The organism is Amniculibacterium aquaticum, from assembly GCF_003852705.1.
Classification (GTDB): Bacteria; Bacteroidota; Bacteroidia; order Flavobacteriales; family Weeksellaceae; genus Amniculibacterium; species Amniculibacterium aquaticum.
On sequence record NZ_REFA01000016.1, the window covers coordinates 1 to 57,671 of the forward strand.

Annotated in this window: 53 protein-coding genes, 1 other RNA gene and 1 pseudogene (1 of these 55 running past the window's edge); 38 read left to right on the plus strand and 17 right to left on the minus strand. The window is 36.5% G+C overall.

All coding sequences use genetic code 11. The annotated features are described in order from the left end of the window. Positions 1-189 precede the first annotated feature (189 nt). A complete protein-coding gene (locus tag EIY84_RS08115; protein ID WP_124642043.1) occupies positions 190-1,683 on the minus strand; it encodes an aminotransferase-like domain-containing protein in 1,494 nt (497 codons plus the stop codon). Positions 1,684-1,766: 83 nt separating this feature from the next. Between EIY84_RS08115 and EIY84_RS08120 the strand changes: the two genes are divergently transcribed. From EIY84_RS08120 to pcaF, 3 genes are all read left to right on the plus strand, one after another. Then, positions 1,767-3,629: a TonB-dependent receptor plug domain-containing protein gene (locus tag EIY84_RS08120; protein ID WP_124642045.1), complete on the plus strand. Its 1,863-nt coding sequence runs from the start codon at positions 1,767-1,769 to the stop codon at positions 3,627-3,629. An 18-nt stretch (positions 3,630-3,647) separates the two neighbouring features. Next, positions 3,648-4,715, plus strand: a complete 1,068-nt coding sequence (bioB, locus tag EIY84_RS08125) for a biotin synthase BioB (RefSeq protein ID WP_124642047.1) — start codon at positions 3,648-3,650, stop codon at positions 4,713-4,715. 111 nt (positions 4,716-4,826) lie between these two features. Beyond that, the gene (gene pcaF / locus EIY84_RS08130; RefSeq protein WP_124642049.1) at positions 4,827-6,044 is read left to right on the plus strand and encodes a 3-oxoadipyl-CoA thiolase; all 1,218 of its coding nucleotides are present in this window, start codon (positions 4,827-4,829) and stop codon (positions 6,042-6,044) included. 88 nt (positions 6,045-6,132) lie between these two features. On the opposite strand, the gene EIY84_RS08135 is transcribed toward pcaF, so the two are convergent. Together EIY84_RS08135 and uvrA are read right to left on the minus strand one after the other, a co-directional pair. Then, entirely contained in the window at positions 6,133-7,578 is a 1,446-nt protein-coding gene (locus tag EIY84_RS08135) for a glyceraldehyde-3-phosphate dehydrogenase (protein ID WP_124642050.1), read from the minus strand. Between the two features lie 179 nt (positions 7,579-7,757). After that, positions 7,758-10,547, minus strand: coding sequence for an excinuclease ABC subunit UvrA (gene uvrA, locus EIY84_RS08140; RefSeq protein ID WP_124642052.1), 2,790 nt, complete (start codon positions 10,545-10,547; stop codon positions 7,758-7,760). A 298-nt stretch (positions 10,548-10,845) separates the two neighbouring features. On the opposite strand from uvrA, the gene EIY84_RS08145 reads away from it, so the two are divergent. The 6 genes and pseudogenes from EIY84_RS08145 to EIY84_RS11960 form a co-directional block, all read left to right on the plus strand. After that, entirely contained in the window at positions 10,846-11,679 is an 834-nt protein-coding gene (locus EIY84_RS08145; RefSeq protein ID WP_124642054.1) for a 1,4-dihydroxy-2-naphthoyl-CoA synthase, read from the plus strand. A gap of 21 nt (positions 11,680-11,700) precedes the next feature. Further along, entirely contained in the window at positions 11,701-12,294 is a 594-nt protein-coding gene (locus EIY84_RS08150; RefSeq protein ID WP_124642056.1) for a PH domain-containing protein, read from the plus strand. Continuing rightward, on the plus strand, positions 12,278-13,777 hold the full coding sequence (locus EIY84_RS08155; RefSeq protein ID WP_124642057.1) for a PH domain-containing protein: 1,500 nt from the start codon (positions 12,278-12,280) through the stop codon (positions 13,775-13,777). Before EIY84_RS08150 ends, EIY84_RS08155 begins: the two co-directional genes overlap by 17 nt. 27 nt (positions 13,778-13,804) lie before the next feature. Then, a complete protein-coding gene (menA, locus tag EIY84_RS08160; RefSeq protein ID WP_124642143.1) occupies positions 13,805-14,734 on the plus strand; it encodes a 1,4-dihydroxy-2-naphthoate octaprenyltransferase in 930 nt (309 codons plus the stop codon). Between the two features lie 91 nt (positions 14,735-14,825). After that, positions 14,826-15,506: a metal-dependent hydrolase gene (locus EIY84_RS08165; protein WP_124642059.1), complete on the plus strand. Its 681-nt coding sequence runs from the start codon at positions 14,826-14,828 to the stop codon at positions 15,504-15,506. 329 nt (positions 15,507-15,835) lie between these two features. Beyond that, positions 15,836-16,045, plus strand: a pseudogene (locus EIY84_RS11960) (HNH endonuclease); the annotation flags it as partial. Between the two features lie 285 nt (positions 16,046-16,330). Here the strand turns inward: EIY84_RS11960 and ffs are convergent. After that, positions 16,331-16,428: signal recognition particle sRNA small type (ffs, locus tag EIY84_RS08175), an RNA gene on the minus strand. Between the two features lie 101 nt (positions 16,429-16,529). On the opposite strand from ffs, the gene EIY84_RS08180 reads away from it, so the two are divergent. The 8 genes from EIY84_RS08180 to kdsB all read left to right on the plus strand — a co-directional run bounded on the left by EIY84_RS08180 (position 16,530) and on the right by kdsB (position 23,988). Beyond that, positions 16,530-17,120 carry a DUF4199 domain-containing protein gene (locus EIY84_RS08180; RefSeq protein ID WP_124642061.1) on the plus strand — a complete coding sequence of 197 codons (591 nt, stop codon included), beginning with the start codon at positions 16,530-16,532 and terminating at the stop codon, positions 17,118-17,120. 17 nt (positions 17,121-17,137) lie between these two features. Continuing rightward, positions 17,138-18,103 (plus strand): glycosyltransferase family 2 protein, encoded by a 966-nt coding sequence (locus EIY84_RS08185; RefSeq protein WP_124642063.1) that lies wholly within the window; start codon positions 17,138-17,140, stop codon positions 18,101-18,103. A gap of 12 nt (positions 18,104-18,115) precedes the next feature. After that, complete coding sequence (locus EIY84_RS08190; RefSeq protein WP_124642065.1) at positions 18,116-18,826, plus strand: head GIN domain-containing protein; 711 nt, start codon at positions 18,116-18,118, stop codon at positions 18,824-18,826. Between the two features lie 74 nt (positions 18,827-18,900). Then, on the plus strand, positions 18,901-20,613 hold the full coding sequence (locus EIY84_RS08195) for a phospho-sugar mutase (protein WP_124642067.1): 1,713 nt from the start codon (positions 18,901-18,903) through the stop codon (positions 20,611-20,613). A 74-nt stretch (positions 20,614-20,687) separates the two neighbouring features. Then, positions 20,688-21,557, plus strand: a complete 870-nt coding sequence (locus EIY84_RS08200) for an urea transporter (RefSeq protein ID WP_124642069.1) — start codon at positions 20,688-20,690, stop codon at positions 21,555-21,557. Positions 21,558-21,631: 74 nt separating this feature from the next. Further along, entirely contained in the window at positions 21,632-21,979 is a 348-nt protein-coding gene (locus EIY84_RS08205; protein WP_124642071.1) for a hypothetical protein, read from the plus strand. Between the two features lie 15 nt (positions 21,980-21,994). Next, the gene (locus EIY84_RS08210; RefSeq protein WP_124642073.1) at positions 21,995-23,248 is read left to right on the plus strand and encodes a pyridoxal phosphate-dependent aminotransferase; all 1,254 of its coding nucleotides are present in this window, start codon (positions 21,995-21,997) and stop codon (positions 23,246-23,248) included. An 8-nt stretch (positions 23,249-23,256) separates the two neighbouring features. Continuing rightward, positions 23,257-23,988: a 3-deoxy-manno-octulosonate cytidylyltransferase gene (gene kdsB, locus EIY84_RS08215; protein WP_124642075.1), complete on the plus strand. Its 732-nt coding sequence runs from the start codon at positions 23,257-23,259 to the stop codon at positions 23,986-23,988. Between the two features lie 61 nt (positions 23,989-24,049). On the opposite strand, the gene EIY84_RS08220 is transcribed toward kdsB, so the two are convergent. Further along, a complete protein-coding gene (locus EIY84_RS08220) occupies positions 24,050-25,312 on the minus strand; it encodes a T9SS type A sorting domain-containing protein (protein WP_124642077.1) in 1,263 nt (420 codons plus the stop codon). A 102-nt stretch (positions 25,313-25,414) separates the two neighbouring features. On the opposite strand from EIY84_RS08220, the gene EIY84_RS08225 reads away from it, so the two are divergent. Next, complete coding sequence (locus tag EIY84_RS08225) at positions 25,415-26,083, plus strand: outer membrane lipoprotein-sorting protein (protein WP_124642079.1); 669 nt, start codon at positions 25,415-25,417, stop codon at positions 26,081-26,083. 10 nt (positions 26,084-26,093) lie between these two features. Continuing rightward, the gene (locus EIY84_RS08230) at positions 26,094-26,447 is read left to right on the plus strand and encodes a phage holin family protein (RefSeq protein WP_124642081.1); all 354 of its coding nucleotides are present in this window, start codon (positions 26,094-26,096) and stop codon (positions 26,445-26,447) included. Between the two features lie 12 nt (positions 26,448-26,459). Here EIY84_RS08230 and EIY84_RS08235 read toward each other — a convergent pair whose 3' ends face one another. After that, positions 26,460-26,975 (minus strand): helix-turn-helix domain-containing protein, encoded by a 516-nt coding sequence (locus EIY84_RS08235; RefSeq protein WP_124642083.1) that lies wholly within the window; start codon positions 26,973-26,975, stop codon positions 26,460-26,462. Positions 26,976-27,535: 560 nt separating this feature from the next. Then, the gene (locus EIY84_RS08240; RefSeq protein WP_124642085.1) at positions 27,536-28,630 is read right to left on the minus strand and encodes a TerC/Alx family metal homeostasis membrane protein; all 1,095 of its coding nucleotides are present in this window, start codon (positions 28,628-28,630) and stop codon (positions 27,536-27,538) included. Between the two features lie 361 nt (positions 28,631-28,991). Between EIY84_RS08240 and EIY84_RS08245 the strand changes: the two genes are divergently transcribed. The 7 genes from EIY84_RS08245 to EIY84_RS08275 all read left to right on the plus strand — a co-directional run bounded on the left by EIY84_RS08245 (position 28,992) and on the right by EIY84_RS08275 (position 36,884). Beyond that, positions 28,992-30,101, plus strand: a complete 1,110-nt coding sequence (locus EIY84_RS08245; RefSeq protein ID WP_124642087.1) for a M14 family zinc carboxypeptidase — start codon at positions 28,992-28,994, stop codon at positions 30,099-30,101. A 162-nt stretch (positions 30,102-30,263) separates the two neighbouring features. Next, a complete protein-coding gene (locus EIY84_RS08250; RefSeq protein WP_124642089.1) occupies positions 30,264-32,819 on the plus strand; it encodes an adenosylcobalamin-dependent ribonucleoside-diphosphate reductase in 2,556 nt (851 codons plus the stop codon). Between the two features lie 157 nt (positions 32,820-32,976). Further along, positions 32,977-33,408, plus strand: coding sequence for a BT0820 family HAD-type phosphatase (locus tag EIY84_RS08255; RefSeq protein WP_124642145.1), 432 nt, complete (start codon positions 32,977-32,979; stop codon positions 33,406-33,408). A 25-nt stretch (positions 33,409-33,433) separates the two neighbouring features. Continuing rightward, on the plus strand, positions 33,434-34,243 hold the full coding sequence (gene map / locus EIY84_RS08260; RefSeq protein ID WP_124642091.1) for a type I methionyl aminopeptidase: 810 nt from the start codon (positions 33,434-33,436) through the stop codon (positions 34,241-34,243). A gap of 74 nt (positions 34,244-34,317) precedes the next feature. Then, complete coding sequence (locus EIY84_RS08265; RefSeq protein WP_124642092.1) at positions 34,318-35,088, plus strand: class I SAM-dependent methyltransferase; 771 nt, start codon at positions 34,318-34,320, stop codon at positions 35,086-35,088. Between the two features lie 126 nt (positions 35,089-35,214). Then, positions 35,215-36,345, plus strand: coding sequence for a 4-hydroxyphenylpyruvate dioxygenase (gene hppD / locus EIY84_RS08270; protein WP_124642094.1), 1,131 nt, complete (start codon positions 35,215-35,217; stop codon positions 36,343-36,345). Positions 36,346-36,419: 74 nt separating this feature from the next. Further along, on the plus strand, positions 36,420-36,884 hold the full coding sequence (locus tag EIY84_RS08275) for a hypothetical protein (protein WP_124642096.1): 465 nt from the start codon (positions 36,420-36,422) through the stop codon (positions 36,882-36,884). A 42-nt stretch (positions 36,885-36,926) separates the two neighbouring features. Here EIY84_RS08275 and EIY84_RS08280 read toward each other — a convergent pair whose 3' ends face one another. From EIY84_RS08280 to EIY84_RS08300, 5 genes are all read right to left on the minus strand, one after another. Then, a complete protein-coding gene (locus EIY84_RS08280) occupies positions 36,927-38,090 on the minus strand; it encodes an iron-containing alcohol dehydrogenase (protein WP_124642098.1) in 1,164 nt (387 codons plus the stop codon). A gap of 102 nt (positions 38,091-38,192) precedes the next feature. After that, entirely contained in the window at positions 38,193-38,987 is a 795-nt protein-coding gene (locus EIY84_RS08285) for a prohibitin family protein (protein ID WP_124642100.1), read from the minus strand. After that, positions 38,980-39,174: a hypothetical protein gene (locus EIY84_RS08290; RefSeq protein WP_124642102.1), complete on the minus strand. Its 195-nt coding sequence runs from the start codon at positions 39,172-39,174 to the stop codon at positions 38,980-38,982. Before EIY84_RS08290 ends, EIY84_RS08285 begins: the two co-directional genes overlap by 8 nt. Positions 39,175-39,239: 65 nt before the next feature. Then, positions 39,240-40,838 carry a S8/S53 family peptidase gene (locus EIY84_RS08295; RefSeq protein WP_124642104.1) on the minus strand — a complete coding sequence of 533 codons (1,599 nt, stop codon included), beginning with the start codon at positions 40,836-40,838 and terminating at the stop codon, positions 39,240-39,242. Positions 40,839-40,841: 3 nt separating this feature from the next. After that, on the minus strand, positions 40,842-41,291 hold the full coding sequence (locus EIY84_RS08300; protein ID WP_124642106.1) for a hypothetical protein: 450 nt from the start codon (positions 41,289-41,291) through the stop codon (positions 40,842-40,844). A gap of 246 nt (positions 41,292-41,537) precedes the next feature. Between EIY84_RS08300 and EIY84_RS08305 the strand changes: the two genes are divergently transcribed. The 8 genes from EIY84_RS08305 to EIY84_RS08340 all read left to right on the plus strand — a co-directional run bounded on the left by EIY84_RS08305 (position 41,538) and on the right by EIY84_RS08340 (position 49,924). After that, a complete protein-coding gene (locus tag EIY84_RS08305; protein WP_124642108.1) occupies positions 41,538-43,082 on the plus strand; it encodes an APC family permease in 1,545 nt (514 codons plus the stop codon). A gap of 52 nt (positions 43,083-43,134) precedes the next feature. Next, complete coding sequence (locus EIY84_RS08310; protein ID WP_124642110.1) at positions 43,135-44,154, plus strand: WD40/YVTN/BNR-like repeat-containing protein; 1,020 nt, start codon at positions 43,135-43,137, stop codon at positions 44,152-44,154. Between the two features lie 71 nt (positions 44,155-44,225). Next, on the plus strand, positions 44,226-44,888 hold the full coding sequence (locus EIY84_RS08315) for an ABC transporter ATP-binding protein (protein WP_124642112.1): 663 nt from the start codon (positions 44,226-44,228) through the stop codon (positions 44,886-44,888). Positions 44,889-44,910: 22 nt separating this feature from the next. After that, entirely contained in the window at positions 44,911-45,588 is a 678-nt protein-coding gene (gene radC, locus EIY84_RS08320) for a RadC family protein (RefSeq protein ID WP_124642114.1), read from the plus strand. After that, on the plus strand, positions 45,585-46,493 hold the full coding sequence (locus EIY84_RS08325; RefSeq protein WP_124642116.1) for a hypothetical protein: 909 nt from the start codon (positions 45,585-45,587) through the stop codon (positions 46,491-46,493). The genes radC and EIY84_RS08325 overlap by 4 nt, the downstream gene beginning before the upstream one ends. 107 nt (positions 46,494-46,600) lie before the next feature. Next, on the plus strand, positions 46,601-47,104 hold the full coding sequence (locus EIY84_RS08330; protein WP_124642118.1) for a hypothetical protein: 504 nt from the start codon (positions 46,601-46,603) through the stop codon (positions 47,102-47,104). A gap of 155 nt (positions 47,105-47,259) precedes the next feature. Next, on the plus strand, positions 47,260-48,261 hold the full coding sequence (gene pdhA / locus EIY84_RS08335) for a pyruvate dehydrogenase (acetyl-transferring) E1 component subunit alpha (RefSeq protein ID WP_124642120.1): 1,002 nt from the start codon (positions 47,260-47,262) through the stop codon (positions 48,259-48,261). A gap of 85 nt (positions 48,262-48,346) precedes the next feature. After that, positions 48,347-49,924 (plus strand): pyruvate dehydrogenase complex dihydrolipoamide acetyltransferase, encoded by a 1,578-nt coding sequence (locus EIY84_RS08340; RefSeq protein WP_124642122.1) that lies wholly within the window; start codon positions 48,347-48,349, stop codon positions 49,922-49,924. Between the two features lie 93 nt (positions 49,925-50,017). Here EIY84_RS08340 and EIY84_RS08345 read toward each other — a convergent pair whose 3' ends face one another. Next, positions 50,018-50,440, minus strand: coding sequence for an acyl-CoA thioesterase (locus EIY84_RS08345; protein WP_124642147.1), 423 nt, complete (start codon positions 50,438-50,440; stop codon positions 50,018-50,020). 131 nt (positions 50,441-50,571) lie between these two features. Between EIY84_RS08345 and dnaA the strand changes: the two genes are divergently transcribed. Next, positions 50,572-52,029, plus strand: a complete 1,458-nt coding sequence (dnaA, locus tag EIY84_RS08350) for a chromosomal replication initiator protein DnaA (RefSeq protein WP_124642124.1) — start codon at positions 50,572-50,574, stop codon at positions 52,027-52,029. A gap of 67 nt (positions 52,030-52,096) precedes the next feature. On the opposite strand, the gene EIY84_RS08355 is transcribed toward dnaA, so the two are convergent. Genes EIY84_RS08355 through EIY84_RS08370 form a run of 4 tightly spaced genes read right to left on the minus strand, consistent with a single transcriptional unit; the run spans position 52,097 to position 54,747 of the window. Next, positions 52,097-52,561 (minus strand): hypothetical protein, encoded by a 465-nt coding sequence (locus tag EIY84_RS08355; RefSeq protein WP_124642126.1) that lies wholly within the window; start codon positions 52,559-52,561, stop codon positions 52,097-52,099. Positions 52,562-52,578: 17 nt separating this feature from the next. Beyond that, entirely contained in the window at positions 52,579-53,034 is a 456-nt protein-coding gene (locus EIY84_RS08360; RefSeq protein ID WP_124642128.1) for a DUF1569 domain-containing protein, read from the minus strand. Between the two features lies 1 nt (position 53,035). Continuing rightward, entirely contained in the window at positions 53,036-53,608 is a 573-nt protein-coding gene (locus EIY84_RS08365) for a glutathione peroxidase (protein WP_241154761.1), read from the minus strand. 14 nt (positions 53,609-53,622) lie between these two features. Further along, complete coding sequence (locus tag EIY84_RS08370; RefSeq protein WP_124642132.1) at positions 53,623-54,747, minus strand: DNA polymerase III subunit; 1,125 nt, start codon at positions 54,745-54,747, stop codon at positions 53,623-53,625. Positions 54,748-54,920: 173 nt separating this feature from the next. Here EIY84_RS08370 and EIY84_RS08375 point away from each other — a divergent pair, with 173 nt between their 5' ends. The 3 genes in view from EIY84_RS08375 to EIY84_RS08385 are tightly spaced (at most 6 nt apart) and all read left to right on the plus strand, a layout consistent with a single transcriptional unit that may run on beyond the window. Further along, positions 54,921-56,195, plus strand: a complete 1,275-nt coding sequence (locus EIY84_RS08375) for a hypothetical protein (protein ID WP_124642135.1) — start codon at positions 54,921-54,923, stop codon at positions 56,193-56,195. After that, positions 56,195-56,788, plus strand: a complete 594-nt coding sequence (gene lptC / locus EIY84_RS08380; RefSeq protein WP_124642137.1) for an LPS export ABC transporter periplasmic protein LptC — start codon at positions 56,195-56,197, stop codon at positions 56,786-56,788. The genes EIY84_RS08375 and lptC overlap by 1 nt, the downstream gene beginning before the upstream one ends. 6 nt (positions 56,789-56,794) lie before the next feature. Continuing rightward, positions 56,795-57,671, plus strand: the 5' portion of a protein-coding gene (locus EIY84_RS08385; protein ID WP_124642139.1) for an anhydro-N-acetylmuramic acid kinase. The gene runs 182 nt beyond the window's last position; the window shows 877 of its 1,059 coding nt (coding positions 1-877); it begins with the start codon at positions 56,795-56,797; the stop codon falls past the right edge of the window.

Sequence of the window (57,671 nt, forward strand, 5' to 3'; positions counted from 1 at the left end):
TATTCTTTTGCATAGAGAAATTTGTAGTTATTTTTCCTCTAATATACTGAATACCAGTCTTTTAAACAAATAATTAACGCCTTTTTTTAAAGGTGTTTATCGATTTTTTTACTTTAAACAAGTTCATCATGTAAAATTAATGTTTTTTTTATTCTACTTAAAATATTTCATTCTTTTCTTTAATAAATTTTATGCCAAACTTGAGTTATTATCCATAGTTTCATCAAACGATTTTCTAAAAATTTGAACTGAGGTTTTCATTTCTTCTTCATTCATGTGTGCATATCCCAACCGAATGGCTGAAGTGTTTTTGTCCTGATACAAGCAATATTTTGGAAGGTACAAACCGTTGGCTAAGCATTGGTCAACCCACTTTATAAGGGAGATTTTAGCATTTACATTCAACCATAAAGCCATTCCTCCATTGGGGATTTCTGTCTGAATTTCTTTAGGAAAATATTCATTCAAAAGTTTAACAAAAAGATTTTGTCGTTCACGATAGATTTTTTGAATTTTCCTTCGGTAACGGTGGATGTCGCCTTCTGCAATCATTTCGCCCAATGCCTGTTCTTTGTAATCGTCGGTATTGCCGTAAAAAGAAAGGTATTTCTGTGCTTCGTGGATGATGTTTTCTGGGGCAACCATAAAATACGATTGAAATCCCGGAATCAAAAACCTTCCGAAGGCTCCCAAGTAGATGACCCATGCGTCATTTTTTTCTTTGTACAACGAGTGCAAGTTCTGTTTGTCATAAGAAATTTCAAAATCGGTATCGTCTTCAACAACCAGTATGTCCAATAATTTAGATAATTCCAAAAGTGATTTTCTGCGATTTTCGGACATATTTTCGCAAGTAGGATAGGAAAATTTTGAATTGAGGTACAACATTCTCACTTTTCCTTTTTCAAAATTTTTAAGAATGTAATTCGTATCCAGACCTTCATGGTCCATGGGGATGGTGGTCACTTTAGCTCCTGCCTGTCGGAAAATCATGTTCGAGAAAAAATAACTTTTCTCACCCACCAAAACAACATCTCCTTTTTTGACGAACATTTGTGTGATGATGTTCAGGATGATTTCTCTACTGGATGATGTAATCAATTGATTTTTGTTCAGATGAAGGTTTCTGCTTGTATTTAGGTAGTAACTCAATTGTTCCTTAAAGTACAAATTTCCTATTCTGTGAATGTTTTTTTGTTGATGGTATTTGTTTTTTCTCTTCAATACACCGGAATAAAATCGAGCCAATTCATCACTTTGTATGATGCGAAAATCGGGAAGACCGTCGGTGAAAAAGTACGGACAATCCATTTCATGAACCGGATTTTCTAAAATATAATTGCTATAAAAACGGATCGGAACCAAGTGTTTTTGAGAGTTAGATTTCTCCTGATAGGTTTTAAAGGAAGGGTTTTCATCGTTTTTTACAAAAGTTCCTACATTGGGGATGCTCTCTATCCAATCTTGAGCTTTCAACTCTTCCAATGCCGCCACAACTGTTCTTCGATGTATTTTCAATTCAGAAGCCCACAATCGACTCCCCGGCAGTTGGTTTCCGTGCTTTAAAGTACCTCTTTTTACCGCATTGATGAATTGGTAAACCACCTGCAGATAGATGGGATCTTTGGCATTTCTGTCGATTTTTATGATGGATGTTATTGGATGTTCTACCGGACTACTCATTTTAAATATTCTGGACGAGCAAATTTAAATTTTTATTTCTAAAATTTGCAGACTTAAAATAGTAAATAAAGAAATTAAAATTCATGAAGAAATCGTTAATGACGCTGAGCATGTTGGGATGTTTTGCTTTTTTTAGTGCACAAAACACGGATAAAGAAACTCAGGTAGAAGAAATCGTAGTACAAGGAAACCGTTTGGATACGCCATTTAGTCAATCCAGCCGTGATATACAACTGATCAGCCGTGAACAGATTGCTAAAATGCCTGCAAAGTCCATCAATGAACTTCTTTCTTTCGTCGGTGGTGTCGATGTTAGACAAAGAGGACCGTTTGGTACACAAGCCGACATCAGTATTGATGGGGGATCTTTTGAGCAAACTTTGGTTTTGGTTAATGGTATAAAATTAATTGACTCACAAACCGCTCACAATATGATGAACTTGCCCATAGCAATGGATGCCATCGACCATATCGAAATATTGAGAGGTGCAGCAGCGCGAATGTACGGAATAAATGCCCTGACCGGTGCCATCAATATTGTAACTAAAAAAGATAAAAAATCCTTTGTTTCTGCCGATTTATTTGCGGGTTCGTCGTTCAAATCCAAAGAAGAAGGGGATGAAGATGGTATTTATGCCGGTGGTGGAATACAGGTTACGGGAAATTACGGTACCGAAACACAAAACCATTTGTTCTCGGTCAATAAAACCAGCAGTAACGGACAACGATACAACTCGGCGCAAGAAGGTCACAAATTTTTCTACAACGGAAATTATGATTTCAACGCCAATCACAGTATTTCTGCACTTGCAGGATACACAAAAAATCAGTTTGGAGCCAACGGGTTTTATGCAGCTCCTGGAGATAAAAATTCTGAAGAAATTGTTAAAACCTCTTTGTTTAGCATTTCATCCAAACATCAATTTGGGAATTTGATCCTTTCACCTAGAATTAGCGATCGTTACAACGAAGACGATTATCGCTACTTCAAAGACAAGTTGGATGTGGCCAGATCCAGACATTATACCAATGCGCTGATGTTGGAACTGAACGGTAGTTTGGCAACATCAATTGGTAAATTTGGCATGGGTTGGGAGTCGAGAATAGAAGAAATCAACAGTACCAACATCGGAGATAGAAAAAGAAACAACCACGGTGCTTTTGCTGAATTCAAAACCAATCTTTCAGAAAAATTAATTGCAAACGCAGGTTTGTATGTTAACTACAATACCGATTACGGTTGGAAAGTCTATCCGGGAATGGATGTGGCGTATTTAATAAACTCCAATTGGAAATTTTCTGCAAGTGTAGGAACGGGACAAAGAATTCCTTCCTTCACCGATTTGTACCTTAATCAAAAGCCTGGAAATGTGGGTAATCCTGATCTTCAACCGGAAAATGCTTGGCAATACGAAGCCAACATCCGATATGTTAAGAATAATTTCAATTTCCAAGCCGGATATTTCCAAAGAGACATTACCGATTTTATCGATTGGGTAAGACCAAACACAAGCGTTCCGTATTCGCCAATTAACTTTGGTAAAAATAGGGTGCAAGGTATGTATGCTCGTATCCAACAGCAATTTTACCTAGGAGAATCTCAAAGTATTGGTTATAAATTGAGTTACAATTACCTTAATCCTGAACTGATCAGTAACGGAAGTGTTATTTCAAAATACACCTTAGAATCGCTGAAGCATCAACTGATTGCCGGACTACAGTACAAATACAAAAACTTTTCGGCACAAGTAGAAAATCGTTGGTTGAAAAGAGAATTGAACGATGCCTATACCATCACCGATCTCCGTCTGAATTACCAATGGAAATCGTTCACGGTGTACAGCGATGTTACCAATATTTTTGATACGAAGTATAGAGAATCCGGAGCCGTTCCAATGCCAACGAGATGGTTTAGTCTTGGTTTCAAATATGTATGGACCAAATAATTAAAAACGATTTATCTCATGAAATCAATATCCAAAGACGAAATTCGAGAAATCTATAATTTGCCTCTGATCACGCTGATCCATAGAGCTTCAGAAATACATAGAATGCATCATTGTCCGGAAGAAGTGCAAATAAGTACTTTGGTTTCTATAAAAACGGGAGGCTGTCCGGAAGATTGTGCCTACTGTCCACAAGCTGCAAGATACCACACCAAAGTGAATGTGGATGAAATGTTGTCCGTAGATGATGTGGTGAAAGCGGCTGAAGAAGCCAAAGAATTGGGCAGTTCTAGACTTTGCATGGGGGCAGCTTGGCGAAATGTCAAGAACAACAAGGACTTCGACCGGGTTTTAGATATGGTAAAAACCGTAAATTCTATGGAAATGGAGGTCTGTTGTACCTTAGGAATGATTACAGAAAACCAAGCCAAACGATTGGCAGCCGCTGGTCTGTACGCATACAACCACAATATTGACACTTCCGAAGAGTATTATAAAGAAATTATTTCGACCCGAAGTTATGATGATCGCTTGAAAACCATTGATAACGCCAGAAATGCAGGAATAACCATCTGCTCTGGAGGGATTATTGGAATGGGCGAATCGGCAGAGGATCGTATCGACATGTTGTTTACTTTATCCCTTCTTAACCCATTGCCGGAATCGGTTCCTATCAATGCCTTGGTTCCGGTAGAAGGGACACCTTTGGAAAATCAAACAACGGTTTCTTCTTGGGAAATGATCCGTATGATTGCCACAGCCCGTTTGGTACTTCCTAAAACTCAAATTCGATTATCTGCCGGTAGAAAACAGATGAATCATGAAGCTCAAGCCTTGTGTTTCTTGGCCGGAGCAAATTCAATTTTTTCTGGTGAAAAATTATTGACAACACCAAATCCTGAATTAAATGAGGATAAAATACTTTTGGACACCTTGGGGCTTAAGCCCAAAAAGCCTTTTGAAGATCATAAGAAACCCGAAGTATATGATTTGGATTTGTCAGAATTCAATGATGAAGAAATTATTCGATGGTCAAGGCCGAAACACAAAATCGAAAAAAACATTATGGCTTCACAAAAGAAGTGACAATGGGAAAGCTGTTCTTTTACGAACGGCTTTTTTTAGCGGTAAATACACTACGATTTCTACATCAAAAAGCATTAAATTTTGTAAATTTGGAACTTTACAAAATCAAAAATGAAACAAGCGTATATTATTGATGGGGTGCGTACCGCCATCGGAAATTTTAAAGGCAGTTTGTCGGCGGTGCGAACCGACGATATGCTGGCCACTGTACTGAAAAAAATTGTTGAAAAACAACCTCAAATTCCCACAGAAAAAATTGATGATGTCATCATAGGATGTGCCAACCAAGCAGGAGAAGACAATAGAAATGTGGCAAGAATGGGACTTTTGTTGGCCGGGCTTCCGGTAGTGGTTCCTGGCGAAACGGTGAACAGGTTGTGTGCTTCCGGAATGTCTGCCATTGCCCAAGCTTCCAGAGCTATAAAATCCGGCGAAGGCGATCTTTTTATTGCCGGTGGTGTCGAGGGAATGTCTCGTGGCCCTTTTGTGATTTCTAAAGCCGAATCTTCTTTTGCAACCGATCAAAAAATGTTCGATAGCAGCTTTGGATGGAGGTTTGTCAATGCCAAAATGGAGAAAATGTACGGTACAGAAGCCATGGGAAAAACGGCCGAAAATCTAGCCGAAATGTTTTCCATTTCCAGAGAAGAGCAGGATCTTTTTGCTCTAAACTCTCAGCTGAAAGCTAAAAAAGCTCAAGAAAGTGGGAGATTGGCAGAGGAAATATGTACGGTTGAAATCCCACAAAGAAAAGGGGAAGCCGTTCTTGTAAATCAGGATGAATTTATAAAACCCAATACTTCGCTAGAAGGTTTGGCCAAGTTGAAACCGGCTTTTGTAAAGGAAACCGGATCGGTAACAGCAGGCAATGCCTCCGGATTGAACGATGGTGCTGCTGCAGTTTTGGTGGCTTCTGAAGATGCTGTGAAAGAATATGGACTAAAACCTTTGGCTAGAATTGTAACTTCTGCCGTAACAGGTACCGAACCTAGGATTATGGGGATTGGTCCTGTTGAAGCAACAAAATTGGCCTTGAAAAGAGCAGGGTTAACTCTGGATCAGATCGACATCATCGAACTGAATGAGGCATTTGCAGCTCAGAGCATTGCCTGTCTAAAAGCTTTAGGTTTGGCCAATGATGATCCTCGTGTTAATGTCAATGGTGGAGCGATTGCTCTAGGACATCCACTTGGGATGAGTGGTGCTAGAATTACCTATTCTGCAGCGTTGGAATTGCAAAAAAGAGGAAAACGATACGCCTTGGCTACCATGTGCATCGGAGTTGGACAGGGGTATGCCATCGTACTTGAAAATGAAAATGCTAGATAAATGAGCCTGTTCATTTTTAACAGGTTCTAAGGATAAAAAAGGCTGCTTGAATATTTCAAACAGCCTCTTTTTATCATAATATTGACGATTAATAGTAAGTGTATCTTCTTACTTTCGCAATATGTTTTGCTAAACGCATAACTTGGTGGCTGTATCCGTACTCGTTATCGTACCAGATGTACAATACCACATTGTTTCCGTCTGCACTTACGATGGTTGCTTTGCTATCGTAGATGGATGGGGCAGAAGAACCTATGATATCCGAAGATACCAATTCGTTGCTTACAGAATATTTTATTTGTTCTACCAATTCGCCTTCCAATGCATATTTTTTCATAACATTGTTGATGTCTTCAATGCTTGTTGTTTTGTTAAGTTCAAGATTCAAAACAGCCAAAGATCCGTTTGGTACAGGAACACGGATGGCGTTAGAAGTTAATTTTCCAGCCAATTGAGGCAATGCTTTAGCAACCGCAGAACCAGCTCCTGTTTCTGTAATTACCATATTTACACCGGCTGCTCTACCTCTTCTGTATTTCTTGTGCATGTTATCTACAAGATTTTGATCGTTGGTATAGGCGTGGATGGTTTCCAGGTGTCCGTGTTTTACACCATAAGCATCTTCCATAACTTTCAAGATTGGAGTGATGGCATTGGTGGTACAAGATGCGGCAGAGAAAATTTTAACTTCGTCTGGATTGTATTCTTCGTGGTTCACACCATATACGATGTTCGGAACTCCTTTTCCTGGAGCCGTTAGCAATACTTGGTCGGCACCAATGGATTTTAGGTGAAGGCTCAAGGCTTCCTCATCTCTGAAAACACCGGTGTTGTCGATAATCAAAGCATTGTTGATCCCGTATTGTGTATAGTCGATTTCTTCTGGACTTTTAGCAGAAATCATTCGAACGCTGTTTCCGTTGATGATTAGGGATTGGTTTTCCAAATCTGCTTTTACCGTACCTGGAAAAGCCCCGTGTACAGAGTCGTCTTGCAATAATGCAGCTCTTTTGTCCAAAGATTTTTGATCGTTGGCATCTCTGGTAACAATAGCACGAAGTCTTAGTTGTCCACCTTTTCCAGCCATAGAGATTAATTCTCTGGTAAGGAGACGGCCGATTCTTCCAAATCCGTAAAGAACAACATCTTTAGGAGCAATGTTTTGGTCTTTAGCATCTTTTAATTTATGAGAAACAAAATCTACAGCGTTAGAGAATTGGTCTCCTTCCATCTGGTACTCATAAGTTAGTTTTCCGATGTCGATTCTTGCAGGGCACAAATCAATTGATTGGATTGCTTCAGCAATTTCTAAAGTTTTGTAGATGGAAATAGGTTTTCCTACAAATTCTTCTGAATAATCATGAAGTCTTAGGGTTTGGCTTACACTTCTGTCCACCAATTGGTTACGGAAAATTACCAATTCTATGGATTTTTCATACCACAGATTGCTCACGATTCTGATTAATTCAACAGTTGCTTTTTTGCGATCTGTTTGTTCGGATAGTTGTTGTTCAAAAGTTCCTTCGAAACTCATTTTTACTTAGATTTAAAGGTTGTAATTATTAGCGTATAAAAATAATCAAATTAATGAAATGATCATCATGAGATGTTTCATGTTTTAAGTGGTTGGAATTGATTGAGTTAATGTTTTTTCAATAAATAATTTTCACAGTTGGTATTTCCCAAAAAACAATTCTAACTCCACTTTTTTTGTTAAATTTTTAATTTTTCTTCAACATATTTTGCCGTTCTAGAAGTTTTACAATTCACAATGTCTTCTGGTGTTCCTTCAAAAACGATTTCTCCGCCGTATTTTCCAGCATCTGGACCGATATCAATAATCCAGTCGGCCGATTTGATGATGTCGGGTTGGTGCTCGATAACAATCACCGAATGACCCAAGTTGATCAAGGCTTGCAAAGATTTCATCAGTTTGTTGATGTCGTGAAAGTGAAGTCCAGTGGAGGGTTCATCAAAAACGAAAAGGGTTTTGTCGGTTGTCACCCCTTTTACCAAAAACGAAGCGAGTTTTACCCTTTGAGCTTCGCCACCAGAAAGGGTAGAGGAGCTTTGTCCCAGCTGCAAATATCCCAAGCCAACATCGTGCAAAGGTTGCAATTTGTGTGCAATTTTTTCTTCTCGTATTTCATGGAAAAACTCCAATGCTTCGTCCACCGTCATGTGCAGGATGTCCGAGATGTTTTTACCATCGACTTTTATTTCCAGAATTTCATTTTTGAAGCGTTGTCCTTTACATACATCGCATTCCAGTTCGATGTCGGCCATAAATTGCATGGAAACATTGATTACGCCTTCGCCTTTGCACTCGTCGCATCTACCGCCATCGACATTAAAGGAGAAGTGCTTGGGTTTGTATCCGTGCAATTTTGATGATTTTTGTTTGGAGAAAAGATCTCGGATATCGTCGTACGCTTTCAGATAAGTTACCGGATTGGATCTGGACGATTTCCCTATTGGGTTTTGGTCAATCAGCTCTATGTTTTTAATAAGTTTTTTTGGGAATTCAACCTCGTCATAATCGCCTTTTTTCCCACCCATTCCCAGTTGGATTTGGATGTCGTTAACCAAAATTTCCTTCATCAAAGTCGATTTTCCAGAACCCGAAACTCCGGTTATCACAGTTAAATTTTCAAGTGGAATGTCAACAGAAATGTTTTTCAGGTTGTTTTGTCTTGCTCCTTTTATTTTTATGAATTCTTTGGCGGATCTTCGTTTCTTTGGAACTTCAATTTCCAATCGTCCATTTAAATAATCCGAAGTTAAAGTGTGTGCATTTTTTAGTTGATCGTAATCGCCTGAAAATACCAATTCGCCACCCAGATTTCCTGCTTCTGGACCGATATCGATGATGTAATCTGCGGCATGCATCACATCTTCATCGTGTTCCACAACAATTACGGTATTTCCCAAATCCCTGAGACTTTTTAATACTTCGATGAGATTTTCGGTGTCTTTAGAATGCAAACCAATCGATGGCTCGTCTAAAATGTAAATAGAACCCACCAATGAACTTCCCAAACTGGTGGCCAGGTTAATTCTCTGACTTTCGCCTCCGGAAAGGGTGTTGGAGGTTCTGTTTAAAGTTAGATAACCTAGGCCAACTTTGATCAGGAACTCCAATCGAGTGGTGATTTCGTAGGTCAATCTTTTGGCGATTTCCGCTTCGTGTTTGTTTAGTTTCAATGATTTTATGATGGGCAAGACCTCATCCAAAGGAAGATCAACCAAAGACTGTACGGTATGTCCGTCAATTTTCACATAATTGGCTTCTGGTCTCAAGCGGTTTCCTTCGCAGTCCGGACACTCGGTTTTTCCACGATAGCGAGAGAGCATCACGCGATATTGTATTTTATAGAGGTTTTCCTCTAACATCCTGAAAAAATTATTGAGAGACGGGAAGTTTTTGGTATCATCGCCCTTCCATAAAAGATTTTTCTGATCTTTAGTCAGTTCAAAATACGGTTTATGAATGGGGAAATCTTTGGCTTTTTTTATGAATTCTTTTTTCCATTCTTGCATGGTTTCGCCTTTCCAACAAGATGCCGCATCTTCAAACAAAGAGAGGTTTTTGTTAGGGATCACCAAATCTTCATCAATACCAATAACTTTTCCATAGCCTTCACAGGTCGGACAAGCTCCGTACGGGTTGTTAAAGCTGAAGAAATGAACGGTCGGTTCTAGAAAATCCATGCCGTCCAATTCAAATTTATTGGAGAAGGATTTTATTTTATTGGTATCCGTATTTTTTAAAGAACACAAACCATGACCTTCGTAAAATGCCATCTGAACCGAGTCTGCCAATCGTTGAAGGAAACTCTCGTCCTCTTCATAAGTAAATCGGTCGATGACCAAATGGATGTCCATATCTTCGGTCGGACTAAATCCGAAACTTTCCAAATCTTCTATGCTTGCGACATTTCCATTGATTTCTAATCGTGTAAATCCTGAAAGTTTTAAAGTCTTTAGATTTTCTTTAAACAAATGGATGTCAAAGGAAAGAGGGCAACGAAGTAGAAAGGAATTTTTAGAATTTTTCTGTATAAAATCGATTACATCGGTTACGCTATCCTTTTTTACCTCTTCACCAGAAATTGGGGAGTAAGTCCTGCCGACTCTTGCAAATAAGAGTTTCAAATAATCGTAGATTTCTGTAGAAGTACCAACTGTAGATCGAGGGTTGGAAGAAATAACCTTTTGCTGTATGGCGATGGATGGAGCCAATCCTTTGATGTCATCTACTTTTGGCTTTTCTAATTTTCCTAAAAATTGTCGTGCGTAGGAACTTAGAGATTCTACATATCGCCTTTGTCCTTCGGCATAAATGGTATCAAATGCCAAAGACGATTTTCCCGAACCGGATACTCCTGTTATTACAATCAGTTTATTTTTTGGGATAACGACATCCAGGTGTTTTAAATTATTAAGATGGGCATTTTTTACAAAAATTTCTTTCTTTATGTCGATGCTTTCCACTGTAATCATTGATAAATTTTAACCCTACAAATATACTTAATTTACTTGTTAATTTTTTTGATTTCTATTTGTAGATTTCATAAAAATAATTAACTTTGTCCTATCAATAACCAATTAAATGTAACTGATCATGATTAGATTATTCAAAGATTTAGTTACACATCTGATGAAAAAGAGATAGTTTTACGAATATAAGGACTCAGAAATGAGTCCTTATTCTTTTTTAGATCCTCTAAACATCGCTGTTATAAGAGGTTTTTATTTTTCTATTAAAAGTTTATCTTTACGCAAAAATTATTATAAAGTTATGGATTGGATTACCGTAAAAGAATACGAGGATATTACCTACAAAAAATGCAACGGCGTAGCAAGAATTGCAATTAACAGACCCGAAGTGAGAAACGCCTTTAGACCCAAAACGACTTCCGAATTGTACGATGCTTTTTATCATGTGTCCGAAGATGCGTCTGTGGGTGTGGTTTTGCTAACAGGAGAAGGGCCAAGTCCAAAAGACGGAGGTCATGCTTTTTGTAGCGGTGGCGATCAAAATGCCAGAGGACACCAAGGTTATGTAGGCGAAGATGGAAGACACCGTTTGAATATTTTGGAAGTTCAACGATTGATCCGTTTTATGCCCAAAGTGGTAATCGCTGTGGTGAACGGTTGGGCTGTAGGTGGAGGACACTCTTTGCATGTGGTATGCGACCTTACTTTGGCCAGCGAAGAACATGCAATCTTCAAACAAACCGATGCCGATGTTACCAGCTTTGACGGAGGTTATGGATCGGCTTATTTGGCGAAAATGGTCGGTCAGAAAAAAGCGAGAGAAATTTTCTTTTTAGGAAGAAATTATTCCGCTAAAGATGCCGAAGCAATGGGAATGGTAAACGCCGTAATTCCTCATGCAAAACTGGAAGATACCGCTTACGAATGGGCTCAAGAAATTTTAGGAAAATCACCTTTGTCCATCCGAATGTTGAAATTCGCGATGAATCTGACTGACGACGGAATGGTGGGGCAGCAAGTTTTCGCAGGCGAAGCTACCCGATTGGCCTATATGACAGAGGAAGCCAAAGAAGGTAGAAATGCTTTCCTTGAGAAGAGAAAACCGGATTTCGGTGACGACAAGTGGATTTCATAAAATGTTATAATTGAATGTTTTATGAACGAAAGTAGATTTGAAAACAATCAGATTTTTGTTGATGATTTGCCCAATTTTGAAAATGTAGAAATGCAATCGATTTCTCGTGATTATCTAAAAGTAAAAATGATAAATGCTGGGATACTCTCGGCGTTTTTCATTTCAATAACGATAGCGGTATTTTTTATCTGGCAAGAAATTTTTTACGAATATTCCATTTATATATTTTCGACCTTGTTTTTATTGGTCGCATTTGTTGTGGTGTATCACTATTTTTCTTTTTTTACGATAAAGTATGCATTTCGGGAAAAAGATGTGGTTTGCCAAAAAGGGTTATTCCTGAAAACCATAGAGTTGTTGCCTCTCAGTAGGATACAGCACATTGATTTGGAAGAAGGTTGGATCTCGAGAAGCTATGGGCTGAAATCTCTTGTTTTTTATACCGCAGGCTCAATTTCGGAAATTCGTATCGCTGGGCTTCCAAAAGATGTTGCAGAACAATTCAACCAATTTGTACTTCAGAAAATTAATGAGGAAACAATGGATAATGCTCTTTTGGAAGATGAAATAAGTGAAAACAAGTTAAGAGAAAATCAGGATGGACCAACAGAATAAGCCGTCGCAAAGCAATGTGTTCCAAAAAAACAGATTGTCCAAAAAAGGAATCGTACTGTTTTCACTCATTCATTTTTTGCAAGTACTAAAAGCAATTTGGCCTTTATATATCCTGGCTTTATTTAAGAAATCATCAAAAATTGAGTTATTAGTGGGTATTTTGATCGTTGTATTTCTGTTTCTGGTTGTAAATGCAATCTTAGAATTTATTAATTTCTCGTATTTTGTTGATGAAAAAACAGGTGAATTGATCATTAATAAAGGACTGATCAACAAGAAAACGACAAAAATAGAAGTTGAAAAAATTCAGGAAGTAAACATTCAGCAACCTTTTATCCATCGGATTTTAGATCTGTATAAATTGGAAGTAGACAGTCCTGGCGGCGACAAAAAAGAAATGCAAATTCATGCCATTTCTCATGAAAATGCAATGGCTTTAAAAGAGTATTTACTCGGACATCGTGTTGAAAATAAATCTGTTGTCTTTGAAAATAACCCTTCTCAAAAAACGATAATAATTTCGAATGCCTCTTTGTTAAAGTATGGATTTACAGCGAATTATGTAAGTGGTTTTTTTGCGATTTTTGGTTTCATTTTTTACATTTATGATAAATTAAAAGATTTTTTTGACCAAAAAGAAATTGACGATTTTGTCTTGGGGTATCAAAAACAACTGTCCAAGCATTGGGAAGAAGTAGTCTATACTTTAGGTTTTCTAAGCATGGCTTTGGGGCTTTTCCTTTTAGTGGTACTCATTCGTGCGGTGATGATTTTTATAAAATTTTATCAGTTTGAGATTGTGAAAACACCCAGACATTGGACCATGAAGTACGGATTGTTCCATACCAAAAACACCACAGTTGGGCTATCTAAAGTACAAATGATCACAGCGTCTCAGAATTTTTTTCAGAGAAAATTGGATGTTTGGCAATTGAAAATTCAACAAATAGAAACGGATGAAGTCAAGGAGAATGCAGAGGTAATTCCGGGTTGCAACCAAAGAGAAAAAGAAGAAATAGTGTACGATATTTGGGGCGATTTGGGCGATTTTTTAATGACTATCAAACCGAATATTCGAAAAATAATCCTGACCAATGTTTTATTCATTTTAGTCCCGATAATTATCAGTATTTTTGCACTTTCTATTTTTGAAAAATATACCATTGGGGTTCTCATTTATGCTTTGTTGATGGAAGTGGTCATTCTTATTTCCTTCAGAAATAACAAGTTGCAAATCAACAATCAATTTGTAAAAGTCGATTCTGGATTTTGGGATGTTAAAACAAAAATCATCGATTTGGAAAAAGTTCAAAGCATACGACTGACCCAATTTTTTTGGCAAAAGGAAAGTGATTTGGGAACGATTACTCTAAACACTTCCGGCGGAAACTTGAAGCTGAAAACAACCTCGTTTTCTTCATTAAAAAAAATAGCCAATTTTTGTCTTTTCAAAATAGAAAACTCTAAGAAAAATTGGTTTTAATTATAAAAATATTTTATAAAATACATGATATCTAATTGGATACAAGCAGCACGACTCAGGACGCTACCACTTTCGCTCAGTGGGATAATAATGGGGTCTTTTATAGCAAGATGGAGGCTGGTGAAGGAAGGCGAAATTTGGGATTGGAGCATTTTGGTTTTGGCATTGGTGGTAACTTTATTTTACCAAATTCTTTCCAACTACGCCAATGATTATGGCGATGGCGTGAAAGGCACCGATGCGCAAAGAATCAGCGAAGCCGAGTCCAGAGCTGTAGCTTCAGGCAAAATTACAGCTCAACAGATGAAAACCGCAGTCATCACGATGGCCATACTTTCTCTTTTGGCAACCGTACTCTTGTTGTACATAGCTTTTTTTCCAAATTTCATGCAAGAATTTTGGATTTTTATAGGCTTGGGTGTTGCTTGTATTCTTGCAGCAATAGGTTATACCGTTGGTAAAAAACCGTATGGATATTTGGGATTGGGAGATCTTATGGTTTTCCTTTTCTTCGGTTGGGTTTCTGTGGGAGGTTCTTATTTTTTATTCACAAAAATGTGGTCTTGGGATATTTTATTACCAGCAACTGCAGTTGGGATGATGAGTACCGCCGTGCTTAACCTAAACAATATGAGGGATATAGAAAGCGATAGAGCCAGCGGAAAAAAGACCTTGGCTCTGCGATTGGGCTTTAGAAATGCGATGGTCTATGAAGTGGTTTTGTTGATGCTGCCTCTAATTTTATTGCTTGCATTTTTAGGGTACAACGGCTTTTTAGAAACCGGAAAATACTATCCATTCATCGTGATGGTTTTGTTGTTGCCAATGACCGGACTGAGAAGGAAAATTATGAAAGTCTCCGAACCCAAAGAGCTGGATCCTTTCCTGAAACAAGTAGGCATCATGACTTTGGTTATGTCTTTATTACTGGCAGCTGGTCTCAATTTGTTTCAATAAGGAGCTGAAAACTTAAAATATTATGTTAAATTTGCCTAAATAACTTTGTGAAGTCCTTCACTAAAAGACAAAAAAAAATTAAGTTAGAACTATGCGTATAAAATTCTTAGGTCAAAATTGTTTTTTATTTTCATACCAAGGTAAAACGATACTGTCGGATCCTTTCTATACTTTACAAAAAGAAAAAACAGGATTTGATATCGCTGCTCAAAAAATCGATTATGTCCTAATTACTCATGCACATGGCGATCATATTGCAGATGTGGCAGAGGTTTTGTCCCTGCATCCAGAAGCAGTCGTTATTGGACAGCCCGAGATTTGTGCCTATTTCAAACATCCCAAATTTATAGATATTAATTTTGGAGGATCTGCCAAGATTGATGATCTTAAAATCTCCATGGTGCCTGCATCACATACCAGTTCATTCCCCGACGGAACTTACGGCGGCGAACCTTGTGGGTACATCTTCAGATTTATGGACAGAAATCTCTATTTTGCTGGAGACACCGGAGTGATGAGCGATATGGCGATATTCCCACAGCTTTACGGGCCTATAGATACTGCAATATTACCCATCGGCGGTCATTATACCATGTGTCCTAGAAAAGCCAGTTTTGCCGCTTCTGATTTATTGAATACAACGAAAGTAATCGGTTGTCATTTCGATACTTTTCCCGCGATAAGCATCGATCACGAACAAGCTAAAATTGCTTTTGAAGATAAAAATGTCGAATTGATATTACCCAATCTAGGCGAAGAATTTGAATTTTAAAAAATATTAATTGTTAAGATATGGATAAAAGAGGTGAAACATGGAGAGAATATCCACTTGATGAAAATAGAACAAACAAAGAGTTTCGATTGTTTTTTTCTAATCTGGGTCGTGTAAAATCGGTCAGCTACCTTTGTCCTGAAGGCAGGATTATTAAAGGCTCTCTCAGAGAAGGATACCCAATAATTTCTGCAAAAGTGATGTTGGAAAGACCCAAAAGAATTCAAAATAAAATCGATGAATTTAACTTGAAAATTAATCTGTTACAGCAAGAACTTAAAGAGCTTAAAAACATTCAAGATTTACCGGAAGAGGTCGTAGAATCCAGAATGCTGATCCTAAACGACAGAAGAGACGAGATTGTACAAAAAAGGTCAGAATACACGAAGAAAACCGAAAAGAAAAGGACCTCAAATGTACATATCTTGGTACACAGAGCCATTGCCGAACTTTTTTTGAGAAAGGGAGAAGCCGATGAAGTCGTTATACATAAAGATTTTGTAAAAACGAATAATGAGTTAGCGAATCTAGAATGGATGTCCAAAGAAGAGGCTTTCAATAGGTACAAAGAAGCACCTTATTTCAAAAAGAAAACCTACATAACAGACAGAAAAAATGCTCCAAGAAAAACTCCGAAACATCAAAAATTGACAGAATCGGATGTATTGTACATCAAAGAAAGACTATCTAAAGGTAAAACTTTGAAAGAATTGGCAAAGAAATTTGGCGTTTCGGATATGCAAATCCACCGAATAAAAACCGGAGAAAATTGGAGTCATGTAAAAACCGTTGCCGAACTAAATAATCTGAATAATAGAAACAAAAAATGGCAAGCTACCTAAATCACACCGCTACAACCGATTACCTTTGCTGCGTTCCCACCCTGGAGGATTCTCAGGAGCTGGTTGTTTAGGACTTGCCGGTGCAAATATAGGAAAATTATTTATTTAAAAAAGAGAATATTCATTTAAAATAACAAAAAAGCCTTTGTATAAAAGGAAATAGAAAATTTAAAATAAAATTATGACAACTAAAAGCCCTGTAAATCTTGGACTTATCCTTTTCGCCATCACCATGGTTATTTTCTTCATTGTTTATTATTTTTTTGGTGGAAGCCAATATTATGATGTAACATTGAAGGTCAATTCATTTATTTTACCAATACTTTACTGTGGTGTGGCCTTCGTTTCGGTAAGAAGCTTTTGGAAATCCAACCCTGTAGTTCGTTTTAAAGAAGCCTACAAAAGAGCTTTTGTACCCATGTTTGTCGGTGGCGGCCTATCCATGTTAAGCATATTTGCGTTCTTAAATTTTGTCGATACAGAAGCTAAAGATTTACTCAATCATCAATATGTTGAAAGACAAAAAGTGGAGTTGGACAAGGAATACAAAGATGCCTTGGTCTTTGTAAAAGACGATGCCGAAAGAAAAGATTTGGATAAAAAATACCAAGACCGATTGAAAGGTTTTGCTCCGGACCAAGTTCAGGATAAAGACATGCTCAACTTCAAATTTTTTGCCGGATATTTTGCTGCAATCCTTATTTTTTATGTTATTTTGTCCTTCTTTTTTGGATCGTTCTTTAGAACGAGAAATCCGGAAACCAATTTGTAATTTTAAGAACAATAATTTTGAACAATATCCTACATCTATCCGTTGTTGTCCCTTTGTTGAATGAAGAACAAAGCCTAAACGAACTCTATTCTAGAATCGATACGGTTTGCAAAAACCATCAGATCCACTATGAAATCTGGTTTGTTGATGACGGTAGTACCGATTCTTCTTGGAGCATCATCGAGATGTTAAAAACTCAAAATCCCAATGTTCATGGGATAAAATTTTCCAGAAATTATGGAAAATCTCAAGCCTTACACGCTGCTTTTGAACGAACAAAAGGAGAGGTGGTCATTACCATGGATGCTGATTTGCAGGACTTTCCAGAAGAAATTCCGGAACTCTACAAAATGATCGCTCAAGACGGATACGATTTGGTGTCTGGCTGGAAAAAGAAAAGAATGGACAATGTGATGACTAAAAATTTACCGTCCAAACTCTTCAATGCGGCTGCAAGAAATCTCTCTGGAGTTCAACTCAACGACTTCAATTGTGGATTAAAAGCCTACCGAAAACAAGTGGTAAAATCGGTGGACATCTACGGCGATCTTCATCGATGGATTCCGGTTTTGGCAGCCAATGCAGGGTTCAAAAAAATTACTGAAAAACCCGTACAACACCAAGCCAGACCTTACGGAACTTCGAAATTCGGAGCCGAAAGATTTATTCGAGGTTTTCTGGACCTGATCACGCTTTGGTTTGTGAGTAAATTTGGCGGAAGACCCATGCATTTTTTTGGAGCTGTGGGAACGGTGATGTTTATTTTGGGGTTTCTATCGGCACTTTGGCTGGGGATTTCCAAACTTATAGATGTTTATATACACCACATCTACGGAAATATGATTGCTGAAAACCCTTGGTTTTTCATCTCTCTTACACTGATGATTTTAGGAACATTGCTTTTTGTTGCAGGTTTCTTGGGCGAACTCATCATCCGCACCAACAGAGGTCATAAAAATTATCTTGTAGAAGAAGTTATTTAAACAAGAATCCCAATGAAAACCATAGATTATTTATTTCTTTTCATCGCCTCATCACTCTTGTTTTCTTGCGGAAAAATCTCTCCAAAAGGGAAGATAGAAACCAAAACTGTAGAAGTTTCTGATTTTTCAGCTGTTGATCTTCAGGGCAAATTCAGAGTGTTTTATGTTAAAGATCCCAAAACCAGAATAGAGCTGGAAACCTATCCCAACCTGATGGATAATTTGGACATTTCTGTTTCTGATCATGTTTTGAAAATCCATGAAAAAAGAGGTGTAAAAGGAGTGGATTTCTATAACTTAACCCTCTATTCCCAAAAAGACATTCAGCATATTTCTATTTCAGATTCAGTTGAATTTAACGGTTCTTCAGAGATTAAGGCAGAAGATTTTAAGTTGAAAATTAACAAGTCGGCTAAATTTATTGGAGCTATAAGAACGAAGAAGGCTCTGGTTGAAATGAACAATCATGCTTTAGCCAACATCAAGGGATTTAGTGACGAAGCGACATTCAAACTTACAGATTCAGCAAGTATTATTGCTCCGTTTTGGAAAGTAGAAATCTTGGATCTGCAAGCGAATAAAAATTCGTATGCAGAAATCGGTGTTGACCAAGAAATTAAAGGAAATTTGCTTAATAATGCACAATTGCTATACTACAACTCGCCGGCATTAACTATAAAAAAGGATAAAACAACCAAAGTCAAAAATAAAATTCAACCTTAATTTTTAGAATTAAATAGGTATTTGGTATTCAATTTTAATACCTTATTTTTGGACTTTTAACCTCAATAAAAAACATGAAGACCATAGAAAAAGCACAACTTTGGCTCAGTGATACTTTTGATGCTGAAACCAGAGACAAAGTAAGAAAATTAATCGACAGCAACAACTCCGATTTAGAAGATGCCTTTTACCGAGAATTGGAATTCGGAACCGGTGGAATGCGCGGTATTATGGGTGTTGGCACCAACAGGCTCAACAAATACACCCTTGGACAAGCCACACAAGGTCTTGCCAATTATTTGTTGCAACAATTCTCTGGCGAATCCATAAATGTTGCCATTGCATACGATGTTAGAAAAAATTCAAAAGAATTTGGAAAACTTTGTGCAGATGTTCTTACCGCAAACGGAATAGGGGTTTTGCTTTTCAAAAACCACAGACCAACTCCGGAATTATCGTTCACGGTGCGTGACAAAAAATGCAACGCAGGAATTGTACTTACCGCATCACACAATCCACCGGAATACAACGGTTACAAAGTGTATTGGAATGATGGAGCGCAGGTTGTACCTCCACACGACGAAAACATCATCCGAGAGGTCTATGCAACACCTTTTGATCAAATAAAATTTGACGGAAACGACGAGCTTATCGAATGGATAGACGAAACCCAAGACGAGGTCTATATCGATGCTTGTATGGAAAATTCTCTGTATCAAAATGTGGGGAGGGACAATGTAAACATCGTTTTTACCTCCATTCACGGGACAACATATACGACCATTCCACGAGCATTGGAGAAAGCAGGATTCAAAAAAGTAGATTTTGTAACCGAACAAATGATCCCAAGCGGAAACTTCCCAACCGTGGAATCTCCCAATCCTGAAGAACCTGCAGCGCTTTCCATGGCGATGGATCTTGCCAACATTACCAATGCCGATATTGTCATAGGAACCGACCCGGATGGCGATAGATTAGGGATTGCAGTGAGAAATTTGGAAGGCGAAATTCAATTGCTAAACGGTAACCAAACCAATACCATCCTTACCTATTATATGTTGGAGCAATGGAAAAAAGCAGGAAAATTATCCGGAAATGAGTTCATCGGATCCACCATCGTAACTTCAGATATTTTCTATGATATTGCCGAAAAATTCGGTATCGAATGCAAGGTTGGTCTTACCGGTTTCAAATGGATTGGGAAAATGATCCGCGAGGCTGAAGGAACTCAGAAATTTATCTGTGGTGGCGAGGAAAGCTTTGGCTTTATGACCGGAGATTTTGTAAGAGATAAAGATTCTTGTGGTTCCATACTTTTAGCTTGCGAGATTGCAGCGGTATGTAAGGCCAACGGAAGCTCGATATTTCAGTACATGATCGATATTTACAAAGACTTAGGAATGTACTATGAAGGACTTGTAAATGTGGTAAGAAAAGGTCGTTCTGGAGCGGAAGAGATTGAACAAATGATGAAAGATTTCCGAGAAAACCCACCAAAAGAAGTGTCTGGTTCTCCAATTTCCATTATCAAAGATTATAAATTGCAAACGAAGACTTTGGTAAAAAATAATGAAACTCTGGTAATGGACGACATTCCAAAATCCAATGTATTGATTTATTATACCGAAGACGGAACAAAAATCTGCATCCGACCTTCGGGAACCGAACCGAAAATTAAATTTTACATTTCAGTAAAAGATACGGTAGATTCCGAAAGGGATTTCACACACAAAGTATTTGTCCTGAATCAAAAAATAGAAAAAGTAAAAGAAAATCTTCATCTTTAATACCAATTTAATAAGGCTTTACCATCGTGAAGCCTTATTTTTTTAATTTATATTTGAAGGTTATTAAATTAATCATGAATTCATTACTCCCAAAATTTTTCGAAAGCTGTTTAAGAGGTCTTGGACAAATCATGTTACAAAATAATCCCATAACCGGGCTTTTATTTTTGATAGGAATATTTGTAGGTTCGGTCCCAATGGGATTTGCGGCACTGTTGTCCGTGGTTGTGGGTACTTTAACCGCAAAAATTTTGAAATTTAATTCTCAAGAAACAGAAGCCGGACTCTATGGATTTTCAGCTGCTTTGGTGGGTGTTGCGTTGCTGATATTTCTTAAAAATGAGTGGGTTGCTTGGCTTTTGATGGTTGTAGGAAATTTTTTCTCTGCATGGATTCAGAATTTTTTTAACCAAAGAAAAATAAGCGTTTATACTTTACCTTTTGTTCTGGTCACTTGGGGAATTTTGTTTTTTTGCAATCATTTTCTCCCCGAATTGATAAGCGTTACAACGACCACAAGTGTAGAAAAATTAGATTTTTATTCGTTTATTTTGAGGGATTTTGGGCAGGTGATTTTTCAGAATCATTTGGGGGCAGGAGCTTTATTTTTATTGGGAATTGTCGTGAATTCTCCGAAATCGGCTGTGTACAGTTTGGTTTTCTCAACCGTAGCAGCAGTTTTATCGTGGAAATTTTTTTCCAATACCATCGATTTTCAACAAGGATTGTTGGGGTACAATGTGGTTTTGTGTACCATCGCTTTGATGAACGATAAAAAATGGAATTTTGCTTGGATTGCCTTTTCTACGGTAATTTCAATGCTGATTTCTTATATTTTCATTCAGTTCCAGTGGATTCCGTTAACTTTTCCATTTGTATTATCAACAGTATTTTCGTTGAAGATAAAAGAATTTTTTTCATTAAAAACAGAAAATTACAGTTGAATTTTAACAGTAAAAAATAAAAATTTTTCTACTGATTTTTTTATCTTTAACCCTTTAAAAAAGGAAATCATTTTATGAATATTCAACGATTGAATTATTTGAATTGGATCATGCTTGTCATGTTGTGTTTGGTTTTTGGAGGCAAACTTTCAACTTGGTTTATCGACTATTCCGATGAAACGAAAAACTCCATAGCCTCAGCAATGTTTGTTGTAATAGGCATTTGTTATCTTTCAAATACAACAAAATACAGTAAAAATTGGATGAAAATTCTTGGTTTCTTATCCGGTATCTTTGTTATTGTTTTTAAGTTTTTAGATCAAAATACAATGATTTTTATTTTAGCTTTTACAAGCCTTATTACACCATTTGTATTGAACAAGATCGATAAAAATACATGGTCTTTTTTTCAGAATAATTAATAAATCTATATAAAAGTGAAAGTTTCAAAATTAGCAGCCCATCTCGTTGGCTCCGAAATCGTAAAAATCGGTAACGAAGTCAATGACATGAAGGCAAAAGGCGCTCAAATTGCCAATCTAACCATTGGCGACCTCGACTCTAATCTCTATCCGATTCCAACTTTGTTGAAAGAGGAAATCCAAAAGGCGTATCAAAATAATTTGACCAATTATCCACCAGCCAATGGACTTTTGACCCTTAGAAAAGCGGTGTCCAAAGACTTAAAATCCCGCTGGAATTTGGATTATTCTCCAGACGATATCTTGATAACCGCAGGATCCAGACCCTTAATCTATGCAACTTACAAAGTAATAGTGGATGAAGGCGATAAAGTGATTTTCCCCATTCCATCGTGGAACAACAACCATTATTGTTATCTGACGGGTGCCAATGGTGTAGAAATAGCCACCACTCCGGAAAATAATTTCTTGCCAACAGCAAACGATATTCGTCCGCATATCGAAGGTGCAGTGCTTATTTCGCTTTGTTCGCCTCTCAATCCGACAGGAACCATGTTTACCAAAGATCAACTTTCAGAAATTTGCGAAATGATTTTAGAGGAAAACAAAAAAAGAGGTGAGGATGAAAAACCTCTGTATTTGATGTACGATCAGATTTACAGCAACTTAACTTTTGATGCCGTTCATCACGATCCGGTTTCTTTGTTTCCGGAAATGAAGGAATATACCATCTACATCGAGGGTATTTCTAAATGTCTTGCTGCAACAGGTGTGAGAGTGGGATGGACATTTGGTCCAAAACACATTATGGATCGTATGAAAGCTCTTAATACCCATATTGGAGCTTGGGCACCCAAACCGGAACAAGAAGCTACGGCTAAATTTTATGAAAATAAAGATGCCGTTGACACTTTCGTTAACGATTTCAAAGGCAAGCTTCAGAAAAGTTTGGTTACTTTACACAACGGCATTCAGGATCTAAAAGCCAAAGGATTAGCGGTGGACAGCATAGTTCCGATGGGAGCTTTGTACCTTACCATACAATTGGATTATGTTGGAAAAACAAAACCGGATGGTAGCAAAATTGAAACATCATCAGATTTGGTTTTCTACTTGATTAACGAAGGTGGGATTGCCTTGGTTCCGTTCTCATCTTTTGGGGATACCAAAACTCAACCTTGGTTCAGAGCTTCTGTTGGAGGACTTTCCATCGATGAAATATTGGATTGTTTGCCAAAATTGGAAGCCGCTTTAAATAATTTAAAATAATTTTGTTGATGAAAATCATTGCGGTAATTCCTGCTCGATACAATGCCAGTCGATTTCCGGGTAAGTTGATGCAAGAACTTGGCGGTAAAACAGTTATTGCAACAACCTATAAAAATGTGTTGGAAACAGGGCTTTTTTCTGATGTTTTTGTAGCAACAGATTCCGAAATTATCTTTGACGAAATTAAAAATATCGGGGGAAATGTTGTGATGACAGGCGAACACGAAACCGGGAGTGATCGAATAGCTGAATCAGTGCAAAGTATTGATTGTGATATTGTTGTAAATGTACAAGGAGACGAACCTTTCCTGAAAACAGAACCTCTAAAACAATTGATGGAGGTTTTTGAAACGGATGATAAGAAAGAAATTTCTTTGGCTTCTTTAAAAATTAAACTTCATGAAAAAGAAGAAGTTGAAAATCCCAATAATGTTAAGGTTATTACTGACTTACAGGGATTTGCACTTTATTTTAGCCGTTCTGTAATTCCGTATCATAGAGAAACTTCGTTGCAAGCAGAGTATTATAAGCATATTGGTGTTTATGCCTTTAGAAAAGAAGCATTACTCAAATTTTCTAAGTTAGAAATGACTCCTTTGGAAAAATTAGAAAAGATAGAATGCATACGATACCTGGAAAACGGAATGAAAATCAAAATGATAAAAACCGATTTTGTTGGTGTTGGTATTGATGTCCCGGAGGATTTGGAAAAAGCCAAAAAAATTATTGAAAATCTATAAAAAAAAGCTTTGCAAATTGATTTTTGCAAGGCTTTTTAATATTAAATTCACAAAGGATTTTCTATTCTTTTATGAATTTGCTTGATAAAATAATCTTCTGATTTCGATCTTTCAATTGTAAAAAGTAGTTTCCAGGATTTAATTCATCTATTTTAATGGTGTTATTATTTAATTTATTTTGAATGATTAGTCTTCCACTTGCATCGAAAATTTCAAAATTATCTATGTTTTTTCCATTTTTTATTTGGATAAAATCTTTAACAGGATTGGGATATATACTCAATTCTGGATTTGCTATTTCTTCAGTTTTCAAGCTGTTAACGGTAATGTTCATGGTTTTTACAGAAGTTTTTCCACATCTGGACACCTTCAGTTCTACAGGAAATATCCCGGGGCTGTTAAAGTTATGAAGCGGATTTTTATCAGTTGAACTTTGTCCATCTCCAAAATTCCATAAAAACTGAACTCCACTGTAGGGATAATCAGCATAAAATTGAATGTTTTGTGGATTATTGGCATCTACAGATGAAGAAAAATTTGAATTAAGATCGTATTTTCCCACATTCCAAGTCAATAATTGATCGAAAACAACCGTTTTTGCAGCCTCACGAATTTGTGATGCCGTTGTAGGATCCAAGTTAGCCGTATAGGGAATAAGACTTGGATTTTCTCTAAAAATAACGGTATAAAACGCACAAGCAGCCGCATACGAACCGGCAAGTGAAGGGTGGCTTTCGTCTGAAGAATACAATTCGATGTTTGGATAATTGTTTCTGATGTACCTCCAAACTGCTCCAACAGGAGACACAATGCCGTTGTTTTGAAGAGCCATCATTTCATAACGCGTTTTTATAGCATTGTCCATTCCTTGATAAGTGCAAACTACAGGGTTGGCTGCGCAGTTGCCTGCATCTCCATTTTTTCTTCCCCAAGTCATATAAAAAATAGTTTCTGCGCAAGGATTGTTTTTATTAATCAATGAATCCAGTTTTTTTGCATAAGGAAACATGTTATTATTCACATAGTTATCCGGAAAAGAAGGAATTTGACTTTGCTCCTGAAGAACGACAAAATCCCAATTTCCCTGTTCGATTTTTGATTTCGAAATACCATTTCCCCAATGTCCTTGTAGGGTATGTCCGCCAGGAGTATTGGAATCAAAATTGACCGTATTTCCAACAGAAATGGCCATATTTTTAACCAAATTGGGCAAATTGTTTACTTCTGTATAACTATTTCCCAAAAAAAGAACATTTTTGGTTGTTTGTGCAGAAATGTAAATTGATAACAGATTGATAAATAGTAAGATATAGATTTTCTTCATAGATAAATTTTGATGCCTAATGTAGAAAAAAAATGATGATTATCATAGAAATTAATAAAAAATAATTTGTTAAATTTGAATCCGATTAAACGAAATTATTTCATGAAGAAACTATTGATATTTTCATTATTATTTATATTCTCATCTTTATTTTTCAGCCAAACAGCAAAAGAAATTATCGGAAAAAATATCGAACTATCTGGAGGCTTAACGCATTGGAAGTTGTTGAACTCCGTGCAATTACAAGGTAAGGTTGTTTTGGGGGTGAACGATGAATATCCCATAAAAATTTACCAAGAAAGACCCAACCTAACAAAAACCATTATCGTCATTAACAAAAAAGAAATTCCAACTGCCGGTTATGATGGAAAACAAGGTTATGGTATGAATTATGCAACCAATAAATTGGAAGTTTATAAAGATTATTTACCAGAAAGTTTTGATAATGATTTTATTGATTGGGAAAATAAGGGCTTTGTAGCAGAATTATTGGGCAAAGAAAAAGTAGAAAATGTAGATTGCTTTAAGGTCGAACTAACGAAGAATGTGAATAAGACAATCTATTATTTTGATGCTCAAAATTATAGATTATTAAAAGAAATTAAAAAGGACGAAACTCTACAATATTCTGATTATAAGAAAGTTGGAAATCTATTTTTCCCCTTTAGAATTGAAAGTTTTAGTCCAAAAAAAGATGGAGATTTTGTAATGATTTTTAATAAAATAGAAATCAATAAGGTGCTTCCTGAAAATACTTTTAAGTTCAAATAAAACACAAGATATGAATTTTATTATCCGACTTATTATTACAGCTGCAGTTGCTTTTGGCTTAACAAAATTTTTGTCAGGAGTTCATTTTGATAACTTTGCAACAGCAATCATTTTTGCAATTGTTTTGTCCTTGCTTAATGGATTTGTAAAACCCATATTCAAAATTATCGGCTTTCCATTAACCATCATTACTTTAGGATTTTTCTCCTTGGTCATCAATGCCGTTATTATTTTAATGGCCGATTATTTTGTTTCTGAAATGAATGTTGATGGTTTTTGGTGGGCATTTATTTTCTCAATTGCATTGTCATTTTTTACTTCTATTTTAAACTCAATTTTTACCAGTTCAGAAGAAAAAGATTAACATCAATTTAATTTAAGGCTCATAACTTTCAAATTTTCCATTTTCATAAAAGATTACAATCTTTTTAATTCTAACATCCTGATTTTCAGTTTTTTGAATATCTTGATATTTTTCTTTGTTTTCTAATCGCTGAGAATCGGCTGTTTCAAATTTATTTGATAAAAGTACATCTGTATTCAAATCTCGAGGTACTTCTTTTAGGATACGATCTTCACTTTCCGTTTTACCGTAGATGTCATCATCAATCAGTGTGAATAAATCGGGTAGGGAAGTTGTACTTAATTTTGCATTTTCTTCAGCTTCATTTTTTTCTGAAGCCAACATTTCACCTTCATTTTTAATTAACCAATCCCATTGCAATTCCGGAAAGCGATCTTTTACTTTAATTAAAAAATCAAGTGAAGGTTTATTTCTTCCCGAAGTAATGTGAGAGATGGATGATCTTTGCACATCAATTTCGTCAGCAAATTCTGAAAGACTAAACTGTGAGTACTCGATAATTTTTGAAATTCTTTCGTTCAGAGTCATGGTTTAACATTGTAATTACATTTACAAATGTAACAAAAGATTTTTAAGTAAGAACCAACAAATGTAAACTAGCATCTTCTTTAGTTAGTTACAAGTGTAAAATTGATGTAACTATCTAATATACAAATTATTATATGTCAAAATGTTAATAACTTACGAATTCTGACCATAAAATTCATATTTTCCGTTGTTTTTCCACACGAAAGAGGTTTATATTGATTATTATTGTGAATAAAGGATTATCCTCATCGTTGATAACCTCGTATGGTATACATTTATAGTGTGTTATACTTATTAACATTAAGTTTGTGGATTACAATTTATTCGTGTAATTTTTTGTTTATCATAATTTTCATAAAGTATAATATACATTTGTAAAGTGCTTTTTTTTACGGTTTGTAAGTCATAATCTGAAGCATTATGATCCAATAAAGTTAGATCTAAACGCTTCGTATTTTATTTCAGATACTATCGTTTGATGGATATAATTCAAAAAAAACTCAGCCAATTCGGCTGAGCTTCTATCGTATTAAAGAATAATTCGCATTAAAGAATACTTGTTAATGTCTCGGAAAATTCTTTTTCTCGTCCTGCTGTGGATGCAATTTTCTTTCTTTTTTTCTCTCTGGAAATAACAAAGAAGTTATAACGCTAAGCCCCAGTATAAAGACGATAATCAGTAAAGAATGACTCGTTTTGAAGCCCATTTCTTCTAAATAATGATGGGCCAGCATTTTGATACCGATAAACACCAATAATGCAGCCAATCCTATTTTTAAGAATCTTAATTTATCCACTACACTGGCCAATAAGAAGAACATGGATCTAAGTCCCATAATCGCAAAAATATTGGAAAAGAAAACGATGTACGGATCGTGAGTAACCGAAAATATTGCGGGGATAGAATCTACAGCAAAGATAAGATCGGTAAATTCGACAATGATAAGTACTAAAAATAAAGGAGTCATTTTCTTAATTCCGTTTACCACAACAAAAAATTTATCCTCTACAAAATGGCTGTGAATCTTAAAATATTTATTGGCCAACCGAACAACAGGGTGGTGTTGTATATCGATTTCTTCGTGTTTATTTCTTTCCAAATACATCTTAACCCCTGTATAGATCAGGAATGCACCAAATACATATAAGATCCATCCAAATTTGGTGATCAATGCTGCTCCAACAAAAATGAAGACAAAACGCATCAATATGGCTCCTAAAATTCCCCAAAATAAGACCGGATGGTAATTGTACTTATCCACTCTAAATGAGGTGAATATGAGCATGATTACAAAAATATTATCTACTGAAAGCGCATATTCTACAATATAACCGGTTAAAAATTCCATTCCCAGGTTGTAGTTATACCTCACAATGTTTTCATTAAAATCGGTACCGATAATGCGGATAGGGTGGTGGTGCTTGTTGATCACGGTTTGCAATGTTTCAAGACTGTTTATGCCATGAATGAGGTGACCGTATTGTGTGATTATAAAGTAAAATGTCATGGCTAAAGCAACCATTAAGAAACTCATCAGTCCAGCCTGCTTCAGAGAAACATCTTGATTTTTTTTGTGGAATAAGCCCAAATCCATTGCGAGAATAACGCCGATAAACACGATGAATCCGAGAAGAAAAAGTACTTCGTTTGTCATTGAAAAAATTTTTGTCAAATATAATAAAATTGACTTTTAAAAACACAGAATTTAACAGATGTAAATAGGATTTTACAACCAGAAATAACTTCAAAAATAATGTTTAAAAAAAGTTTCAATAAATGGGAGAAAATACAAAAAATTTACTTAAAGCAATGTTAAAGTCTTTTATGAAGTAAAATATGTAACTATTTGATTTTTAACAATATAGCAAAATAAAATAAAAATAATTCAATCCACAAAATTACCAACAGACATTATGACAATCTGTCTTGTTTAATGAGTTAACAAATGTGAATAGTATGATTTGTTAGTCAGATTGAATGTTTTGGATTATATTTGAGAAATGTAAATTTTAACGATGTCAAATTTTCAACTCAATTACTGTTCAAATCCTAATTTCCCTAACCGCTATATTCCTTACTGTAAGCTTGAAAAATTTCTACAGGAGAATCTCAGCGATTGTATTTCCCTAATTGGTACTTCGACTCAGGGAAGGAATATTTATATGGCGCGATTTGGGAGTGGTGGTACCAAAGTGTTGGCGTGGTCGCAGATGCATGGGAATGAGTCCAATGCTACGCATGCAATGCTGGATCTGTTAGAATCTTTTAAATATTCTGAAGGATTGGCTGAAGATCTGTGGTCGAAAATTCAATTGGATTTTATTTTTATGCTTAATCCTGATGGTTCACAGGTTTGGACCAGGAGAAATGCTCTAAATATTGACTTGAATAGAGATTATAATATGCTGTCCAGTAAAGAATTTCCGTATCTGAAGGATGTAGCAGAGAATGGGAATTATGATTATGCACTTAATTTGCATGAGCAACGAACGCTGTTCTCGTCGGATGGGGTTTATCCTGCTACTCTATCTTTTTTGGCTCCGGCTGAGGATGTTGATCGGACATTGACGGATACCAGGAAAAAAGCAATGGCTGTAATTTCTAGAATTGTTGAAAAGATGAAGCTTGAAATTCCAAGCCAAATTGCGAGATACAACGATGAGTTTTATCCAACTTCAACAGGTGATAATTTTACAAAAATGGGTTTGCCTACGGTCTTGTATGAGGGTGGGCATTTTCCTGAGGACTATCTTAGGAAAGGGACAAGGAAATGTTTTACAATTGCGTTGTATGAAGGGTTGGTGGCGATTGCTGATCTGGCTGGCAGTATGGACGGTTGGGAGAAATATTTGGAAATTCCAGAAAATAAAGAAGATCATTACGACATTATATATAGGAATGTGAAATTGGATACCAATTATCCTTGCGTTTTGGATATTGCTGTTCAGTATAAAGAGCAAATTTTGGAGGGACAGGACGAAATTACATTTGTACCTGTGGTGGTAGAGGTTGGTGATTGTGGGAAAAAGAAAGGTTGGAAAGAGGTGGATTGTCGCGATAAAAAATTCATCTCCAAGGACTTGTTTCCAAAGTTGGATGAAGTTCAGAATTTTCAAATTTTGTAATTGTGGATAACTTATTTTCATAAAAGTTTACAAATTTTTAATGTTAAATAATTACGAATGAGTTAGTTAATGTTTTTCATTTCTATAAAAGTTTACAAATAATGTAAAAATCATTTTTCTATTTGAGAAATTTATTTACCTTTAATCCATAAAATTTTGGATATGGAAATTTCTACAATGGAAAGAAAAACAACAACATACACATCTAAAGAAGCTAATGATGCAACTTTAGAATATTTCAAAGGCGACGATTTGGCTGCAAAAGTTTGGGTTACCAAATATGCTTTGAAGGATTCGGATGGTAATCTTTATGAGAAAACTCCGGACGATATGCATCGCCGTATTGCGTCAGAAATCGCAAGAATAGAGAAAAAATATCCCAACCCACTGACTGAAAATGACTTGTTTGATTTGATCAAAGATTTCAAATACATCATTCCTCAAGGCAGTCCGATGACGGGAATTGGAAATCATTTTCAAATTGCCTCTTTGTCCAATTGTTTTGTGATAGGAAACGGTTCGGATAGCGATTCTTACGGAAGCATCATGAAAATTGACGAAGAGCAAGTGCAGCTCATGAAAAGAAGAGGTGGTGTGGGACACGACCTGTCTTTTATCCGACCAAAAGGTTCGGCAGTGAAAAATTCTGCACTCACTTCTACCGGTTTGGTACCGTTTATGGAAAGGTATTCCAACTCGACTCGTGAGGTTGCCCAAGACGGAAGACGGGGTGCTTTGATGCTTTCCGTTTCCATCAATCATCCTGATGCCGAAGATTTTATCGATGCCAAATTGGAGCAAGGAAAAGTAACAGGGGCCAATGTTTCGGTAAGGATTGATGACGATTTTATGCAAGCGGTTAAAAACAACTCAGAATATCTTCAGAAATACCCTATCCACAGCGCTAAACCCAAATTTACAAAAACCGTTCAGGCTCATAATATTTGGAATAAAATTGTACATAACGCTTGGAAATCTGCCGAACCTGGCATTCTGTTTTGGGATACCATTGTCAAAGAATCCCTACCGGATTGTTATGCCGACTTGGGCTTCGAGACGGTTTCTACCAATCCTTGTGGCGAGATTCCGCTTTGTCCGTACGATTCGTGCCGATTAATTGCTCTTAATTTGTACTCGTATGTTGAAAATCCATTTACCAAAGAAGCAAAATTCAATTTTGAATTGTTCAAAAAACATGCTGCAATCGCACAAAGAATGATGGACGACATCATCGATCTTGAAATGGAAAAAATTGATGCCATTTTGCAAAAAATAAATTCGGATCCTGAAGATCAAGAAATAAAACATACGGAAAAACATCTTTGGGAAAAAATTCAGAAAAAAACCTTGCAAGGCCGTCGTACCGGTGTGGGCATCACTGCAGAAGGCGATATGTTGGCGGCTTTAGGTTTGCAATACGGAAGCCAAGCGGCTACGGATTTTTCAGTTTTAGTACATAAAAATATGGCTTTGGCGTGCTACCGATCGTCTGTGGTTTTGGCCAAAGAAAGAGGCGCATTCGAAATTTTTGATGCTAAAAGAGAGGAGAATAACCCGTTCATGCTTAGGCTAAAGGCTGCCGATGCCGATTTGTATGAGCAAATGAAAATCTACGGACGCAGAAATATTGCCTTACTTACCATTGCACCAACAGGGAGTACGAGCCTGATGTCGCAAACAACTTCCGGTATTGAGCCGGTTTTTCTTCCGGTTTATAAAAGAAGAAGAAAAGTTAATCCGAACGACAAAGATGTTCGTGTTGATTTTGTTGACGAAGTGGGAGATTCTTGGGAAGAATACATCGTTTTTCACCACCATTTCAAAACTTGGATGAAGGCGAATGAACTGGATACCGAGAAAAATTACACCAATGAAGAAATTCAAGAACTTATCGCTCAGTCTCCATATTATAAAGCCACTTCCAACGATATCGATTGGCTCAGTAAAGTGCAAATGCAAGGCGAAATCCAAAAATGGGTCGATCATTCCATTTCTGTAACCATCAACATACCGAACGAAGCAACGGAAGAATTGGTCAATCAACTTTATGTAAAAGCTTGGGAGTCTGGTTGTAAAGGAGTTACGGTCTATCGTGACGGCTCTCGAGCTGGAGTTTTGGTGGCAGCAGATGATAAAAAAGAAGAGAAAACTGAAGAAATTCTTTCTCATTTTCCAACAAAAAGACCTCAGATTTTGGAGGCCGATGTGGTTCGATTTCAAAATAATAAAGACAAATGGGTAGCTTTTGTAGGTTTGATTGATGGAAAACCGTACGAAATCTTTACCGGTTTGGCCGATGATGACGAAGGTATATTATTACCAAGATGGGTGAATGAAGGTCTGATCATAAAAAATAAAGATGAAAACGGACTATCCAGATACGATTTCCAATTCAAAAACATCAAAGGCTATAAAACCACCATCGAAGGACTTTCTCATAAGTTTAGTCCAGAATTTTGGAACTATGCCAAATTGATTTCCGGAACTTTAAGACACGGGATGTCCATAGAAAAAGTAGTAGATCTGGTGAACCAAATGGAACTGGACTCCGAGTCCATCAACACTTGGAAGGCCGGTGTAGCTCGTGCTTTGAAACGATATATCCCCGACGGAACCGAAGCCAATGGTCAAAAATGTTCCAATTGTGGCACCGACCAAGTCATCTACCAAGAAGGATGCTTGATTTGTAAAAACTGTGGCAGTTCAAAATGTGGTTAATGAACATGTAGATTTCAACTAAACTCCTTAAATATTTTATTAACGAAGGGCTGTTTTATATTTTTTATAAAGCAGCTTTTTTAGATTTACAACGGTCAAGTAGTTTTCTAACAATTTAAAATTTTATCTTTGCATCGTTTTTTAAAATACAAACATGATCAAAAGCAATAAAAAATTAGCTATCGATTTTGATGGAACCATCGTAGATGATGCGTATCCTGGAATTGGTAAACCCAAAATATTCGCATTCGAAACCTTAAAAAAACTACAAGCAGAAGGGTATAGACTTATTCTGTGGACCTATAGACACGGAAGATCTTTAGAAGAAGCCGTTGAGTTCTGCTCAAAAAACGGAATCGATTTTTATGCGGTTAACTCCAGTTTTGAAGGAGAAATTTTCGACTCAGAAACTCAATCCAGAAAGATCGATGCCGATTTGTTCATTGATGATAGAAACTTGGGCGGCTTTCCAGGTTGGGGCGAAATCTATAACATCATCAACGATAAAATTGAATTTAGAGTAGATGGAAAAGAAGTTCTGGCCTATTCAAAATTAAAAAAAGAAAAGAAAAAGGGACTTTTCTGGTAGTTTTTTCTCAATTTTTATATACAGTATGATACAACTAAAAACAATAGAAGAACTCCGACTGATGCGTCAATCTGCACAATTGGTTTCTAAAACTTTAGGAGAGATTGCTAAAATTATTCAGCCCGGTGTCACCACTTTACAGTTGGATAAATTGGCACACGATTACATCAAAGATCACGGTGGCGAACCTGCATTTTTAGGAATGTACGGCTTTCCAAACTCTTTGTGCATCTCTCCAAATGCCGAAGTGGTACACGGCATCCCAAACAACCAACCACTGCAAGAAGGCGATATCCTTTCTGTGGATTGTGGGGTTTATATGAATGGTTTCTACGGAGATCATGCCTACTCTTTCGAGGTGGGAGAAGTGGCTGCCGAAACAAAAAAATTATTGCAAATAACCAAAGAATCCTTATACAAAGGGATAGAGCAATGTGTGCGAGGTAAAAGAGTTGGAGACATCTCCAATGCGATACAAACTTATTGCGAAGCCCACGGTTATGGGGTTGTAAGAGAATTGGTGGGACACGGTTTGGGTAAAAAAATGCACGAAGATCCACAAGTTCCGAATTATGGAAGAAAAGGAAGTGGTAAAGTCTTAAAAGACGGCATTGCTTTGGCCATTGAACCCATGATCAATCTTGGTACTCATGAGGTGAAATTTCATGACGATGGATGGACAGTAACTTCTAAAGACAACTCGCCTTCGGCTCATTTTGAACACGATGTTGCCATCATCAACGGGAAGCCGGTTTTGCTTTCTACATTCCAGTATATTTACGATGCATTGGGTATAGTAAGTGACGAGGAAAAACCATTTACCCAAGATTTTTAAAATTTTTTAAAAAATAGTCAAGATACGGTTCAGAAATTTTTATTTTTGAACCGTATCTTTTTTAAATTCAAAAAGTGAAAAAAAAAATCACTCAGATTGCCCTGAATGTCATACCAAGACCTTTACTAATAAAATTTAGTCTTTGGATTCGTCCTGTTCTTTATCAATATTATAAAGGAGATCAATTTACCGATCCTATTGATGGAAAATCCTATCGTAAATTTTTACCCTACGGATACGGAAAGCAAAGAGAAAATGCACTGTCTCCCGGGACTTTAAGTTTGGAAAGGCACCGTCAAATGTGGTTGTACCTTCAGAATGAAACCGATTTTTTCATCAAAAATTTAAAGGTTTTGCACATCGCACCCGAACAGGAATTTCTAAAAAGATTCAGGAAAATGTCCAATTTGGATTATACTTCTGCCGATCTGTACTCTCCAATTGTCGATGTAAAAGCCGATATTTTAGATCTGCCTTTTGCCAGTGAAAGTTTTGATGTGGTCATTTGTAACCATGTCTTGGAGCATATTGCGGACGATAGAAAAGCCATGTCCGAACTTTTCCGAGTGATGAAACCGGGTGGTTGGGGTATTTTTCAGGTTCCCATGAAAAATTCATTAGAGAAAACTTACGAAGACTTTTCCATTATTGACCCCAAAGAAAGACAAAAACATTTTGGACAATACGATCATGTCAGATGGTACGGAATGGACTATTTCGATAGATTGTCCGAAGTGGGTTTTGAAGCACAAGCCTTGTTCTATTCACAACGATTTGCAGATGAAGATATTAAACGATTTGGACTTAACAAAAATGAAATACTTCCCGTTGTAAATAAAAAATAAGACATTTTCATCTTAATAAATATTTCCTTAACTCAATAGTAAATTGTACGATTGGTAGATTGTTATTTGTATAGTTTTAATATATTTGTAAAAAATAATACAGAAACAATAATCTAAAAAATAAAAATGTCAACACTCACATTTGCAGAGAAAATCGCACAGGCAGAAAATTTTTTGCCCATTAACGGTACCGATTATATTGAGTTTTATGTAGGAAATGCTAAGCAATCCGCACATTATTATAAAACGGCTTTTGGTTTTCAATCCGTAGCCTACGCAGGACCAGAAACCGGAGTTAGAGACAGAGCGTCTTATGTTTTGCAACAAGGAAAGATCAGGTTGGTATTAACTTCCGGTCTTAACTCAGACTCTCCCATTTGCGAACACCAAAGAAAACACGGCGACGGTGTAAAAATCCTTGCTCTTTGGGTAGATGATGCCTACAAAGCGTTTGAAGAAACCACTAAAAGAGGTGGAAAACCATACATGGAGCCTAAAACCCTTACCGACGAATTTGGAGAAGTTAGAATGTCAGGGGTTTACACTTACGGAGAAACCGTACACATGTTTATCGAAAGAAAAAATTATACGGGTGCTTTCATGCCGGGTTATGAGAAATGGGAAAGCGACTACAACCCATCCGATGTTGGTCTTTTGTATGTAGATCATTGCGTAGGAAATGTAGATTGGGACAGAATGTTGCCGGTTGTGAAATGGTACGAAGATGTAATGGGATTTGTAAACATCCTTAGCTTTGATGACAAGCAGATCAACACAGAATACTCTGCTTTGATGTCCAAAGTAATGTCTAACGGTAACGGTTATGCCAAATTCCCAATTAACGAACCTGCTGAAGGTAAGAAAAAATCTCAGGTAGAAGAATATTTGGATTTTTATGAAGGCGAAGGTGTACAACACATTGCGGTGGCCACCAAAGACATCATCAAAACGGTTACAGAACTTAAAGCAAGAGGGGTCGAATTCCTTTCTGCACCACCAGAAGCGTATTACAATATGGTGCCGGAAAGAGTAGGTCATATTGACGAAGATATTAAGAAATTGCAAGATTTAGGAATCCTAATTGATTGCGATGAAGAAGGTTATCTGCTACAAATCTTTACTAAACCCGTAGAAGACAGACCAACATTATTCTATGAAATTATCGAAAGACACGGAGCGCAAAGCTTTGGAGCAGGTAATTTCAAAGCTCTTTTCGAAGCCTTGGAAAAAGAACAAGAAAGAAGAGGGAACTTGTAAAATTGAATGAATTTTTTAACACTTTTGGACTGGTAAGTTTTGCTTATCAGTCCATCTTTTAAAACACATAAAAAATGAAAAAAATAATTTACACTCTTGTTTTTGGAGCCTCTGTCATGGGCTTCAAAGCTCAGTACGGAACGCTGAACGCTATTTTGGATAAATTAGAAACTCAAAAAGGCATTAACCAAAAAGTGGACAATGTTAATTTTGATGATAAAAAATTTATTCAGATCAAAGAATTTGATGATCATACCGAGAGAATGTTCATCATCATCAAAGGAAAAAATGCCAATTTTGTAGAAGTTTTTGATGATAAATCCCGTGGCGATAGCTCATCCAATGTCTTTTCAGGGGATGTTGTGAAAACCGGAAAAAATGTAGTTTCGCTTCGTTTTGATAAGTTGGAAGGGAAAAAAATAGCCGTTCCCATCACCAAAGTGATGCTCTTGACCAAACAAGACGATATCCTGTACCTTTTAGACTCCAACAACAAGGATCGTTGGATAGACGAAACCGCTGTAAATAAAAAGAAATAAAAAAATCCCGGATCAACTTAGACGATCCGGGATTTTTAAATTTTAGTAACTCATTTTTACAATTTCCAAAACCTCATCGGGGCCGATGTTTTTCCTTTCGCCCAAGATCCAATTTCTTTCGGTAAACGATTGTTGAATTTTTTCAGCAGTTCCTTCATATTCTTCAACATAGCCCGATAATCGGGTAGGAATGCCCATTCCTTGGAAAAATTCTTCCATTTTTTTAATTCCAAATTCTGCTTTTTCTTTTGCATTTTCCCCAGAGATATTCCAAACTCTATCTGCGTACTGACAAAGTTTTCCTATTTTATTTTCCATATTGAAACGATAATGCGACGGAGCAATTATTGCTAAAGTTCTGGCATGATCTATACCAAAGAGTGCTGTCAACTCGTGTCCCATCGAATGTACCGCCCAATCTGTAGGTACCCCTTTGCTGATCAAACCGTTGAGAGCCATGGTGCAACACCACATAAAATTGGCTGCAGCATCGTAATCAAATTCATCTGCCAAAACTTTAGGAGCAACTTCTTGCAGGGTAATCATAATGCTCTCCATAATTCTTTCTTGTAATGTGGCAGCGGTTGGATAGGTCATGTATTGTTCCAAGACATGAGAGTAGGCATCGGCAATTCCGTTGGCAATTTGTTTTTTCGGAATGCTGCGAATGACTTCCGGATCCATAATAGAAAATTGAGGAAATAATCCTGGGCCACCACTGGAAAGTTTTTCTTTGGTTTCTCTTCTGGAAATGACATAACCCGAATTCATTTCAGAACCTGTTGCGGGGAGTGTAAGCACCGTTGCGAAAGGCAAAGCATCGCCTTCAAAAAATCTAATTTTTTGGGTTAAAATATCCCAAGGTTCATCTCCATCGTATTTTGAAGCAGCCGCTAAAAATTTAGTTCCATCAATTACAGAACCACCGCCAACTGCCAAAAGATAATCGATGTTTTTCTCCTGGATCACCTTCAGGGCATCCAATAAAACAGAATATTCTGGATTGGCAGGTATGCCTCCAAATTCGGACAAATCAAAGTCTGAAAGTGCCGATTTTACTTGGTCGTAGATGCCGTTGGATTTTATACTTCCACCGCCATAAAGCATTAATATTTTAGCATTTTGAGGGATCTCTTTGGATAGTTTATGGATTTCTCCTTTTCCAAAAATAATTTTGGTAGGATTTTTAAATTCAAAATTGAGCATATCTATTTTTTAGAGGATAAATTTATGTTTTTATATTTCAATAAAAAACAATTTGTATTATTGATAAAAAAAATCACTTCCAACGAAGTGATTTTTTAGGTGTTAATCAACTGATTTGAAGAAGGAAGGAGCGTTGCCGTAAATAGCGGTTTTGCCGTCCCATTTTTCAATAAATTGTTGTTGGATAAGTAAATTGTTAAGCGATTGTTTTCTTAGTTCGTTGGCTTTAGCCTCTGCTTCAGCTTGTACGATAAGTTTTTTAGCATTGGCCTCAGCAACTTTTAATTCGTTTTCCACTCGTTGTGCTTCTTGTATCGCTGCATTTTTTGCATTAATGGCTTTGGTAATGGCATCTGGATATTGTATTCCGGAGGTCAATTGCTCCATGGCAAAACCTTCTTTCTCCAAAAATTTATTCATTTTATCTTGAACCCCGTTTTCAAAAGCTTCTCTACGACTGATGATGGAATCGGTTGTGTACTTGTTGAATTCAATTCTATATACATCTTTAATGTGGTTAACCAAAGTGTTTTGTAATACTTCGTCAATGTTTTTTCTGTACTTTTTAAATATTTTAGGCGATTGTCCATCTATAACTTTCAGAGACATGGTGGGATCTACAGTAAATACCGATCCGTCTTTGGCATTCACGGTAAAGGGTTGATAATTAATGGTCTGAACATAAGTTGGCACCTCGAAAACCTGTTCTGTAAGTGGGTTATACCAAACGCGACCTGTAACCAACGCTACATCTTGCACCCCTTTGTCGGATCCGTACATTTTTACCAAAAGACCTTCGTGTCCTGCATCAATTCTTTCGGTACAGGTGAGTACAATAATTAGCATTATAAAACTTAACGCTCCGCCAATAGCTAGGCTGATTTTGTTTTTATTCATTTGTAAAATATATTTTTTTGATGATGAAATATGTTGAAACAAAAAGTAAACTCAGTGAAACAACACCCAGAATAACAGAATTGTTATCGGCTTCGGATAACCACCCGAAAATAATCTGAAGTGCATATAGAAATAAGGCCAATAAAATGGGTACCAATGCAATTTTGAATATAGAATTTGCGCTCATTATCTTTGTGTTCGATTTGTACAACGGTGCTAAAATAACCATTAATAGATGGTTTTCAAAATAATTTAATTTTTTTTGATGAACTTCTTAATGGTAAAGTCTTGGTTTATGAAAATTTTTAAATAATAGATGCCATTGTCTAAAGAATGTATATTTATAGACTTTTCATTTTCATTTTTCAATATTAATCTTCCAAGCTGATCGTAGATTTCTACCTTATCGGGAGTTAAATCACTGTTGATGTTTACCGTTTCATGGGCCGGATTTGGATAGACGGTAACTGGAGTTTTTACTGAAAATTCTTCGGCACTCAAGGTGTTCAGTAACAATCCGAAATTCAAGATACCATATCCAATTTGGTTGGTATAATTTGGAAATAACGAAGCGGTTTCTCTCAATTTTGTTCTCATAAGATCACGGTTCATATTGGGGAATGCTTGTATTAGACAAGCCACTCCACCAGCTGCAACCGGTGTTGCAAGAGAGGTTCCGCTGGATGTGGTTGCACCCGTTCCGTTTACAGAAGCCGTAGCTGTACCTCTGGCACTGGCATCCGGTTTTACAATTCCTAAAGAATTGGGACCAAATGATGAAAAATTAGAGGAAACTCCCAAGTTATCCACAGCACCAATGGTGAAAACCTTTGCATTGTCCGCCGGTGTCATGATGTAATGCCAGCTTTGCTGACCGGCATTTCCTGCAGCTGCCAATACAAAAATTCCTTTTTCTGTAGCAATTTGTGCACCTCTGGCAATAAAAGAAGTAGTACCGTTCATGTCACTGTATTGCAAATTGTATCTCGGGTCGTCAAAAACATTGTAGCCCAAAGAAGTGGTGATGATGTCCACACCTTTTCTATCGGCTTCTTCCGCGGCTTCTATCCAATAGAGTTGTTCTTCTGGGATTTCTTGGTTATAACTTTCGGTTGCGTACAGATAAAAATCGGCATCTGGAGCAGACCCTACAAAAGTTCCGTCGATATAACCGCCTATGGCTCCTAAAACCACAGTGCCGTGTGCATAGAGGTTGGTATTGTAAATGTCAGTATTTTTCGAAATAAAATTGTAGCCGCCTTTTATTTTGTTGTTGGTCCACAATCTGGAAAACGGTGTCCCGCTATCAACTTGCGGAAAACCGGTGTCTATAACAGCAATTGTGGTTCCGTTGCCTGTGTATCCGGACAAATGCAGGTTTCTAAGATTAATTTGGTCAATCTGTGCTAAGCCATTCCCATAATTAAAATTGATTAATGAGGCTTTGTTGGTATTTTCCCATTTGTTGAATGTGGAATTTTTAGTTGAAGGATTCGTATTTTTTGCAAAACTTTCCACCGATTGTACAAAAGTTTGGCTTTGTAATACAACCTTTTCTGCTGCTGTAGCGTTTACGGCAACTCCATTTAACCATTTAGAATAATCGGTAACGGTAAATCCTAAATTCTGAATATTCTGAATATAAGAAGGCTCAATAGGAGCATCTTGATCGTTTAGCGAAATGCCTAGAGCCAATCGACGGTTTAGGGACTTTTGTGTAAGTTCGGACAAAGGATTGGCGTAGAATGCGGCTTTATTGGGTTTATCTTTAAAAAAAACAAAGACCAACTCTGTCTGTGCCGACATTTCAAAACTTATGGTTGCAAATAGAAGAAGTATGGTTTTTTTCATTTTTTAGTGGATATAGGTTTTATTTCCGTTTTTGTTGATGTAGTATCGTCCACCATTTGGGCCGGTGTAGATGGTACGGTTCTTATATTTTTTGTTTGTACTATTTTTTGAAACGGATGTTTTTTGTGACGATTTTTTTCCAAATAGCCAAGACCAAAAGGACGACTCTGATTTTTTTGGACTGTCTTTTTTTTCAATTCTTTCGATAATGCTCGGTTCGTTGTTTGTTTTCGGCCCCAAGTCTTTATCTTTCTTATCTGCCAATTCTGCTTTTATGGGCTTGGTTGCGTAGGTTCTTTCGGGTTTTATATTTTGGTTGGTAGTACCCGTATTCAACTCTTCTTTTTTTGTATAAGTTCTTTTGTGAACGACCTTGGTATCGGTGTTTTGAGTGTAGAAATGCGTATATCCGAAAAATAGAAATACAAGACTTAGGGTTGTGGTTATTTTCATTTTCAAATGTTGTGTTTTGTATATATTTAATTCAAAAATAACAATACTTTTTCAATTGAATTCAATTTATGATAAAGTTGTATTTAAAATTTGTTTTGAATGAACCCAAGATCCCTTGAATAAATTTTTCATACTGAAAATAGGCGAATTAAATACGATATGGAAAAAATATTAAAGTTTATTTAGTAATATAAGTTAAAGTTTTTAAATTTTTTTTACTTTCGTGAATTGTAAAAATATATTTATATGTCGAATATTTGGATTAAAAAACCCATGGAAGCTTATGAAGCAGACATCAAAAAAAGTCAGCTGAAAAGGGTATTGGGTAAATGGAGTTTAACAGCCATTGGGATTGGTGCCATTATCGGTGGCGGTATTTTTGTACTTACCGGAACCGGAGCTTATTATAACGCAGGACCTGCATTGGCGCTATCTTTTGTAATAGCCGGAATAGCTTGTGTTTTTGCAGCTTTGTGTTATGCCGAGTTTGCCTCAATTCTCCCCGTAGAAGGTTCTGCTTACGCCTATGCTTACGGAACTGTAGGAGAAATTTTTGCGTGGGTTATCGGTTGGGGGCTTATTCTGGAATACGCCATGGGATCGATGACGGTAGCTGTTTCTTGGTCCGGATATTTTGGTAAGTTACTTAAAATGTTTGGCCTGCATCTTCCGGATTGGCTGACGACAGATCCACAAACTTACGCTGCGGCAGGTAACTCAGGATTTGCCATGAATTTACCCGCATTATTAATCGTTTTGTTTGTCATCGGTATTTTGCTGAATGGAACTAAAGGAGCTGCAAAAGCCAATAATTTTATAGTAATGCTTAAGGTTTCTGCAATTATTTTTGTAATTATTGCGGGAGCATTTTTTATCAATATGGACAATTGGGTACCGTTCATCCCTGAGCCAACAACCATTACAGAAAATGGTGTTTCGCATTCAGCATACGGGATTGGAGGAGTCATTGCCGGTGCTTCGGCCATATTTTTTGCTTATGTTGGTTTCGATGCCGTTTCTACACAAGCCGGAGAAGCCATCAATCCGAAAAAAGATGTACCTTTTGCCATCATCGCTTCATTATTAATCTGTACAGTACTTTATATCTTGGTGTCTTTAGTATTAACCGGGATGATGCATTATTCAGATTTCAATCCATTAGGAAAATATCCGGATGCCATAAAAGCTCCTGTAGCCTATGCCTTTGATATTGCAGGTCAACAATGGGCAGGTTATATCATTACCATTGCTGCAACTGTTGGTCTGATCTCAGTTTTGATGGTACTGATCATGGGACAATCCAGAATATTCTTAGGTATGTCTAAAGATGGTCTTATTCCTTCGACTTTCTCAAAAGTGAATCCATTGTCAGGAGTTCCTAGAAAAAATCTAATTATTGTAGGGATTGTTATTGCAGTGGTGGCTTCTTTAACGCCCATTAACGATTTGGCACACATGACCAGTTTCGGAACTTTGTTTGCCTTTACCATGGTTTGTGTTGCCGTTTGGATCCTAAGAGTGAAAGAACCGAATTTGCAAAGAAACTTTAAAGTACCTGCTTTACCAGTTATTGCTGTATGTGGGATACTGATCAATATTTACCTTATTTTTAACCTGAGTTTAGAAGCTAAAACATACTCAGCAATTTGGATGGTTTTGGGATTGATTATCTATTTTATGTACAGTAAGAAAAACTCTAAATTACAAAAATCAGGTGGTTTTGGAGAGACTTTTAAAGCAGAACAAGAACCCTTAGAAGAATACGATATCGATCTTGACAATAAAGATTAAAAATAAACCCAAATCCGCTACAGCAATGAAGCGGATTTTTTATTTTTGTGTTATGAAGAATTTTATACTTGCTTTTTTAGTAGCGAATGGGATTGCTATCCAAGCTCAAAAATTGAGTTTCTCACCTTTGCTGAATGAAAAGATCAGCATTAGAGCGATAACCTTAGATCAGGATAAAATTTGGTATTCCGGTACCGATTCCAAAATTGGATTTGTTTCTCTAAAAGATTCAACACAAAATAAACAAGTGTTGGTTTCGGACAAAAAGTTGCAATTTCGAACCATCGCTGCAGATAAAAAATCTGTTTTTGCCATCAACATAGAAAGTCCAGCGTATTTTTTTAAAATTAACAAAAACGATTTGTCTTACACTATCGTTCATACAGATTCAGATAATAAAGCGTTCTATGATGCATTGTATTACGATGATAGTGATTTTTATGTTTTTAGTGATCCGGAACCAAATAAAAAACTTAAATGGGGGTATTTTAATAATGATAAGGAAATAAAAATTAATTATTTCACAAAAACGATCATTTTAAATGAAGGTGAAGCAGCATTTGCAGCCAGCAATTCCAATATTGCATCATCCAAAGATTATGTATGGCTGGTTACGGGAGGCATGTCTTCTAAAATATACAGATACAGTAAATTTACTAGAATTGTAAAAGCAATAGAAACTCCATTTGTACACGGAAAAGCCTCGCAAGGGATGTATTCTATTGATTTTTATAATAATAATTTTGGTATTGCTGTAGGTGGAGATTATACCGATCAAAAGGCCAATATCAACAACATTGCAACCACAAATGATGGTGGGGAAACATGGCAAATTCAAGCATCTGGAAATAATGCCGGGTATATGACCTGTGTAAAAATTCGTCCAAAATCAAAAGGTAAAGAGATGATTGCTATTGGAGATCAACACATTTCATATTCTAAAGATTTTGGTAAAACCTGGATGAAGATTTCCGATGAAAAAAATCTTTATACTTGCCTTTGGGTAGATCGAGATCGTTTGGTGTTTGCAGGTAAAGATAGGATTTTGAAAGCCCATTTTACCGAACAATAGCAAGAGGCTTCGCAGATGCTTAATTTTAGTATAAATTCAAAAGACTCAAAAAAAAGTTCTATTTTTGAAACATGATAAAAGCAAAAAATATTCATAAATACTACGGCGACCTCGAAGTTTTGAAAGGGGTTGATGTTCATATTAAAAAAGGTGAGGTGGTCTCTATTGTTGGAGAATCGGGAGCCGGAAAATCGACTTTGTTACAGATTTTGGGCACCTTGGATTTGCCTTCGCGACCGCAGCATTACCAAACCGAAATTTTGATTGACGGTCAGTCTTTTGTGAACATGAAAGATAAAGAATTGTCAAAATTCAGAAACCAAAACATCGGTTTTGTATTTCAGTTTCATCAATTGTTACCGGAATTTACCGCTTTGGAAAATGTACTTTTGCCCACAAAAATATCCGGTAAAAACGAAGATTATCATTCCAAAGCCTATTCGCTTTTTGAGGATCTTAAAATAATTGATCGCCTGCACCACAAACCCAATGAACTGTCCGGAGGCGAAGCCCAAAGAGTGGCGGTTGCCAGAGCTTTGATCAACTCTCCAAAAATTATCTTTGCCGATGAGCCTACAGGAAATTTGGACTCCAAAAACGCCGATGATCTGCATCAATTGTTTTTTGATTTGAGGGACAAATACCAACAAACCTTTGTCATTGTGACACACAATACCAAATTGGCAGAAGTGACCGATAGAAAATTGGTGATGAAAGACGGTTTAATTATCTGATAATTAAATAAATAGAAGAAAAATGTCCATAAAATTTCTAGCTGAAGACGACAGACCTCGGGAAAAATTTTTACTGAAAGGTAAAGCGTCTCTTTCCGATTCCGAATTGTTGGCCATAATTATGGGAAGTGGCAATAGGGAAGACTCGGCGGTCGAGTTGGCTAGGAAAATTTTGGATTCTGTGGATAACAATTGGCACCACTTGTCCTTGCTTACTACAGCAGATCTTATGAAATTTAAAGGAATAGGAGAGGCCAAAGCCATAGCCATAGCAACCGCATTGGAAATTGGCAGACGAAAAGCAGCTCAGGAACTTCCAGAAAAGACTCAGATTAGCTCTGCAAATGATGTTTTCAAACTTTTACATCCCTATTTAGGCGATTTGAGAACCGAGGAATTTTGGGTGGTTTTTGTTAATCAACACAACAAGGTTTTGTTAAAAGAAAAAATATCACAAGGTGGGATTTCCGGAACGGTGGTCGATGTTAGAATAATTTTAAAAAAAGCTTTGGAACAGATGGCTACAGGGATTTTCATCGCTCACAATCATCCTTCTGGAAATTTGAAACCCAGCCAAGAAGATCTAAAAATTACCAAACAGATCTCGGATGCCGGAAAGTTGATGAATATTGTTTTGATCGATCATCTTATCATTACTCAAACTTCTTTTTATAGCTTTGCCAACGAAAATTTATTATGATAAAAGAGGTTGAATATAAAAATATAGATTTTACAAAATATACCCACTGCATCAACCAATCGGCACAAAAAAAATATTCAGTTTCTAAAGAATTTTTAGACATTACAACGGGTAAAAAATGGAATATTTTGGTGGAAGGCGATTATGATGCTGTCATGCCTTTGCCTTTTGTCAAGAAATTTGGCTTGAAATTGATTGTTAATCCCAGGTTGTGTCAGCAATTGGGCGTTTTTTCTAAAAAAGACGATTTAAAAGTGAACGATGAGTTTTTAGAGTATTTAGACAAAAACTATTGGGTCTGGAATTACAACTTCAATGAGTACAATAAATTCTCTAAAACTTTAAAATCAAAGAGAAATTACATTATTCCCAAAAATGATTACGATTTGGTTTACCAAAAATATTCGCCCAAAAGAAAAAGAAAAATTAGACAAGACGAAGAGATAAAACAACATTCCGAAATCAAAAATATTGAAAACAAAACCGAGGCACTCTTGTTTATCCAAGAAACAGCAATAGGTGCTTCGGATAGCAATGATACGAAGTTGTATGTAAAATTATTCTCTGATTTTCACGATGCCGGATGTTTGACTTTTTATGGCTTTTACCACCATCAGAAATTAATAAATCTTATCGCAATCTATGAAAACCATGATGTAGCCGTGCTTTTGGGAACATTTAACCAAAAAGAAAAACTGAAAATTAGTGGATCTTCTGTATTGATTGATTCTGTGATTCGTGAAAAAATAGGAAATAAAGATTTCGATTTTGAAGGCAGTGAGGTGGCCAGTGTCGAGGAGTTTTTTAGAGGCTTTAGACCTGAAAATCATCCGTACACCAATTTTGAAAATCTTTCCAATCATTGGGCAATGAAATTCTATACAAGATTGAAAAAGATTATTTAATTATTCGATTTGGATGTCCATGATGAGAAAGTCATTAAAAAAAAACAAATAATGAATGGAAAATACAATTAATCATTATATTTGTGCAACAAATATCAAATTTAATAATGAAAAAACTTCTATTCTTATTTTTGGGGCTTTCAACTCTTTCAATCGCAACATCGTGCAGAAATGAAGAGGATACAGAAAACCCGCCTTTATATACCAATGCCGATCGATACATAAAAGATAGTGATGGGGCTAGATATGTCATCAATTCTGCTCAATTAATTGGTAAAAAAGCTAAAAACTCTTCAGAAACCAATGAATATACCATCATTCTAACAGGGACCGAAGACGGAGTTACCAGAACGGTAAAACTGTATCAAACTTTTCCTTTTAATGATAAATTGGACGGCGGTTTTAGTACAACAAGCTCTATAAGAAACCTAAGCGATTCTCAATCCAAATTTACCAGAGGTACCACAGAAATTACCGATTTCGAATTCGGTAGCAGCAGTATTGTTGATCTGGATGCCCATAATTTTAGAGTGATTTTTAATTTGAAATCTCAAGGTGGCGAAACAATTACCGGAACCTACACCGGGCAATTTCAGTACGATGTCAATTAAAGTTAATCTTTTGAAAATAAATGAATTGTTTCTCTTTTTGGGAAACATTTTTTTTTAGGAAAATGCGTTTCATTAAGGATTTATTAACTTTTGAAAAGATACTGCCCGAAAAAACAAAGTTTTTTCTTATTTTTGCTCACTAATTTCGATCAACTATGAAAGAATTTTCCAAGGAAGTTTACCTAAAATGGTACGCAGATATGACAATGTGGAGACGATTTGAAGACAAATGTCGTTCTCTATACTTGAAACAAAAAATCAGAGGATTTTTACATCTTTATAACGGTCAAGAAGCCATTCCAGCAGGTTTTACCCATGCAATGGATCTTTCCAAAGACAGTATGATTACCGCATATCGTTGTCACATCCATCCAATGGCTATGGGAGTAGATCCTAGAAGAATTATGGCCGAATTGTGCGGAAAAGCAACAGGAACTTCTGGCGGAATGGGTGGATCTATGCATATTTTTAGTAAAGAACACCGTTTTTATGGAGGTCACGGTATCGTTGGTGGACAAATTCCTTTGGGTGCGGGTATTGCCTTTGCCGATAAATTTTTTGACAGAAAAGCAGTCAATATCTGTTTCTTTGGCGATGGTGCAGCAAGACAAGGTTCTCTTCACGAAACCTTCAACATGGCAATGAATTGGAAATTACCCGTAATTTTTGTGGTAGAAAATAACCAATACGCCATGGGAACTTCTGTGAAAAGAACAGCCAACCACGAAGATATTTATAAACTAGGTTTGGGCTACGAGATGCCGTGCATGCCGGTAGATGCTATGGATCCCGAAAAAGTAGCAGAAGTAGCTTATGAAGCTATTGAGAGAGCTAGAAGAGGTGATGGGCCAACTTTTATTGAAGCAAGAACTTATCGCTTCAGAGGTCACTCCATGTCTGATGCAGAGCCGTACAGATCCAAAGAAGAAGTAGAAGCACACAAACAAGAAGATCCAATTGAATTGGTAAAACATAGAATATTGGAAAACAAATGGGCTACCGAACAAGAATTGGAAACCATGGACAACGAATCCAGAGCTTTTGTTGATGAATGTGTAGAGTTTATGGAAAACTCACCGTATCCAACCGAAGAAAAAATATACGAGTATGTATATGCACAAGACAATTATCCATTCTTGGATCAATTAGAAAACTAAAAAGAAGATGTTTTGAAAATTCTAAATGTTTACTGGATTTTCATTTCAATAAATTATTAATTATTATAGCATCATATAAAAAATTATGGCAGAAGTAGTAACCATGCCTAGACTTTCGGATACAATGACCGAAGGAAAAGTAGCAAAATGGCATAAAAAACTTGGAGATTCTGTAAAAGAAGGCGATATACTGGCCGAAATAGAAACCGACAAAGCGGTACAAGATTTCGAAACCGAGTGGAACGGAACTCTTTTATACATCGGTGTAAACGAAGGCGACTCGGCTCCTGTTGATAGTATATTAGCCATCATCGGTCAAAGTGGAGAAGATATTTCTGCATTAATTGGCGGACAGGCTCCCGTTGAAACTGCAAGCCCAGAACTAAAAGTCGAAACAACTGCTCCTGTAGAAGTTGCAACAACGGCTGAAATGCCTGCTGGTGTTGAAGTGATCAATATGCCTAGACTTTCGGATACCATGACGGAAGGTAAAGTTGCAAAATGGAATAAAGCTGTTGGTGATGCCGTAAAAGAAGGTGATATTATTGCAGAAATCGAAACCGATAAAGCGGTACAAGATTTCGAATCCGAATTTAACGGAGTTTTACTTTACCAAGGGGTGCAAGAAGGCGAAGCTTCTCCTGTTGATAGTATTTTGGCTATTATTGGCCCTGCTGGAACCGATGTTTCAGCCATCGTGGCAAGTGGTGGAAAAATACAACCCGTAGCTGAAACCAAAGCGGTTGCAGAAACGAAAGTTGTTGCAAGTGCACCACAGGTTGTCGCTACAACTGGTCAAAGATTGGCCGTTTCTCCTTTGGCAAAGAAAATGGCTCAAGATAAAGGAATAGATTTATCCACAGTAAAAGGTTCTGGTGAAAATGGAAGGATCATTAAAAAAGATATTGAATCCTACAGTCCTCAAGCAAAACCAGCTCAGGCAGTTGCAGTTGCTTCTCCAGTTGTAATGAATATTTCCGGTGGTGAAAATACAGAAACGCCAAATTCACAAATGAGAAATGTGATTGCAAAAAGACTGGCAGAAAGCAAGTTCACAGCACCACATTATTATTTGATGGTCGAAATTTCTATGGATAAAGCCATTGAAGCAAGAAAAGAAATCAATACTCTGCCGGATACTAAAATTTCGTTTAACGATATGGTCATCAAGGCGGTAGCGATGGCTCTAAGAAAACATCCACAAGTAAATTCTTCTTGGGCAGGCGATAAAATCGTACACCACGGCGATGTTAATGTAGGAGTTGCGGTTGCCGTGCCGGATGGATTGGTGGTTCCGGTGTTGAAGAATACCGATTTCATGAACTATAACCAGATTTCTGCTTCGGTGAAAGATATGGCTTCTAGAGCCAAATCAAAACAATTGAAAGCTAACGAAATGGAAGGATCTACTTTCTCTGTGTCCAATTTAGGAATGTTCGGGATAGAAACCTTTACTTCCATCATTAACCAACCCAATTCAGCAATTTTATCTGTAGGGGCTATTATTGAAAAGCCTGTGGTTAAAAACGGTCAGATTGTCGTTGGTAATACCATGAAATTGTCACTTGCATGCGACCATCGTGTGATTGATGGAGCAACAGGTGCAGCATTTTTACAAACACTAAGAACTTATCTAGAGCAACCCTTAACATTGTTACTCTAATTCTTTCTGAGTTAATATAAAAAAGGCTGTTTAGATTGCTAAACAGCCTTTTATTTTTAATAAATTAATAGAGAATATCAATTTATCATAATGTTAATAAATTTCAGTATTTAGCCATTTATCCTCAATTAGTTGCATTAAATAGTCTGGACAAGAAGTTATTTTGTTTTTAATGGAATCTAAGAAGTATAAAGTTACTTGGGCTTCAGTAATCTTTTGTTTAGATTCATTATAAATTTCATAATCGAAAACGATCCTAACTCCTGGCTTTTTTCTAACAAAAGTGTGTATTTCTAGCATTTCATCGTATAGTGCAGGTTTTAGATATTTTATTTTGTATTCAGAAACAGGAAGCCAAATGCCTCGAAGTTCGATCTCGTTATAGGACATGCCAAGCTCACGGAAAAGTTCGACTCTTGCAACTTCCAGATATTCAGCATAGTTGCCGTAATATACATATTTCATCGGGTCTGTCTCTCCGTAACGCACTCGTAATCTGTGTGTTGTGTGTATCATTTTAAGTTTATTCTTATACATACAAATATATTTTTAAATAATCAATAGTCCAAAGATTTTTTTATCAATATTAAATTATGCATTTTTGCTTTCCCGATAAAGTTTACTCATCTTGTAAAACATTCCTTGTTATGAACGAAAATTTAATGTTGGTTTGGGAGAATTGTCTTCAATTTATGCGAGACAATTTGAACGCCGCCGAAGAACAGTCTGACCTTAAGAAACTGGAAAATTCTTTCAACCTTCTCTTTGAAAAGGTTCAGCCTATCTCGTTGGTGGATAACAACCTAACATTGATGGTTCCAAGTGATTTTTATAAGGAATATATTGAAGACAATTACTTGTCTTTACTTTCGGCTTCACTCAAAAAAAATATCGGGAAAGGAGTAAAGCTTTGGTATTCGGTTATGGAAAATAAACCGGTCGGGAAAGAAAATCCTATTACGGTTAAGGTGAAGGGAAATTCCATACCGACACCTAAAGTACAAGCAACCATGCCTGCACAGTCTTTGGCTTCTAATATTGTGAATCCATTTGTTGTTCCGGGAATTAAAAAAGTAAACATCGATTCTAACCTTAAATCTGATTTTTCATTTGATAATTATGTAGAAGGTGAGAGCAACAAGTTTGCATCTACAGTGGCCAAATCCATTGCGAAAAGACCAGGCGCAACTGCATTCAACCCTTTGTTTTTACACGGTGGTTATGGGGTAGGAAAAACCCACTTGGGACACGCTGTAGGATTGGAAGTTAAAGCTCAGTTTCCTGACAAAATTGTTTTGTACATTTCTTCAGAAAAATTTATTCAGCAATTTGTTTCTTCAGCTAAAGCTCATAAACAAACAGAGTTTGCCAATTTTTATCAAATGGTGGATGTATTGATCATTGACGACATCCAATTCCTTTCCGGTAAGCCGGCTACTCAGGACAGTTTCTTCCATATTTTTGATTATCTACATCAAAATGGAAAACAAATTATCCTAACTTCCGACCGTGCTCCTGTGGATATTATGGACATCCAAGAAAGGATTGTGTCCCGTTTTAAATGGGGATTGACTGCCGAAATTAAGTCTCCGGATTTTGATACTAGAAGAAAAATTATTGTTGATAAATTGAGCCGAGATGGCATACAACTTTCAGTGGAAATGTTGGATTTCCTAGCTAATGAAGTGAACAGCAGTGTAAGAGATTTGATAGGTGTTATCAATTCTGTAATAGCCTATTCAACGGTATATAAATCCGATCTTTCCTTAGAATTATTAAAAGATACGATCAGTAAAATTGCATCGACCAAGAAAAAAGTAATTGATGTAGTCTATATCCAAGAAGTGGTTTGCGATTATTTCGGAATAAAAAGAGATCAATTGTTGTCCAAAACTAGAAAAAGAGAAATCGCACTTCCAAGACAGTTGGCCATGTATTTTGCTAAAGAATTTACCAACTCTACTTTTGCAAAAATTGGTGAAGAAATGGGAGGTAAAGACCATTCGACTGTTATGTACGCATGCGACCAAATAAAAGACATGTCGAAATTGGATAAGGAAGTTAAAAAATATGTAAAAGAACTTTCTGAAAAATTGAAAAGCTAATAATTCGTTTAGAAATAAAAAAATCCGGAAATCTTTCCGGATTTTTTTGTGACCTATTTTTTGGGTTTTAATTCACCCAGAAGGTATTTTCTTCTTTGGATTTTTGGTACGGATACCATTTCCCTTTGAACTCAATTTTTTTGTTAGTAACTTGTTTGGTATCCTTGTCCCAATCAAAACTGAATATAAATTTACCTTTATAGATTCCGGAGTTATTCCCGGTATTTTCTTCGGCAAATTCATAATTTCCAAATAATTTTCCTCTTTTTTTGAAGTCTTTATATTTTTTTACCGTCATCGATCCTTCCAATTTAGCATCGGTATTCTCTTTGGTAGATTGTCCGGAAACAAAATATTCTTGATCGTTTTTTTTATTTTGCTCAGAGGTTAGAAGCATGATTTTTAGTGGAGATTTTTCACCAAAACCACCGTTGTATGGGAGGTTGTTGTTGGTCCAAACCTTTGAAATATTCGGCATTTGTGCAATAACAAATCCCGAACAAAAAACGAGTAGTGCAAATAATTTTTTCATAGTATTTTTTTTAAAATTTATACTCCAAATTGTGAAAGGTGATGGTTCAGGTGTTTTGCCATCATGTTGTTCCATTCTTTAGCACTAAGCTTTCCAAAAGAAAGACTTACTTTTCCTTCGAAAGCCGATGGTCCCAACTGTTGCACTTTTTGCAAATATCCGATGAGCTTTTTTTGTTCTTCTTCAAATTGTCTTTCGTCGTGGATTAAGAAAGCCGGTCCTGTAGGAATACTTTGTTTATAGGGTTGTTCGTTTACAACTTTGTCTTTTACAAATTGTTTGAGCAAAAAGGAAGCGATCATTCCGGGTTTTTTATGCTTCTCGGGTTCGAAAATCATAGAATAGGTGATGTTGCAATGAGCCAACATCTGATCGACAGACATTTTCCCCCATTTTCCTTTGGTATTGGCATTCAGTTGTTGTATTCTATCGATATAATTCTGAACCGTTTTGGCATCAAATATATTTTCCATGTTAATGTGTTAGATGTTGGGTTATGGACTCGTCTGTTGGCAGGGTAGAGCTGATGTACGAATCGATGATGAAGCCGTTTTCGTCCAATAAAATTTTGGTGAAATTCCAAAGGATTGAAGTGTTTTTCACACCATTGAGTTCTTTTTTGGTTAAAAACTCGAATACGGGTGCGATATCATCTCCTTTTACCGAAACTTTGGAAGCCATTGGGAAGCTTACTCCATAATTTTTTTTGCAAAACGAAGCGATTTCTTGGTTGGTTCCAGGCTCTTGACCTCCAAAATTATTGGCAGGAAAACCTACGACAACCAATTGGTTTTTATAAGTTTCGTACAATTTCTCCAGGCCTTCATATTGTGGGGTAAAACCACATTCTGAAGCCGTATTGACAATCAGTATTTTCTTTCCTTTGAAGGTGGAAAAATCGATGATTCCTCCGTTTAATCCTTCAACTTTAAATGTGTGAATTGATTTTTTCATCGCAATTGTATTTTTATTCAAATTCGATTTTCTATTGCTGCAATTTTGAAAAATGGCAGTTAAAGACAGCATCAATATAAAAAGTCTTTTCAGCATTTTTTTTAATTTTAAACATTAATTTTTCTGTGCAAATATCGGGTGAGCTTAATCCCCGTATCGGTCCAAACGATCTTGGCGTTGGCATTTCTTTCCAGATGATAATCGGCAGTAGATAGCTCGGTAAGGATGTCCTCAATATTAGCACCGTGTATGTAGTTTGAAAATTTTTCCCACTTGAAACCGTTAAGTTCTATTTTTTTGTAAACCATGTCCGGATGTGCATAACTTTGCATGAGTGCCAATCTGAAGATTTCTGCACAATAGTCCAAAAAACTTTTTTGTTTCTCCCGATTCCATGAGGCGATATCACGACTCCATTGTATGATGTACCTTAGATACTCTGGCTTCGTTTTCACCATAAATGCATTCCTGACCCATGCAATAAAAAGCTCTTCAAATTCCAAATGAGCTTCTTGGTTTTGAATTAATTTTCTTGCCTCGTTCCAATTTCCTTGAGTTTGGTGGCTGATGGATTTTGCCACTTGGGAGTCCAAACCATGATGCGAAATGAGTTGTTGTTCAATTTCGTTTTCGTCAATTCTAGAAACATCAACAATTTGTGTTCTCGAAAGTATGGTGGGCAGCATGTTGTCTGCATTTTCAGCAGTAAGAAGAATGATGGTTTTAGCTGGTGGTTCTTCTAAAAATTTCAAAAACTTATTGGATGCAGCAACATTCATTTTATCAGCACGCCAAACGATGAGTATTTTTGTTCCGTTTTCATAACTTTTTAGGGAGAATTTCTGACTGATATCTTCCATTTCGCCTGCCGAAATCATGAGTTGTTTGTTGTCGGACTCTAAAGTTTTGGTCCATTGGTTGTAATCGGCATAGGGATTTTCCAATATCATTTCTCGGAACTCATCAAAAAATCGCTTGCTGCTGGAGTCGCTTTTTTCAGAATAAACAGGGAAAGAAAAATGCAAATCCAAATGGTTAAGGTGTTCGATTTTGGAGGCTGCATGTGGATTTTCTTTTGAGAAAATTTCTTTGGCATAGGCCAGTACCAAAGGGAGAACGCCGTATCCTTCCTTGCCCACAAACAATTGTGCATGGCTTATCCTGTTTTCTAAAATACTGTCTTTTAGTATTTTTTTTAATTTTTCTTGGCCTACGATATTGTCCCAATTCATGTTTCAAATATAGTCTTTTTTCGAGATTGATTTTTGCAAAATTGAACTCTAATTTTAACTTAATTATGCTATGATTTATAAAATTTTAAGGCTTAACAAATTTTAACCTCAGTAAATTTTTACAATTCGTTAATAATTTAGATATTTGCCAATCATTTTTCTAAAACTCAAGAATGAAAAAAGTACTAGGTATATCTTTTATCACAGCAGGTTTTTTTCTGCATGCACAAAGTATCGGTAACTCTCCATATGCCGCATTTGGATTGGGAGATACACAATATAATAATAATGTAGAAATATCTGCCATGGGAGGTGTTTCTACCGCATACATTTCGGATATTAATAACAGTTTTAATTTCGATAACCCTGCGAACAATAAAAACTTGGAGCTGACTTCTTTTAAATTAGAAGCCAATAATGAGAATAATTTCTTCAAATCCAATTACAACAATTTGGATGTTAAAAAACATTCTACTTATCTGTCCAATATTTCTATTGCTTTTCCTCTTTCTTCAAAAGTAAAATTTGGATTGGGCTATCAACCGTACAGTTCCAAAAGATACAATTTGGTGATGAGTAAAACCTTGAGTGACGGAACTTTGGAGGCTCAAAGTTTTCGTGGAGAAGGGTCTTTGAATACCGTTCAGGCTGCGTTGTCGTACACCATTGTTCCTGAATTTTCATTAGGGGTAAAAGCCAATTATTATTTCGGAAACTTGTACGATATTAATGAGCTTACCTACAGCAATGCAGAGCTGATCAACGGTTATGAAACCCATAACAACATCAGAAATTTTAACTTTACCTTAGGCGCTAACTATCAAAAAACATTCTGGAACGATCATAAACTTACCGTTGGTGCTACATCAACACTAGGGAATACCGATACCATGAAAACGGAATACCTGAACAGCACCTATTATTACAATTCTAAAAGTGAAAAAGTTTACGAATCCGTTATCGAGAAAAAAAGCCAAGAATCTGATAATTTAATACCAATGGAAGCTTCTTTTGGTCTAGGATACGGACACGGTTATAAGTGGTTTGTAGGTACGCAAGTGGATTATAAGAAAGGAGAAAATGTATTGTTCTTAGGAAAACCTTTTGCATATCAAGATTCGTATAAATTTTCTGCAGGTGGTTGGGTATTGCCCAATTCCAACAACTTTAGAAACTACCTTTCAAGAGTCATTTACCGTTTTGGAGCGTATTATGAAAAAGGGAATTTGCACATCAACAACAAAGACATCAATGCTTTTGCAGTAACTGCCGGTGCATCCTTGCCATTCAAAAACAATTCCATCAATAAAATGTCGTCCATCGATTTAGGAATTGAAGTCGGAAAAAGAGGAACAGTACAAAATAACCTAATCAGTCAGACCTTTGTGAACTTGAAAATAGGAATCAATTTTGCAGATAAATGGTTTGGTAAGAGATTGTATAACTAATGATAGACCAGCAAAATATCAATATTAAAAGTATAGCATCCGCATTTGTGGGAGCTATATTTTTTTTGGTTTCGTATTCTTGTGAAGAAGATTTGGCAAAAACCAACAGCAAAAACAATAAAAATTTTCCTTCACAGATCATTTACGATGCACACATCATCCAAAGAGATTCTGGATTTATTAAACTAAAAGCAACGGCTCCGATTATTGAAAAATATGAATTGATCGATACGCCGTATATCGTTGCAAAAAAAGGAGTAAAAATCGAATTTTACGATCCTAAAAAGCCAAAAGTTCCGGGTAAAATTACAGCCAAATACGCCAAATTTTCCGAGTTGAAAAAATTCTACGAAGCCAAAGGCAATGTAAGAATTGTAACCAATGAAGGACAAATGTTTGCCATGCAATCTGTGTTTTGGGATCAGGCCAATCGATTAATTTATACCAAAGACACGGTATTTGTAACCGACAAGGACGGATCAACCCTTATCGGAAATCACGGCATGAAAGCCAAAGACGATTTTTCAGAATATACTTTTTTCAACAATACAGGCGATTTTTCTGGTGGAAAAATTCCGGCTTCTTCAAAATAAATTTGAATGAAAAGCGAGACACTTTATGCCATAGGATTGATGTCCGGTACCAGTTTGGACGGGCTGGATATTTGTTTCGTTTCGTTTTGTCAGGATCATTGTTCTCAATGGAATTATGAAATTCTAGAAGTAGAAACCATCGTTTATCCCGAAACATGGGAAGAAAAACTAAAAAATGCCATCCACCTAAATTCTGAAGATCTTTTGGCCTTGAATGCAGAGTATGGTTTTTATTTGGGGGATAAAGTTCGGGAGTTTATCATTAAAAACAACATCAAAAAACTTGATGTAATCTCATCTCACGGGCATACCGTTTACCACCAGCCTCACCGAAAATTTACCCTTCAGATTGGTGACGGAAGAGCCATAAAAATCATCAATAATTTCCCAATAGCTTACGATTTTAGAAGTCAAGATGTGCTTATGGGTGGCAACGGAGCACCGCTGGTCCCGATTGGAGATCAGTTGCTTTTTTCAGATTATGATGCCTGCATCAATCTCGGGGGCTTCTCCAATATTTCTTTTCAAAAAGACAATAATCGTTTGGCTTTTGATATTTGCCCGGTCAATATTGTTTTGAATCTTTATGCTCAAAAATTAGGAAAACCGTTTGATGAAAATGGCGATTTTGCTAAAAAAGGGAATGTAAATGATTGTATTTTGAATGAATTAAACAATTTACTATACTACAAGTCTGATTTTCCTAAATCTTTGGGAGTGGAATGGGTGAACCAAGAAATTCTTCCAATTTTGAAATCCATTTCTGATATCGATGTTCTGGCTACGGTAACCGAGCATTCTGCAGTACAAATTGCCCAAGTCATTAACGGATTCGGATTTCAACAGATTTTGGTAACCGGTGGTGGAGCCTACAACTGCTTTC

What these genes read in the sequence shown, in the direction of transcription:
- EIY84_RS08305 (WP_124642108.1), top strand. Translation starts at nt 41,538, where the DNA reads ATGTCGAATATTTGGATTAAAAAACCCATGGAAGCTTATGAAGCAGAC.
- EIY84_RS08180 (WP_124642061.1), top strand. Translation starts at nt 16,530, where the DNA reads ATGACAACTAAAAGCCCTGTAAATCTTGGACTTATCCTTTTCGCCATC.
- EIY84_RS08280 (WP_124642098.1), bottom strand. Translation starts at nt 38,090, where the DNA reads ATGCTCAATTTTGAATTTAAAAATCCTACCAAAATTATTTTTGGAAAA.
- EIY84_RS08375 (WP_124642135.1), top strand. Translation starts at nt 54,921, where the DNA reads ATGAAAAAAGTACTAGGTATATCTTTTATCACAGCAGGTTTTTTTCTG.
- EIY84_RS08115 (WP_124642043.1), bottom strand. Translation starts at nt 1,683, where the DNA reads ATGAGTAGTCCGGTAGAACATCCAATAACATCCATCATAAAAATCGAC.
- EIY84_RS08145 (WP_124642054.1), top strand. Translation starts at nt 10,846, where the DNA reads ATGGATTGGATTACCGTAAAAGAATACGAGGATATTACCTACAAAAAA.
- EIY84_RS08310 (WP_124642110.1), top strand. Translation starts at nt 43,135, where the DNA reads ATGAAGAATTTTATACTTGCTTTTTTAGTAGCGAATGGGATTGCTATC.
- EIY84_RS08330 (WP_124642118.1), top strand. Translation starts at nt 46,601, where the DNA reads ATGAAAAAACTTCTATTCTTATTTTTGGGGCTTTCAACTCTTTCAATC.
- EIY84_RS08195 (WP_124642067.1), top strand. Translation starts at nt 18,901, where the DNA reads ATGAAGACCATAGAAAAAGCACAACTTTGGCTCAGTGATACTTTTGAT.
- EIY84_RS08230 (WP_124642081.1), top strand. Translation starts at nt 26,094, where the DNA reads ATGAATTTTATTATCCGACTTATTATTACAGCTGCAGTTGCTTTTGGC.
- EIY84_RS08220 (WP_124642077.1), bottom strand. Translation starts at nt 25,312, where the DNA reads ATGAAGAAAATCTATATCTTACTATTTATCAATCTGTTATCAATTTAC.
- EIY84_RS08250 (WP_124642089.1), top strand. Translation starts at nt 30,264, where the DNA reads ATGGAAATTTCTACAATGGAAAGAAAAACAACAACATACACATCTAAA.
- map (WP_124642091.1), top strand. Translation starts at nt 33,434, where the DNA reads ATGATACAACTAAAAACAATAGAAGAACTCCGACTGATGCGTCAATCT.
- EIY84_RS08235 (WP_124642083.1), bottom strand. Translation starts at nt 26,975, where the DNA reads ATGACTCTGAACGAAAGAATTTCAAAAATTATCGAGTACTCACAGTTT.
- EIY84_RS08190 (WP_124642065.1), top strand. Translation starts at nt 18,116, where the DNA reads ATGAAAACCATAGATTATTTATTTCTTTTCATCGCCTCATCACTCTTG.
- kdsB (WP_124642075.1), top strand. Translation starts at nt 23,257, where the DNA reads ATGAAAATCATTGCGGTAATTCCTGCTCGATACAATGCCAGTCGATTT.
- hppD (WP_124642094.1), top strand. Translation starts at nt 35,215, where the DNA reads ATGTCAACACTCACATTTGCAGAGAAAATCGCACAGGCAGAAAATTTT.
- pcaF (WP_124642049.1), top strand. Translation starts at nt 4,827, where the DNA reads ATGAAACAAGCGTATATTATTGATGGGGTGCGTACCGCCATCGGAAAT.
- EIY84_RS08245 (WP_124642087.1), top strand. Translation starts at nt 28,992, where the DNA reads ATGTCAAATTTTCAACTCAATTACTGTTCAAATCCTAATTTCCCTAAC.
- EIY84_RS08290 (WP_124642102.1), bottom strand. Translation starts at nt 39,174, where the DNA reads ATGAGCGCAAATTCTATATTCAAAATTGCATTGGTACCCATTTTATTG.
- EIY84_RS08285 (WP_124642100.1), bottom strand. Translation starts at nt 38,987, where the DNA reads ATGAATAAAAACAAAATCAGCCTAGCTATTGGCGGAGCGTTAAGTTTT.
- EIY84_RS08225 (WP_124642079.1), top strand. Translation starts at nt 25,415, where the DNA reads ATGAAGAAACTATTGATATTTTCATTATTATTTATATTCTCATCTTTA.
- EIY84_RS08295 (WP_124642104.1), bottom strand. Translation starts at nt 40,838, where the DNA reads ATGAAAAAAACCATACTTCTTCTATTTGCAACCATAAGTTTTGAAATG.
- EIY84_RS08370 (WP_124642132.1), bottom strand. Translation starts at nt 54,747, where the DNA reads ATGAATTGGGACAATATCGTAGGCCAAGAAAAATTAAAAAAAATACTA.
- EIY84_RS08120 (WP_124642045.1), top strand. Translation starts at nt 1,767, where the DNA reads ATGAAGAAATCGTTAATGACGCTGAGCATGTTGGGATGTTTTGCTTTT.
- bioB (WP_124642047.1), top strand. Translation starts at nt 3,648, where the DNA reads ATGAAATCAATATCCAAAGACGAAATTCGAGAAATCTATAATTTGCCT.
- EIY84_RS08300 (WP_124642106.1), bottom strand. Translation starts at nt 41,291, where the DNA reads ATGAAAATAACCACAACCCTAAGTCTTGTATTTCTATTTTTCGGATAT.
- EIY84_RS08150 (WP_124642056.1), top strand. Translation starts at nt 11,701, where the DNA reads ATGAACGAAAGTAGATTTGAAAACAATCAGATTTTTGTTGATGATTTG.
- EIY84_RS08360 (WP_124642128.1), bottom strand. Translation starts at nt 53,034, where the DNA reads ATGGAAAATATATTTGATGCCAAAACGGTTCAGAATTATATCGATAGA.
- EIY84_RS08135 (WP_124642050.1), bottom strand. Translation starts at nt 7,578, where the DNA reads ATGAGTTTCGAAGGAACTTTTGAACAACAACTATCCGAACAAACAGAT.
- EIY84_RS08325 (WP_124642116.1), top strand. Translation starts at nt 45,585, where the DNA reads ATGATAAAAGAGGTTGAATATAAAAATATAGATTTTACAAAATATACC.
- EIY84_RS08205 (WP_124642071.1), top strand. Translation starts at nt 21,632, where the DNA reads ATGAATATTCAACGATTGAATTATTTGAATTGGATCATGCTTGTCATG.
- EIY84_RS08240 (WP_124642085.1), bottom strand. Translation starts at nt 28,630, where the DNA reads ATGACAAACGAAGTACTTTTTCTTCTCGGATTCATCGTGTTTATCGGC.
- EIY84_RS08200 (WP_124642069.1), top strand. Translation starts at nt 20,688, where the DNA reads ATGAATTCATTACTCCCAAAATTTTTCGAAAGCTGTTTAAGAGGTCTT.
- EIY84_RS08315 (WP_124642112.1), top strand. Translation starts at nt 44,226, where the DNA reads ATGATAAAAGCAAAAAATATTCATAAATACTACGGCGACCTCGAAGTT.
- EIY84_RS08165 (WP_124642059.1), top strand. Translation starts at nt 14,826, where the DNA reads ATGCGTATAAAATTCTTAGGTCAAAATTGTTTTTTATTTTCATACCAA.
- uvrA (WP_124642052.1), bottom strand. Translation starts at nt 10,547, where the DNA reads ATGATTACAGTGGAAAGCATCGACATAAAGAAAGAAATTTTTGTAAAA.
- EIY84_RS08355 (WP_124642126.1), bottom strand. Translation starts at nt 52,561, where the DNA reads ATGAAAAAATTATTTGCACTACTCGTTTTTTGTTCGGGATTTGTTATT.
- lptC (WP_124642137.1), top strand. Translation starts at nt 56,195, where the DNA reads ATGATAGACCAGCAAAATATCAATATTAAAAGTATAGCATCCGCATTT.
- EIY84_RS08275 (WP_124642096.1), top strand. Translation starts at nt 36,420, where the DNA reads ATGAAAAAAATAATTTACACTCTTGTTTTTGGAGCCTCTGTCATGGGC.
- EIY84_RS08345 (WP_124642147.1), bottom strand. Translation starts at nt 50,440, where the DNA reads ATGATACACACAACACACAGATTACGAGTGCGTTACGGAGAGACAGAC.
- EIY84_RS08340 (WP_124642122.1), top strand. Translation starts at nt 48,347, where the DNA reads ATGGCAGAAGTAGTAACCATGCCTAGACTTTCGGATACAATGACCGAA.
- radC (WP_124642114.1), top strand. Translation starts at nt 44,911, where the DNA reads ATGTCCATAAAATTTCTAGCTGAAGACGACAGACCTCGGGAAAAATTT.
- dnaA (WP_124642124.1), top strand. Translation starts at nt 50,572, where the DNA reads ATGAACGAAAATTTAATGTTGGTTTGGGAGAATTGTCTTCAATTTATG.
- EIY84_RS08155 (WP_124642057.1), top strand. Translation starts at nt 12,278, where the DNA reads ATGGACCAACAGAATAAGCCGTCGCAAAGCAATGTGTTCCAAAAAAAC.
- pdhA (WP_124642120.1), top strand. Translation starts at nt 47,260, where the DNA reads ATGAAAGAATTTTCCAAGGAAGTTTACCTAAAATGGTACGCAGATATG.